Source organism: Acidiphilium sp. PA (genome assembly GCF_026191915.1).
Taxonomy (GTDB): domain Bacteria; phylum Pseudomonadota; class Alphaproteobacteria; order Acetobacterales; family Acetobacteraceae; genus Acidiphilium.
On record NZ_JAIMBY010000017.1, the window covers coordinates 29,268 to 81,603 of the forward strand.

The following is a 52,336-nucleotide window of genomic DNA, read 5'->3' on the forward strand; positions in this document are numbered from 1 at the left end:
GGGTATAGGCGGACGAGTGTGCCTTTTAGTGTGCGTTGGCTATCGGCGTGACGGTAAGTCTAAGCCCGAGAGTCCAAGTAGGCTTGGTCTAAATACGAACCTTCTTCGTCGACGTCCTCGTCCGTCGCGCCCGCAAACTAGGCTTCTAGCCCGTCCTACGCCTCCGGCGGCCCGTCGCCCTCTAGCTCTTCGACGTACGCTTTTAGCCGGTTGACTGCTAGCTCTTGCTAAAAAATCGTTTCTCCAGGCCTTCTACTCGCACGGCCTGGCTGCTCGCTTCGAGCTAGCACTAGTACGACGCGACAGCTAGGCGGCCGTCACGCACGACGACCCCGACCGCGCTAGGCCCCACATGGCTGCCGCAGCACGCCGCTTGCTGTTACTAGACCTGCACTACGCCGCCTAGCTGCTCGACCGATTTTCGCATGCAGCTTCTCGATCTCCCGCTGCCCGGCGGCCTCCGCATCCTGCCCGATCTTCGGATCAAACGCCCGCGCTGCCTGCTCCTGCAGCTGCTTCTTCCAAGCATAAATCTGGTTCGGATGAACCTGAGAGCCCGAATCTGAATGGCAGTGCGGCTATCGGTTGCGTGTGATTTTCCGTGTGAGCAGGCGGATATGGGCGAGGAAGAGCCATGCGGTGGCGCTGGTAACGGTGGCCTCGAAATCCTTTGCAAGACGTCGGCATCTGCCGAACCAGGCGAAGGTTCTCTCCACGACCCAGCGTCGCGGCAGGAGTTCGAACCCGCTGGCGGTGTCGGAGCGCTTGACGATCTGTATGGTCCATTTGCCGATTTTGGCGAGGCGTCCATTGAGTTTGGGACCGGCATAGCCGCCGTCGGCGAACACGTGCCGCAACCAGGGATACAGGGATTTGACCGATTTGAGCACGTCGGGCGCCCCATCCCGATCCTGAATGCCGGCATGATGAACGATCGCACCGACGAGGTGGCCGATTGTATCGGTGATGATGTGGCGCTTGCGTCCCTTGATCTTCTTTCCGGCATCGAACCCGCACGGCCCGCCGGCTTCGGTGGTCTTGACCGACTGGCTGTCGATCACGCCGGCTGTGGGCGACGCCTCTCGTCCAGCTATCTCCCGCGCCTGCATGACCAGGACGTGATTGATACGATCAAATGTGCCGTCGCGACAGAAGCGGTAAAAATACCCCTGCACAGTGGTGAACGGCGCGAATTCCTTCGGGATCTGCCGCCACTGGCAACCGGTCGACAGCATGTAGAAGATGGCCTCCACAATCCTTCGCAGCACCACCGTCCGGGGCCGGCCTCGATGCGGCGGCAAGGGCATGAATGGTTCGATCAAGGCCCATTCGGCGTCGGTGAGGTCGCTTGCGTAGCGCAATCCGGCCCGGCAATATCGTTGCCGGGCGATTTCAGTCCAGGCCATTGCGAATCCGTCTGTTGTTGCAAACCGACAGAATCACAACCTACTGAAATCGCTCAACTATCTTTTGCGGTCAGGCTCTGAGATCGGGCCAAATCGAACTCGCCCGCCTGGTCGTTGAAACGCTGAACCTGGAGGCTGTAGGCGTGATACCAAAACCGCATGATGGACGCGCGTCAGGGGGAATACGGCGACCGTTCGGCGGAGTTGATCGGGTTAATGATAGCGAGAGGAGGAGGGTGCTGGGCCAAATTTGTTCGCACCGGCATCGCCTGCCATCAAATCGAATACCACCATGATGAACCAAGCGATTGTCGCGCCGATCAGCAATAACAAGCCAAGAAGTTTATTGCTATGACTGGTATCATGCACAATGGCGGGTAGGAGCCCGATTCCAAAACCGGCATACGTGCCGATCGCCCAAAACGCTGAGCGCCCACTATCATGCAGGCGGCGAATTTGGACCGCGATATACGGGAGGAACGACACGATAAAAAGGAGTTGGAATACCCAATAAAAAGCCAATAAGCCGGACGACAGCCATCCCGGTGTCCATCCAGCTGCAGCCCAGAATAGTCTGTAGGTCAGATAGAGAGACAGCCAAAAAAGGATGAAAAGCCAAAACTCCGATCGGTTACTTCGTTCAGTGAAATTAAATGCGCTTTTGTAGCTCGACAAAATGATTTGATCGAATTTCATTTATCATTTCCTGAAGCGAAAGGGAGACTTCGAGCAATCAAACCGTAACGATATCTATTGGAGTTTGCAAGCTGTAGGATAGGCAGAGCCCTTGCGAAGCCCATCAATCATAACAACACGGCAAGCCGTAGAATTTGTCTCCCGCGATCCTCATCAATCCACCCTCGCCAAAACCCAAACCAAAAAATTCTAACAATCCCCCTAACAAACCCCTTTCTCACCCCCCACCGATCATGGTTTACACATAGTCATGATCGCAAACGCGCCGTTCATGCCTGCCGACCCGACCGAGCGCTTCACGGTGATCTTCCGTGCCCTGCAGCGCTCGGTCGCCGACAACGGCTACCGCCTCAAAATCCACGGCCCGCTCATCGTCCTGATCTGGAACTACCTCGCCCGCCAGATCGCCCGCTTCGCCCGCATCGCCTCCCGCCCACCCCAATCTCCCCGCACCCGCACCCGCGCCTCGGGACCGGTCGAGCGCGAACCCGCCGCCCCCAACCCCAAACCCAAACCACCCCTCACCCTGCCCCGCGGCTTCGCCTGGCTGATCCGCCTGCTCCCCAACGGCCCCGCCACCGTCGTCGCCGGTGCCGCCGCCCGCGCCGATCTCCAGCTTTTCATGGAAGACCCCATCGTGCTGGACCTGCTGGCCACCCACCCCAGCCTCGGCCGCATCCTCCGCCCCCTCCACACCATGCTCGGCCTGCGTCCCCCCCAAATCATCAAACGCCCCAGAAAACCCCGGAGCGAACCCACAGGCGAACCAAAACCCCGCCCCAAACGCCCCCGCCCCAAGCGCCAGCCCGACTTCATGGCCCAATACAAAGTCAACCCCGACGGCAGCATCGACTTCACGCCCGAACAACTCCGCGACATCCTCGGCCCACCCCCACCACCCGTGCCCCCCTGGCACCACCCCTTCGTGCCCTCGTTCGATGCGAAAAAAATGTGGCGCAAAGGCCCGCGGGGCTGATGCACGCCTAAATCGTTACGATATCGTAACAACACAGGCAAAGAAGCAAGGGAAGTTCTTCTTTTTTGTGAACAAAAAAGAAGCAAAAAAAACTTTGTTAATTTGGGTCCGTGCCGGTGAAAACGCCCGTGCCCGATGCACGCTAGCCGAAGGTCACTAACAGCGCCGAGAAATCATCGTCCAACGGGCCCGGGCGGGCGGCGGCGCGGACTGCCGCGTAGATCGCGCTGGTGAGAGGGACGCCTGGTACCGCGCATTGACCCGTCAAGTGCCGAAGGTCTTCGAGCTGCCACTGGCGGCCGTCCGGCGTCAGGATTTCAAACGCACCGTCGGACACAATAAAGAGCTCCGCGCCCGGCGGCAGGACCGCAGTGCCGGCCTGCCATCTGCCGGCGGGCAGCATGCCGATGGCGGGGCTGCGGCACCAAAGCGGCACCGGCTCGGGCTGCCCGGGCGTCGTCAGAAACGCCGGGTGATGGCCGGCGGCGCAATAGCGCAGCGTGCGGCTGGGCAAATGATACGTGAAATACCACAGCGTCAGCATCAGGCCGTTATGTTCCTCCATCGGGAACACCTGGTTCAACCCGGCGGCGACCGCCGCCGGATCGCTGAAATCGACGCCGGGCAGAGCGCGGCGGCGGAGCGTGTTCGCAACATTGGCGGCGTGCATCGCCGAGCCGATACCGTGGCCCGAGACATCGAGCAGAAACCCGGCAAAGACCGTCTCGGTGAGAAACTGATAGCCGAACGCATCGCCGCCGAGCGTGGCGGAGGGTACGAAGCACCATTCGGTACGGATCGGGCCGTCGGAAATCGGCCGCGGCAGGATCGCGCGGACGTAGTCCTCCGCGCGTTTCAAATCCGCGCTATGCTCCTCCTCACGGGCGATCTCGGCGCGGTCGCGCCGTTCATAGCGGATCGGGAACGCACCGAGGCTGAACGTGGCGCCGCTTCGCAGCCGGGTTGGCCGCTCGAGCCTCTGACCATCGAGATAGGTGCCGTTGGTGCTGCCGAGATCGGTAAGAACGGCATCGATGCCGAAGAGCTCGATCCGGCAGTGACGGCGGGAGATCTCCGGGCTCGTAATGACCAGCTCGGCCGGTCGGGCACGGCCGATCGTCATGCCCGCGGGCGCGATAGCGGCGCGGATCGGCGCGCCGTCGATCGAAAAATTCAGGAAATGGCCGAGCTGCATCGGCGGCGCCTCGATGACCGGGAAACGACGCACGATCGTCTGCTCGCCATTGTCGTCATCGAGCGAAGCCGCCATCGAAACTCCTGTCCAATCCGCCGGTACGATTGTCATCGAAGTTTCACTTCAAATACAAAACAATCCAAAACGCAACGTTTTTCGCGGCTTGAAATATACCGGCACCTCTGGCATTGCCGAATGGCACGCGGTCGAATCCGGCCCGGACAAAGGAGTTCGCCAAGCCGATTGCCTTTGAGGAGCTTGCGGGGAACATCACCAAGGTCGTGCTGTCCGGGCGGATCGACATCGCCGGCGCATCGGCCATCGACATGCCGATGAGCCTGGTGGGCGGGTCGAAAAAGGCGGTGATCGTGGATCTCGCCGGTGTCGAGTTCATGGCCTCGCTGGGGCTGCGCAGCGTGGTGCTGAGCGGCAAGACGGTGCTGGGCAAGGGCGGCAAATACGTCCTGCTGGCACCGCGCCCGGCGGTGGAAGAGGTGATCACCACCAGCGGCGTGGATGAGCTGTTCCCGATTTTCCACGACGAGGCATCGGCGATCGCCGCGGTGTCCTGATCGTCGTGGACCAGCGTCTGGCAATCACGACCGCGCCGTCAGACCTCGCGCGGCTCTACCCATGGTTGGATGAGGCGGCGGCTCAAGCCGGCGTGCCGGATCTGCTGTTGGCCCGGCTGCATGTGGCGGCCGAAGAAGCGGTGATGAACGTAGCGATGCACGGCATCGGCCTCGATCGGGGCGGGGTTATTACCGTGAGTTTACGCCAGGAGGATGCCGTGGTCGCGCTGGTGGTCGAGGATTCCGGTCCGGCATTCGACCCCGTGGCGGCACCGGCGGTGGCCAAAGACGTCAGCCTGCGAGGGGCCGGCGCAGGCGGGTTGGGGCTGCGTCTGCTGCGGCATTATTGCAAGGATATGGCATATCATCGCGAGGCCGGGGTGAACCGGCTGATCCTGCGGTTCGCGCTCTAGACGGAATTCGCCGGTTTTGCGATCGGCATGCGCGCCATGCGGCAGGGCGAGCACCTGACCAAAGGCGCGGAAACCGACGTTGCGGCGCGCCGCGTCGCGCAGACCATACCACACCGTCCTCGAAGGCCCTGCGTGGTGCATAAGCCCATTCAACGCGCTGCGCAGCACCAACCGCCACGCCACCAGCCCAGGCGCACGCCGCCCGACGAAGCCGTCATGGTCGCTGCGATCGACCGCAAATGCCGCGGCATCGATCCGCGTCCCGGTTCAAATGCCACGCGCGTCAATCACTGGCCCGAAACCCGCCAATCGGTGCGCCATGTGCGGCCGCGTAGCGGGCCAGATACGCCATCACCCGCCGATAGCTCGCCGCACCCTTCGAGGCGATCCACTCCTGTTTCATCTGCGCCGCTCCGTTCACTTTCAGCAACGACGTCGTCGTATACCGATCAGCGGATGCGCCCTTGCCATGAGCAGCGACATCGCCAGGCGTCAGCAGCCGGCCGTTCTGCCCCGCCATCCGCCGCAGCGCCGTGTCGGCGGCGCACAGGCCGGGATTGACACCCGCCGCAACGCGGATCGGTTGCGCCACGAACGCCGCATCGTCCGGGTGCCTCGCCCAGATCCCGCCGATCACCGCGGCGTTCTGGTCCCATTGCGACAGCGGCGGCACGCCGAGCACCGCCTCGATCGTGCGAATCACGTTCACCTGCGAATACCGCTCCGTCTGCACCATCCCCGGTTTCACCCAAGGCCCGTAAGCGACCAGAAAACTCCGGTGCGCATCGATATGATCGGCACCGGACTGAGCATCGTCCTCGGTCACGAAGACCGCCATGTGGCGCCACGCCTGCGTGTGCGACAGCGCGGCCACGATCGCGCCGGTCGCCCGATCGTTATTCGCAACATAATAATCCGGCGTGTAGTAACACGGATTGCTGCCGGCGGTGTGGTCATCCGGCAGCCAGACATAAATGAACCGCGGCAGATCATCGCGATGCGCCGCAATCCAGCGCGTCACCACTTTGGCCCGCGTGGTATCGAGCAACATACGGTCCCAGCCCGGATACCCCGCATCGGTATCCCCGATCAGATCAGGCCGCACTGTCCCTGCGCGGTCACGCGCGACGAATTCGCCGAAATTCTCGAACCGGACATGGTGGCGCGCCAGGTCATCGAACAGGAAGCGCCCGTTCGGATAGGAAATCCACGGGTTGGTCGCGGGCCGCTTCAACTTCGCCAGATCGATCGCATCGGCAAAGGGATCATCCGGATCATTGTTCCGCGGTGCCGCCGCGAGCGGCTGGGTCCAGCCCGGATTGCCCTGCAAGCCGCGGTTGGAATAATACGCCGCCCAACTCCGCTGCACGAAATCGGAATCACTCGCCGCCGTCGTCCATTGATGGCCCTGCGCCGTCACCTCACCATCGGCATCGAAATCGACAAACAGGGCTCCATGCCCCGCCATCCGATATAAATTCGGCAACTCCCGGCCGTCGTATAGATCGAGCCGCGGATCGGCCCAGTGACCAATCCCTGGGTAACGGCCGAATTCCTCATCAAACGTCTTGTTCTCGCGCAGGATGAACACCACGGTTTTGACATGGCGGCGCAGCTTCGCGGCGAGCCGCGCGTTGCGGCGCGCCAGCGCCATGCGCTGCGCGGGCAGGAACCCGTCATCGCCCAGCGCGGCGATGCTGGCCGATGCAAGCGCCGCCCCATCGTCATGGCGCGGAATTTTCTGCAACAGCCCGTGCATCATCGTGCCGACCCATTGATGCGCCAGATTCGGCCCCGACCCGAGTCCCTTGCCTGCCACCACATACAGCGCACCCTGATCGGCGGCGAGCGCGGTCGGATACCAGCCGGTCGGCGTCAACCCGCGCATCACACCGGTCGCGGTATCGATCGTCATCACATCGTCGTTGCCGGCATTGGTCACGAACAACCGCCGCCCCCGCAGCGCCAGCCCATCCGGATACGAACCCGATGCCGCCCCCGGGTACGGCAGCGTCGAGATCACCCGCATCACCCGCCGCGTCGCGGTGTCGACCTCGACCACCCGATCCCCATTGGCCAGCGCGACATACACATGCGGCCGGTCTCGCCGCGCCGCCAGCGCGATCGGATGCAACCCCGCCACGACCGATGCCCCGGTCAGACGCGGTCCGACCGCAACTGTCGCAAGCCGCGTCATCCGTGCAGGATCGACCAGCGCAACCGCATTATCCCCCCACAACGACACCACCAGCACCTTGCCATGATCTGTGAGGGCGAGCGCGTTCGGATAGGCGCCGACATTCAGATACACCGTCTTGCCCGTCGCCAGATCGATCCGCGCGAGGCTGTTGGCCAGCAGACCGGTGACATAGGCATACCCCCCCGCCACTGCGACCGCCGAAGGATAGAAATACCGCGGATGCCCCGTCCGATCCGCGCTCAACCCCGCCGGCTTGTGCACATCACGATGATGCATCCCCTGATACACATACGGGTATTGCGTGCGCGGAAACGCCTGAAACGCCAGATCATACCGCCGCACCAGGCGGGGCGTGCCCCCGGCCAGCGAAATCGCCAGCACGTCGTCCGCCGCACCGCCGGCGGCGTACACCATGTCATGCGGTCCGGTCGCCAGGCCCTGAAAGAAATCCTGATGATCGACCAGCAGCGTACCCGCTCCGCCAGTCTTGGCCGTGGGGATGGCCTTGGGAAACGCCAGCACGCCCCGCTCGGGTGTCAGTGTCGCCGCGTCATACACGCTGAGCGACTGCGTCCGCGTCGCGCCATCTGCCAACACGACGATCCGCTGCCCCGCGATCACCACACCGGTCGGGAAGTTCGGCGTCGCGACGATCGTGCCAACCGGTGCCACCACCCGCCCCGTCGGCAGCCGATGGGTATAGCCTGCCACATTCGCCCGGGTGACCACCACCGGCGTCCCCGCCGGCGATGCGGCCCGCGCACCGCTCCAGCCACCCACCAACAATGCCACGACCGCGACGGTAAGGCGAAATCGACCAGCCATGAGACGCTCCTTAACCTCGTTCGGAACACGGCGGGCCGGCATATTCGATCGGCCAGCCGCGATCACCCGTTGCCCGAAACCGTGATCGGGATCTGAAAAACCGTATTCCGCTGTGGCATTTTCGCCAGAAACGCCGGGAAATGCGAATCCTGCACGGCTTGCAGCGCCGCCTTGGTCGCCGCCTGATAATCGCTCGCTTTCAGCACGCGCGCCCATAAAATCCGCCCGCCCGGCGTGACGTCGAATTCGATCATCGCGGCCCCGCGCACCCCCAAGGCGCGCAGGCTGTTTGGGACCACGATGCGTGAAATAATCTCATCGCGCAGCATCCCGGTATATTTCGACAGCGCGGTGGCAACCTGCGCCGGGCTCGGCGGCGGCGCGGTCACGCGCGGCGCGGGCGGTGCCGGCGGCGTCGGTGCCACCGGCGGCGGCGCCACCTGGCGCACCGGCACGTGGCGCAGCACATGATGCACCGGCCGCGGCGGCGGTTTGCGCGGCACCGCAATCTGCGGGTGGTGCGGCACCGGCGGTGGCGGTTTCGGCAGCACCGGGGTAGGTTTCGGCGGCACCGGCGGCGGCTGCACCAGCTTGGGCGGCAACGGAATCGCTTTGGGCGGGCCGACCGGCTTGAGCATGTGAATGGCGATCGTCGTTGGCCGCACCCGGTCTGCTGTCTTGCCGTGGGGCGAGAACATCAGCGCCGCCAACGCCAGCGCCTCGATCAGCAATGCCGCCAGCAACCACCAGCCGAACCGTGGGACGTCCGGTTCGATGCTGGCGGCGCGATCGGTCTCGGTCAGGCGGGCCAAGGCGATTCAGAACTTCGCTGTAATACTACCAAAAAACGCTCGCGGTTGACCCAGCAGGACCGAGTTGTAATTTGCCCCCGCGTAAGTCTGATAGATCTTGTCACGGGTAAAATAGCCCCGGTTCAACAGATTATCGATATTCAGCGCGATCTCGAGCGATTTCACCTTGCCCAGATGCACCGGGATCGATTTGCCGATGCTGGCATTCAACAGAAAATACGGCGATTGCGTATAAGCGGTCGGTGTCCCGGCGTTCGCCTGCTGGAGATACTGCCGCCCGACATATTGCGCATCGCCGGTCGCGTGCCAGCCCTGCCACTGCCAGGTCAGCCCGGCGCTGACCAGATTGGCCGGCACATTGGCCAGCGGCGTGCCCGCGGTCACCGGACCGGCCGCGTTGGAATTGAACGTCGAGGTAAACACCGCATTATTGTGCGAATAATTGAAATACCCGGTGAATGTGCCTGGCACCACACCGCCGATCGCGCCAAAATTGCCGACCAGTTGCAACTCCACACCGGAATACCGCGAACCGCCGCCGTTGGTCTGGGTCGAGACCTGGGTGGACGGATTGGTCACGGTGATGAAGGTGTTTTCGAAATTCTCCCGATAATACCCAACAGTGATGCCATAGCCGGCTCGTTCGTAGCGCACCCCGGCCTCGTAATCCTTGACATATTCGGGCTTTATCGCCAGCGGCGCCGTGACGTAGGCACCGGCGGCGTTCTGCAGCCCGATATCGCCGTAATAGGCGCTGATATTCGGCAGCTTGATGTTCTCGCCGAACGCGGCGTAGACCGTTGCACCTTTGAACAGGGTCAAATTCGCACCGACCGTCGGCGAGGTATAGTGCTCATGATCCGACACGCTGCCCGGCTGGTCATAAAACCCGGTCGCGTTGAAATTCTTGGTATTGGCGTAGATGTATTTCACACCTGGCGTGATCTTGAGCCGATTGCCGAACAGGCTGATCTCGTCCTGCGCATAGATCGAGCCGAGTGTGCGCCGGTCATGCTCGTCCCACGCATCGTTATAGCCGTTGATCTGCGGCACCGGCTGGCTGCCGTACCAGAATTCGCGCGAATTCAGATAGCCATAAGTGAGATTGCCGCCGAGCTGGATCAGATTATGCGATAGCGCGATCTTGACGTTCGGCTGCAACCCAAGCTCGGAAGCGCCCTGGCCGTACAGATGATAATCGGTGCCATATATTGTCGAGCCGAACAGGGCGTTCGGGTTATAGCTGGGATAGAACGGGTTCGATAACCAGAACTCCGAGCCGGTCCCCGAATTCGGCTGGTTGTAGGGCTGGCTTGGGCTCTGGCCGAACAGCGGATTGGCGTAGGAGGTCCGCTGATAGGTATCATGGCCGAAAAACGTCTTCAGATCGACCGTGACGATCGAATTGACGCTGTATTTTTCGCCGACCACCAGCAGGTTAGTCGAATCGATATTGTTGGAATAACCCTGGCTTGGCGGTAATTGATAGGTCGGGCCAAATTGCGTCACCAGCGCCAGCGGTACGGTGTGCGGCGTCTGGCCGCTGTTGTGGTTGAAAATGAAATTCAGATAGAACTGACCACGCCCGCCGAAATTGGCTGCCCGCAGTGCATAATACAGGTTCGAATTATGATCCTTGCTGTTGGCCAGCCAGCCGCCGCTGTAATCCTGCCGGTATGACAGGATCTGGCTGATGCCGTGATGATCCCCGGTGTTCAGTGTGAAGTGATAGCTGTAGGTATCATAGCTGCCATAGCCGCCACCCACCTCGCCGCCCGCCTTCATGCCGGGCGCGATCGGCCGGTAATTGATCGTGCCACCCAACGAATTATACGAATTGACCGCCGGATTATTGATGCCGCGATAAATCTGGATGCCATCGAAATCATTCAGCGTTACCAGCACGTTGTTCCGGATCGACGCCTGATTGTTCACGCCGCCGTTGAATACGTCGTTGAGCGAGACGCCATCATAGGTTTCGGAAAACTGTCCCGAATTGAACGCACGGAACGTGATGTTCGTGCGCACGCCGCCTGGACCGGCGGTGGTCGCCAGCACCGAGGGGGCCTGGTTCAGAATGGTCTGGGCGGTGGTGGTCGGCGAGGCATATTTGATTTGCTTTTTGCTGATCGTGCTGACCGCATAGGGTGATTTCAACGGGAGCCGCCGCGCCACGATATGGCGCGCTGCGGCCGACTTCGAAACACCCTCGATCCGCACCGGCGTCGCGGCGGTGCCATCAACAACCACCTGCGCCGCCACCGGCTGCACCAAACCAACGACACCGCACAACGCCGTCGTGCACATCCAACTGATTCGTCTTGCCATCTCGCCCTCCTTGTCGGGCGGGCTTTTAGGGACAAACCATGACAAGGCGATTTCACTTTTGTGGCGGAACGATGAAGTAAGGCAGGTTCCGCCTGATGGGTCGGTAAGCGATGCTCGAGAGCAACACACACTGAATCGTGATACCGCACACCCCTGGACGGATCGCAGGATCTCGCCCCCTGACATTCTGGCCTTGGCAGTTGGTCCTTGTGGCCGGAGCGGCGACAGCGGCAAACCGCATGCGAAATGGTGTTGCGACGGCGATCCAACCATTCTGGAACTGAAAGGGTTGCCCGCTGATCATCGCTGATTGGGAACGCGAGGCCCTGAACGGCAAATACCGGCGTGACGTACTCGAGATCGTCAGTGACCGCGACTGCAAGGGGGCTTTGCTCATCGCCGGCCAGGTTACGATGTGCGGGTTTTCCTTATGGATCGGAAAGCTGAGGCGGTGATTCCCTATGTCGTCTGCCGTCATTTTCCCTGAATGACTCTGCCTCGATTCCTGTGATCGTGATGCTGCTTGATGGCTGGAACGGAGATTGAGCCGATGTGGCATGATGAAAAATGCAGAATGGGCGGCTCGATCTGCCCTGGAGCCCTCAGGGTCGGAGAGGCGCGACGGGCGCAGGACGGTCCGGGCCGTGGGACGGAGGCGCTTGTTATCCCGGATGCGCTCTGCAATCCGGCCGGCGTCACGGTTGGCAGGTTCGCCGTCTGCAGGATCTGTCGGGTGGCGGATTTGCCCAGGCTTTTCGGTCCCGCCGCCCGCGGTCGTCCGGCGCAGCGCCTGCGCGGCATCCCGGTGTGAGATCGTGAGCGGAGATCGCGCCGGTCTCTACGCGGAGAACGCTCGTCAGGGCGCGCCCGTGATCTTCGCTGGATGGATGGCTCACGGCCGGCGACAAGCGTCGCTGGAACATGAACAACTGGACTCAACAGGCCGCAGGGCCGTCAAGACGGACTAGGTCAACCAGGTTAAACCTTTGCAACTTTCCGGCCACTGCATCACCGCAATTGTCCGTCAGACGAAATTCAGTCGGAGCACCGTTACGAAATGGGTGCAGCTTGATGCGCTGGCAGAGTGCAACGTGATGGCGCAAAAACCAAACGCACCAAGCGGCTTTCACGACGATCTCACTCGACCCTGCGCCGAGGACGGCCCTTGCTGCTGGCGATCAGAGACCTTGGCGGCATCGGCAGCCTGTCCCATCTGCGCCGGCTGCTGACAGGTTGGCACCGTGCCGGATGCCCCGTCACTGTCGATGCCGCCGCGACCGCTGCGCTTCATTTGATCGATCCATCGACCGGACCTCCAGTCTCACCGATCGTGGCCGCTGCATTGTGTGTCAAGCCGCGCGGCCTACCGACGGGAGACCAGGCGGCAAACGTGGATGCTTTCAGCAGAATATCTCCTGCATTCGCCACCATGCGAGCATTGGCACTGCGTTTTTGGGGAATTCTGCGCGGCGGCGATGTCGAAAACTTCACCGTCTGGCTGAATGAGCGCCAACCGATCAATAGTTTATGGTATTCGTCGCTTCGTCCATACGCTGGGCAAGACTTTGGCGGCGGTTGGCAATGTAGAAACTGTAACCCCGAGCAACGGTCAGACCGAATGTCAGATCAACCAACTGACGACATTGAAATGGCCGATCGACGGCCGTGCGGGCGTCGATTTGCTCCGTTCGCGAGCGATACGCCTCCGGGTCATCCCCAGTCACACGAATTGAGGCAGAGCCTTTTGCCGCCGACGATCCGCAGTATCATCGCCGCCGGCAGCTATGCTTCTCGCATCCCCGTCGCCGTAGCATTGACGGCACAACACCGCCGCCCCATACGCCGTCCGCCCCCATCCCTGGAGCCGCCATGAGTGCCGAACTTCGCCACTGGCGCGCCTTTGCCGCCGCAGCCCAAGCCTGCGATTTCACCCAGGCTGCCCACCAACTCGGCCTGTCCCAACCCGCACTGAGCCAATTGATCCAGTCGCTTGAAGCCACCCTGCGCACCTCCTTGTTCGACCGTACCAGTCGCCGCGCCCGCCTGACCGAGGCCGGCGCCAAACTCCTCATTGAAGCGCGCGTGCTGATTGACCAAGCGGATCGCCTGACTGGGCTGGCGGATGCCACCACCCGCAGCACCGCGCAGCGCCTCGCCGCCGGCTATGTTGGCTCCGCCGCGTTTCACCCTGCCTTCACCACGCTGATCGCCGCAATCAGTGCCGATCAACCTGCGATTACGCTCCATCTTGATCAATTCTCCGCGACCAGCCAGATCGAACAACTCACGCAGTGCCGCCTCGATCTCGGCATCGCCCGCTCGCCCTTGCCCGATCTCGGCGCGAGGCTCGCCAGCCTGACCTTGGCGCGCGAACGCATGATCATCGCCCTCGCCGAAACCCACCCGCTCGCGCAGGCGCCGCGCTGCAGCCTCGCTAAACTGCGAGACGCGCCGTTCATCCAATATTTGCAACAACCCACCGGTGGGCTGCGCGAATGGGTCAATACGGCCTGCGCCAAGGCCGGGTTTGAACCGAAAATCATTCACACTGTGCCGCAAATCGCCACCATGCTCTGTCTGGTCGGTGCTGGCATCGGCGTCGCCTTGGTGCCGGAAACCATGGCCCGCTTCGGCGTTCCCGGTGTCACCTATCGGCCGATGGCCCAGGCCCTCACGACTGAATTAACCTTGCTGTATCGCCGGAGCGATACAGCGCCCGCATTGCGCCAAACCCTGCGTCTGGCGCGGCGACTGATTCATAAGCCTCACTTATGAATAATGCGTAGAGAAACGCTTGGCCTCACGCACCGACACGCTATGCTTGCGTTATGGCCGAAACCAAACTCGCCACCGCCAATACTGCCGAAATCGGCGAGAGCCGGCTGACGCCGGGTATCAATGCGGCCGATGCGGCGGCCGGCGAGATGCCGCTGGCCCTGCGCGGTGCCACCCCCGGCGCCGCACGCCGCGCCATTATCATCATCCATGGCCGCCGCCGCGATGCCCCGTTTTACGCGGACCTTGCCGCCAATGCCTTTTGCAATGGCTCGGCCGATGTGTTGGTCATTGCCCCGCAATTTCTGACCGCGGCGGACATCGTGCACCACCAACTCCCGGCCACCAGCCTCCATTGGCATGAAACCGGCTGGATGCAGGGAGAGGAAGCTCTGGGCGCGGAGCCGATCAGCGCCTTCGCCGTCCTCGATTACCTGATCGATACTCTTGCCGATCCCAGCGGCTACCCCGTCCTTGAGCAGATCATCATTGCTGGCCATTCAGGCGGCGGCCAAATGGTGCAGCGCTTCGCCATTCTCACTCACACACCGCACCCGGTTCGCTTTGTCGTGGCCAACCCCTCCTCATACGCCTGGTTCGGCCAGGCTCGCCCGCACGCGCCCCCCGCCGACACGCTGGCCACACGCTGGAAATACGGTCTTGATGCTCGCCCCGCCTATGGCGCTCCGCTTGATGATGACGCTCTCGAACAGCGTTATATCAACCGGGATGTGCGTTATCTGCTCGGCATGCTCGATTGCGATCCCCAGCACGCAATGTTAGATCGTTCACCCGCCGCAATGAGCCAGGGCGCCAACAGGCTGGAGCGCGGTCGGAATTTCTGGGCCAGCCTGCGTCAACGCCATGGCGCCGCGCTACGTCATCACTATGCCGAAATTCCCGACGTTGGCCACGAACCCGCCATACTATTCGCCAGCCCGGAAGCCAGGTCAGCTTTCTGGTCCAGCTCCTGATCCGCATCAAGGCCAAAATCCTGAGGAAACTGAAATGAATATAAAATCGGTCACTCTACCAATCACCACGTTCACGGCCCTGCTCGCGAGCACTCCGCTCTTCGCACAGGCCCGTCCTGCGATCCCAACGGTGCATCCCAACCGGCTCACCGTCGCCTACCGCACCGATGACAAACCGATCTCCTTCATAGCCGACGGCAAGCCCAATGGTTTCCTGGTCGCGTTCGAACAAGCCATCGGCAAGCAAATCGGCCTGAAAGTTGAATTCGTCTCCACCGATTTCGCCAGCATGCTCCCCTCAGTGAAAAACCATGTTTATGACAGCGCCGCCTTCCCGGTTCTGGTTACGCCGGCGCGGCGCAAAATCGTCGATTTCACGACCCCAATCGCCTATGCCGAGGCGCGCCTGGTCAGCCGCACCGATGCGCCGATCTCCAGAATCGATGGGGCAGCGAAAAAAACGATCGCCATCACCCAAGGCAGCGCCCTGATCCCGCTGCTCCGACGCATCGCGCCCGGCGTCAAAGTCAAGCAATTCCCCAACATCGCCGCGAGCACCAATGCGCTCCTTGCCGATCAGGTGGATGGGCTGTTCACCGGACTTGCCACTGCCGACCATTTGGTCGCCCAACACAACGGGCTTAGCGAATCGCAAATCGTCAATAGCGGCGAAGCCGCGTTCCCGGTCGCCAAATCCAACCCGAAATTGCGCGCCGCCCTGAATACCGCCATTGCCCACTTGATGAAAAATGGAACGTATACGAGGCTGTTTCAGAGATGGAACCCGAGCAATGTCGCCATCCCCGACGCGCTCTACGCGCGCTATCCCGGTATGCCGCATGAACAACCTGCCAAACAATAGCCGCATCTGACCCACGCTGACCCATGCTTAAAGGTCTCCACGGCATCCAGCAGACTTTTTTCGATCTGCACCTGATATTAGGGGTCATGCCCAGCCTGCTGCGCGTGGGTCTGCCCAACACCATCATCCTCGCGCTATCAGCAACCCTCATCGGCATCGTGATTGGCCTGATCATCGCCATCGGGCTGATCTCAAGCCGCCGTCCGGTCGGCCTGCTTTGCCGAGTCTACGTCGATATTCTGCGCGGCCTGCCGCATATTCTCACCATCTATCTCATCGGCCAGGGTCTACCGCTGGCTGGCCTCAGCCTTTTCGGCCATGATACCTACGCCTATGCTGCCCTCGCAATCGGGCTGATCGAGGGCGCTTACATGGCCGAAATTTTCCGCGCTGGTCTGCAATCGGTCGACCGCGGCCAAATCGAGGCCGCCCGCACCCTGGGTATGACCCGCGCCCAGACCATGCTGCTAATCATCATCCCGCAAGGCATCCGCCGCGTCCTGCCGCCACTCACCGGACAATTCATCCTGGTCATTAAAGGCACGGCCTTGGTATTCTTGTTGGGCCTCACCGCATCCCAGCGCGATCTGTTCTCGATTGCCCAGGATTCTGCAATCAATAATGCCAATCTCTCGCCGCTCACCGCTGCAGGGCTGATCTATCTCGCCCTCACCGTGCCCATGACCTACGCGGTGAATGCATGGGAACGTCGCCTGCGCCTCGGCACAAATCCGCGCGCGCGCACGGCGTTATAGAAATGCAACCGATGGCCCCTTCGACCGGCGGCGTGCGCTTTGAGCATATCACCAAATCGTTCGGTTCCGTGAAAGTTCTCGACGATATCACGCTCGATGTTCCGCGCGCCATGACCACCTGCATCATCGGCCCGTCCGGCTCTGGCAAATCCACACTGCTGCGCTGCGCCAATCTGCTCGAGCGACCCGAAGCGGGCCGCATCATGGTCGATGGTACAACCATCACCGATCCCGGCGTCGATATCGATGCCATTCGCAGCCGCGTCGGCATGGTATTCCAGCATTTTCACCTGTTTAGCCATCTCAGCGTGCTCGATAATGTCGCTTTGGCACTCCGCAAAGTCCGCCGCCTGCCGCGTGCCGAAGCCGAGGAGCGCGCCATTGCCAAGCTGAACGATGTTGGGTTGCGCGGCCTTGAGCGCCGCCGCCCCACTGATCTCTCTGGCGGCCAGCAACAGCGTGTCGCCATCGCCCGTGCGTTAGCGGTGGAACCCGCGATCATGCTGTTCGATGAAGCAACATCCGCCCTTGATCCCGAGTTGGTCAAGGGTGTGCTCGCCATCATGCGCGAACTCGCGGCCTCCGGCATGACCATGCTTGTCGTTACACACGAAATGCGATTCGCCCGCGAAGCCGCCAGCCAAGTGATCTTCATGGACCACGGAAAAATCATCGAAGCGGCATCACCGGCGGTATTGTTCGATCATCCGCAAAGCCCGCGCCTGCGACAATTTCTCAATCAGGTTCTCTAACATTGTCTGGACCCGCCATGACCCGACCCACACGTCCATCCCGCCCCAGTGTCGCGCAAATTCGTGATCTGTTTGCCCGCCGCTCATTGTGGCAATCCTGGTTGGATGTCGAAGCTGCTCTGGCGGAAAGCCAGGCGGAGCTCGGTATCATTCCTGCCGAGGCCGCTTACGAAATTCGCACTAAAGCCCGCGTCGAATGCCTGGATGAAGCCGCACTGACCGCTGACATCGCCCGTACTCGCGCCCCCATCGTCGCCCTCGCCCGTAGCCTCGCCGCAGCCTGCGCGGCCGAGGCGGGCGGCTATGTGCATTGGGGAGCCACCACGCAAAATGTGGTGCAAACTGGCCGAACCCTGTTGATGCAGCGGGCCCACCACGCCCTCATGCAGTGTTTTGACGATATTTTGGCAAAGCTGGCCGATCTTGCCGAGCACGAAGCCAAAACCGTCATCGTCGCGCGCACCAATCTGCGCCACGCATTGCCGATTACCTTCGGCTTTAAAGTCGCCGGCTGGATTGAAGAGTGGCTGCGTCACCGTGAGCGATTCGCACAGGCCGCACGTCGGGTTTTTTGTGCGCAGTGGGGCGGTGCGGTCGGCGCCATGCACGCCATCGGGCCGCTCGGCCCTGAACTGAACCGCAACCTCGCCGCACGCCTCGGCCTTGGGCATTTCACCGTTCCCTCGCGTGCCGGGCTTGATTATTTTGCCGAATACATCCTGCTGCTGGGTCTGTTCGGCACAACCTGCTCAAAAATCGCCCGCGATCTCTATAGCATGATGGCGGATGAAATCGATGAAGTGACCGAGACCCTCGGCGATGACGTGGTTGGCTCCAGCACTATGCCCCATAAGGTCAATTCCAAAGTTGCCGTGCATGTCATTTCGTTAGCGGCCCGCCTGCGCACGCAAATCCCGCTCGCGTTGGAAGCGATGCAGCCCAGCTTCGAAGGTGATGGCGCGCATAATCAAATGATCTCCGCCATGGTCGATCAAGCCTGTCCCCTCGCCTATGAGCTTATCACCATGATGGATGAACTGATCGGCGGTATAGGTTTGCATCCCGTGCAAATGCGCGAAAATCTCGCCCGCTCCGGCGAATTTTTGGCCTCGGAAAACGCCATGATGGCATTAGCGCCCTTGCTTGGGCGCAGCCGCGCGCATGATGTGGTGCATCACGCGGTGCACGAAGCCGCGCACAAGCATATATCGCTCACCGACGCCGTAATGGCCGACCGATCACTCCCGCCCAGCGTCACGGCCGATCTGGTGCGCAACGCACTCGATGCCACGCAATATACCGGCCTCAGCGAAACCCTTGCGCTCGACATGGCCCGCATCGCCCGCGCCGCTCTGGCTCAGCCAGCCGGATAAAACAGCCGCAACAGCTTTGCCGTATGGGGTCGGCTTCCTTTAATTCGGTCCTGTCTGAATTTATGAGAAAACCGGAATCGCGCGGTGAAGGGGTTACCGACAGCGTCGGGTCTCCCTGTGGCCTGCCCACGAGGCGCCGGAGCGCGCAGCCAGGCCAGGGATCCCGCGTGCCAGGCACAGCGGCAATAAGCATAGGGTGGATGTTCGCGACGTGCGGAGCGGGCCGATGCATATGCTGAGCGCTGGCTGCGATTGGCGCTCGATGCCAAAAGACCTCCACCACGCAGCACGGTCAGTCGCTATTCCTGCCGCTGGTTAGGAGATGGCACACTCAATCGGCTGCCCTATACGCTTTGCGTGCGGTACCGGGAGCGGGCGGGCCGTGAAGCCAGTCCGACAGCGGTGATCATCGACAGGCGGAGCGTGAAAAGTGCCGAAAAAGGCGGTGCCGGATTGATCAACCGGACTTTGGTGGCGGCGGGAAAGTCAAGAGCAAAAAGCGGCATGTCGTCCTCGATATGCACGGTTGCTGGCGGATGCCGTCGTGCGTGCAGCCGGCACCCAGGAGCGTGACGACGTGCTGCTGATGGCAAGGTTGTTCGGACTGACCCGTTCTTGCTGAAACTTTACGCCGATGCAGACCGACCCATAAAGATTTCGGACCGACTCTGAGAGCTTTGACCGCTACTTCACTCCATCAAAGAGGCGGCCGGCTGCTGATGTCGCGGCTGCCGTGCTATTTGATTAACCAGCGGCGTCCCTACGCCGGAAATGGCTTGCACTTATCATGGGCCAGATCATCAATGTTACTTGGGCCTACATGCGTGTCCGTCCTGTCCGTCTAACACCCGAGTGATTGGACCTGTGCATTTCATGAATAGTTTGCCACGCTGGGTCGATTGGCGGGCTGCACGCCATATAGCATCGGGCTGCGGATCAGCTGACTTATTCATGGGGGATGCGATGCATTTGGCGAAAGCAATGGCGACAAGCGGGCTCGGTGTAATCGCCGCATTGGCGGTTGGCGGACGGTTTGGGCCGGGACCGAAGCACAAACGGACAACGGCCTGGTATGCAAGCTTGCGCAAACCCGGATTCACGCCGCCTGGCCCCGCCTATGGCCTGGCGTGGACCGTGCTCGGGGGGTTGTTGATTTATTCTGGCACGCGGTTGCTGAGCGCTCCAGCGCAACCCGGGAAACGGGAGGCGATCGCGTTGTGGGCCGCCAATGTCGTCGGCATTGCTGTGTGGCCGGCGGTGTTTTTCGGGCGCAAGAACCTTCCCGCGAGCGTTGTGACGGCGGGTGGCATGACGGGCATTGCCGCAGTTGCAGCCGCAGCGGCCGCACGGATCGATCGCAACGCCGGGGTGGCGAGCCTGCCGCTGATTGGATGGCTGGCGTTCGCCAGCGTGTTGGATGGTGAGATCTGGCGCGAGAATCGGCGACGTCGCTGATCACCTTCGTTTTCGCGGAACGATGGGGATGCGCGTCGAGACGGTGCACAGAGGCGAGCCGCACGAATGACAAAGTTACCGGTGGGTCTTTATATTTCATGGTGATCTCCGCTCTGGAGGAAGATGTCACTCATTACGGGTCCAACGATTTTTTTATTGTCTTACTGGGAATATGGCAGAAAATCACTGCATCTTCATTGACGAATAAAAGACGCATACCGCGGCCCACTTCGCCGGCTCGTAAACCCCATGAACGCCGACAATAGAATACGGCGAATGGGACACATTTAGCACGGATTAAGGGCACACTCACACGCGATTCGCGCGAAAATCCCTCGCATCGGTGGACCAGCAATATTTTTTGAAAGTATGCACTTTTGCTGGTTGTCCGTACGGCGTGGACGGAGGCCAGTTCCGATGTGCGAGCAACCGCCTCGCCCGCGAGCAGCCTGTCAGCAGCGGAACAAATGGCCGTATCATTTGATGCGATGGGCTTGTAACTCCAGTTTTATCGGCGGCGATATATTAGACCGGCTGCTTTGATCTCGCGGCTTCCGCACGGCCGCTCATGTGCAGCATTTTGTCAGCCGGTCTGGATTTCATCAGCGACACGCGGTTATTCAATGGGTAATTATAATTATCACGAACTGAATTAAATTAGGTTTAACGACTTGGATAAATCGTGATGTATTCACATTTATGTTATGCCGTTATAGTCAAAAAGGGCTCGCCGCTGCGATGAAGATTGCGATGATCAGCCATTTGAAATACTCAATTGGCGAGCCTTTCGCGGGTGGTCTCGAGATGCACACGCATCTTTTGACAATGGCACTACGGGCAAAGGGGCATGAAGTGACTCTTTTCGCGGCGACGGGGTCCGATCCAGCCACGGGGGCTATCGAATTGTGTCCGCCGACCGGGGAAAATTCGGCAGCGAGCGCGCGGGCTGAGCATCGTGTCTATGCGCGCTTGATGGATCGGCTGGCTGCGAGCGATGTTGATGTTGTCCACAACAACAGTCTGCATCAGGGTCCGCTCGAGCGGTGCGGAAATCTTAAAATACCGATGGTCACGACGCTGCATACCCCGCCTTTCGAGTCACTGGCACGCGCGGCGGTGCAGGTCACCGCGCCTTTTCATCGTTTTGTTTCCGTATCGAAAACTTTGGCTGGATTCTGGGCCCATCTGGTTATAGTTGATGATTTGATAACCAACGGCGTCGATCTTTCAGATTTTCAGTTCATGGCGGCGCCGGCGCAGGTCCGTTATTGGGTCTGGTACGGGCGGATCGTGCCGGAAAAAGGCTTGCATCTCGCAATCGATGCGGCGGTGGCTGCTGGGGTTGAGTTCCGTTTCGCCGGGCCCATTGCGGATGAGGCGTATTTTGCGGGCGCTATCGTTCCACGTCTGGCCCACGGTGTGACATATGCCGGTCATCTCACGCATCAGGCGCTGGCAGTGCTGGTTGGTGGCGCACGCGTGTGCCTGTGTACGCCGCGCTGGGACGAGCCGTTCGGTCTGGTGATCGCCGAGGCGCTGGCCTGCGGCACGCCGGTGGCGGGATTCCGTCGTGGCGCTCTGCCGGAGTTGCTCGATTCTGCGAGCGGCGTTCTGATCGAGGGGGAAGACCCGGTGCGGTTGGCGGTCGCCGCTCTGGCGGCGGAGGGCCTGGCGCGCACCGCCTGCCACGCCCGTGCGGTACGGCATTGGGATGCCGGGCGCATGGTAGGCCAATATGAAGATTTATACGCCGCGCTGATCGATCGGCAGGCAGTACGGCGCGCGGCATGACGGGGGGATATACGGGGCGGGATTTGCCGTTTCAAATCGCGCTGCCAGCCCGCGATGAGGCGGCACAGTTCGGGGCGTTGCTCGATGCGCTGGCGGCGCAGGATGTCACGGGACCGATCGGGGTTTCCGTGTGTCTGAACAACACGACGGACGGATCCGCCATGATCATTGCCGAGCACGGTGCGCGCGCGTCCGGGCGGTTGGTGATCGACGTGATCGAACAGTGGTTTCCGCCTGAGACGGCCCATGCAGGTAGCGCGCGACGTTGTGCGATGGATGCCGCAGCGGATCGCCTCGCGGGGCGGCCGGATGCGCTCATCATCACCACCGATGCCGATACCAGGCCCCCGCCCACGTGGATCGGGGCGATGCTGGCGGCGGCGCAGGCTGGGGCGGATATCATTGGTGGGAGGCTCGATCTCGATGGCGAGAGCGATCTGCCGCCAGCGGTGATGCGACTGCATCTGTTATGGGCGAGATACTGGTCTGCCGTCCGTGACATCGAAGATACGATCGATCCGCGGGAATGGGATCCGCCGCCGAGACATGGCGATCACACCGGGGCCAGTCTTGCGGTTCGGCTGGGCTTGTACCGGGCCGTTGGGGGCGTCCCGCCGATCGCGCTGGGTGAGGATCGGGCGTTGGTGGACGCCTGCTGCGCGGCGGGCGGTCGTCTGATCCACCCGCAATCGGTGTGGACGCGGGTCTCACCGCGCCGGATCGGTCGCGCATCGGGCGGTATGGCGGCATCGATGGCGGTCTTGTTCGACAATGCCGCGGCCGGAGTAGACCCGATGGTGCCTGGGCTCAATCATTGGCGTGCGCGGGCCGCGTGGCGGCGGGCGCTGCGACAAGCGGGGCGTGACGCGACGATACCCGACGCGGAGCGGCGGTTGCCGCCAATGCCGGACGATACGCCCCTCAGCCTTGCCGCACCTGCGTCATGAGCCGGTCGATCCTGTATTACGTGCATCATCATGGGCAGGGACATCTCGACCGGGCAAAGGCGATCGCCCTCCAGGCGCCCGAACGGTTCGTGTTGCTCGGAACCCGCATCGCAGGGCGCACCGGTGCAGTATGCAGCATGGATCTCGACGATGATCGGCCGAATGAGGATGGCGGGACGCGTTGCGCTGTGACGCCGGCGTTGCATTACGCCCCGCAGGATCATCCTGGCATTCGCAACAGGGTCGCAACGATCGCGGAAACGATCGCGCGTCGGGCACCTGCGCTGTTCGTGGTCGATGTGTCGGTCGAGGTCGGATGGCTTGCTGTCCTGGCATCGGTGCCGATGGTTTATGTGCGATTGTCAGGTGATCGCAGCGATGTCGCGCACGAAATGGTGTTCCGGGCCGCGCATCGCCTGATCGCGCCCTTCCACCAGGATTTGGATGATCCGGCGACACCCGCTTGGGTGGTGGATAAAACCATCTACCTGCCTGGTCTGACCGCGGCAGCGCCAGTTGCGCGCGCGAATGGGCCAAGGGTGCTCGTGGTCGCCGGGGCGGGTGGAACGGGCTACGATGGCGAGCGGATCGCCGCGGCATGCCGGGCGACGCCGGGGTTTCAGTGGCGGTGCATCGGGCCGGTTTCGCAGCCCGCCGTCTGTCCCGATAATCTGGTAATCGTCGGCTGGTCGCCGACACCGGAGCGGGAGATCGCAGCGGCGAGCGTGGTCGTAGGCGCCGCGGGCGATGGATTGGTCAGCGCGGTGTTGGCGGTCAATCGGCCGTTCATCTGCCTGCCGGAGGTGCGACCTTATCAGGAACAGCTGCGCAAGGCTGAGGCGCTCACGCGGATGAAGGCTGCGGTCGTCGAGGCGCAATGGCCCGAACCCGCCGCGTGGCCCGCGTTGCTTGAACGCGCATTGTGCCTGGATCCCCGGGCCACCGCGCATCTGCATGATGGCGCGGGTGTTGCGCACGCGGCGGAACAACTCATCGCGATGGCGCAAATGGTATGAACGGCCGAGACGTCAGTGTGCTAACACTGGTCAAGCAGCGGCGGGAACACCTGCGCGCCCTGATCGAAGGGTTGGCGCGCTGCCATCCCTTGCCGGGCGAACTCATTGTCGTGGTCATGGATGAGGAAGCATTTGATCCGCCCGCCGCGCCGTTTCCGATCCGAGTGGTCCATCAGCCTGCGCACGGGCTGCCTTTGGCCGCGGCGCGTAATGCCGCCGCGACCGCCGCAAAATGCCCCTTGCTGCTGTTTCTCGATGTCGATTGCATTCCGATGCGGGGATTGGTGGGGGCCATGGCGTGCCGTACCACGCGATATGACGCGTTAATCTGCGCGGAAGTGCATTATTTGCCGGCAGGCGTGATAACGACGCCGTGGAGTGAGGAGCGTATGCTAGCTTGCGCTGCCACCCATCCGGTACGATCGTTTCCGCACCGGGGCGTCATCGAGGCACCAACGGCTGGTTTGTTCTGGTCCCTGGCGTTTGGTGTTCGCCACGCGCGCTTTGAGGCCCTCGGTGGATTCGATGAGCGGTTCAGCGGGTACGGCGCGGAGGATACCGATCTCGCCTTTCGCGCCGCGCGTTCCGGTGTGGCAATTCTATTCGCCGGTGGACCCGGCGCCCTTCATCAGCACCACACAAGCTTCAATCCACCCCTGCAACATTTCGATGAAATCATCAGCAATGCCTGCGTGTTTTACGATATTTGGTCCGTCTGGCCGATGACAGGATGGCTGGATCAATTTGCCGCACTCGGCCTGATCGAATGGACCCCGAGCCGTTTGATACGCCGCCGCAATCCAACCGCTGCCGAAATCTATCAGGCCCGGCAACCGGACACCGTGATGTTTGGATAACCGGGGCGGAGCGGTCGGCTTCGAGATGATCGTAAGTCCAACAGGCTTCCGGCACGACTTTGGCATATTTCAGTAATTCTGGTTATTTTTAGGAATCCCAACTTGCCTTTGACTGATTGATGGTGTGGTCGGCATTGCTCAGGCTGACCATGGCAACCGCCAGATTAAACTGGACCGGGGAACTTGAGCACTGGCTCGATCCGTTCATCGATGCGCCTGGCCGTAGCACACGCCGGTGGATATGCCCTCTTTGTATGGCTGGTCCATCGGGCCCGGCGATCGCGAGAACGTTCAATCGATGGCGGCCCGTGATAGTGGCATGAATTGTGATAAGCTTCGCCATTCCACCGCCAGCGGCGTCCGTGATGCAGCCCCCTGGGAGCAGTTTCGCTCGTGGCAGCCGACCAATCGGTTGGCGGCGAGACTGCGTGGTTGATCATCGACGACACTGCTTTGCCAAAGAAGCGCCGCCGCCTGATTGGCGTCGCAACCCGATATGCCTGAGCATTTGGCAAGAACACCAACTGTCATACCAACCGGCCAAACCGCAGACTGGCAGGAGGATTCTCCAATTTCTGTGCATGGCTTTGGATATTTTCCATCAATGGCGAAAACAGGGGGTCGTGCGTCTGGGTTTTGTGCATTGAGCGCTACTTGAACGAGCAGCTGTCAACGCCCGTCTCCGGGATTTGGCAATGATGAGGCACACGGCCGAGTGGCACGGTGGTCATTCTCCCGTGGTCAAAGATGGTTTCTCCTGCGCTGAAGCTCAGATTGGTCGGGATCGTGACGCTGGTGCGCTCGTAGCGCATGATGAGCAGGAGGAACGCCAAAGCACCGCCTGAATCTGCTGAAGGCAGATGGCCGAGCTCATTAAAGATGACAAGATCAGCGCGGACCAGACGACCTGCGCCATCCTGTGCATTTTGAGACTATGCAGCATGATGACCAAAGCGTCGGTGGCAGGGACCCGCTCACGACCAGGATCGCGAGCGGCGCCCCGGCGTTTCATCGCGCTATCGTCCTGCAATATTGCATGTTCGCATCCCATCGCAACGGCATGAAAGCTGAGTCATGGCCTTGATGACCCGTTGCATCTCGGTGCTTCGAGAAGCACTTCCTGACTCGACGTTAAACCAGCATTCGAGGAGCGCAACAATGTTTTTACATCGTAAGGAACTCATTCGTCCCGTGAGCGTGGGCAAACCGAATCCGGTATTTGGCCAGTATCTATTGGAGCAGTTCGGGGGTGCGACCGGCGAACTCACTGCCGCGCTTCAATATTGGGTGCAATCATTCCACGTCGAAGACACCGGGATCAGAGATATGCTGCAGGATATTGCAATCGAGGAGTTCAGCCATCTGGAAATGGTCGGTAAGCTGATCGTCCAACACACCTCGCAAAAGGAGCATCACAAGCTTCACGATGTCCCTTTGTTCGCGATGAAGGGAATCGGGCCGCATTTCGTCGATAGCCAAGGTTCAGCCTGGACCGCATCCTATTTGAACGAGGGCGGGAATGTAGTGCGCGACCTGCGCGCCAACATCGCCGCGGAAGCGGGGGCAAGGCAGACGTATGAAGCGTTGATCCATCAATGCGACGATGATGGAACGCGCGAGGCATTGGTCCATTTGCTGACCAGGGAAATCACGCATGCGCAGATGTTCATGAAAGCGTTGGACTCGCTTGGCAAATTAACCGACCCAATGTTTGGCACCATCGCACCCGATGACACCGTGAACGTCGTCTACAATATGTCTCGGGGCGACGACATGCGCGGCCCGTGGAATACAACGCCGTTTGAATACGTTGCCGAGCCGCAGCCCGCGGGAACAATAGATACCAGGATCGGCAATCCCGACGATGAGAAAACACCGTCGACTGCAGTAAAAGCCTGAAGCGATTGGGGGAGGGTCATTAGCGCTGCGTCGTACCCTATACCGTAGCGCGCCCTGTCGGGCGCCCTCTCATCATCGGACGCTGCTTGATTCAGAGGTAGAACTGGTTTCAATGGAAGGACTTAGCAACTCGTCGATCCGGGTCAGCAACTCCCCGAACGAGAACGGCTTGACCAGGTAGTCATCGCCGCCAGCCTGCAGGCCCTGCACCCAATCGGAAAGCTCTCCCCTGCCAGAGAGGAACAGGGCTGGGACGGTGCGGCCAGTTTGGCGCACGGCTTTCAGGATATCCACGCCATCGATGTCATCGCCGAGTTGTCGGTCCAATATGATGAGTCCGTGGGTGCCACCGAGGGCGGTGACCATTCCCTCCCTGCCATTCGAGGCCCAGTTGACTTCGTGGCCGGCCTCGGACAGCGCAGACACCAGGAAACGACCGACATCGGGATCATCCTCGACGATGAGTATCTGCGTTTTGGTCGCTGAAGGCATAGCGCTGCTCCTTGTTTATGTAAGAGTGTCTGTGTCGCTGACAGCCGGTTGCGTGACCCCTGCGGTTCGTTAGGGACCAATTAGTCTTTAATGGGCGGACATGGTCCTTGATAATATTTACCGCATTTCTCCAACACCGTCATTGCGCGGCCCATGGAACCATCGCTTCGCACTATGCATCTCGCCATTCGATCCGTCCTCCGGTCCTCATTCAAGTGTCCAGAGATGACAAGGAGATCGATGGACGTTCTTTTGTGTCAATTTCCAGCGAAATTATGCAACCCGCCTCGGTGATTCAATAGGACAATCTCACTGCCAAGCTTGGTCGTCTGCTTTGCCTCGACCACGATCGTGAGGGGAATTTTTCATGGTATATGTGAAAAATTGCCAACCACGTCTGATCTACATCGGTTGTCTCAAAAACGTCCATAGAATCGAGCTTGATGCAATTATCGGCGACGCATACACGATATTGCGGAGCAGTTTTTGTGGCCCTATCGCATGATGTACATTGGGGAATCCGTCAACGTATTATCTTGTTCGTACGGCCTCTGGTAAGCTGTTGTCCCCGGTCACGCAAAACCAACTTGTCATCTGCCGATCATGCGCGTGAACGGCGGGGCCCGCTATGAGCAGGCTGGATATGTCCGCACCCGTGGATAACGATAAGGTGATAAATGGCAAACAATGTAAGACGGACGGTCAGGATCGCTCCCTACGACGCACCGGCGGGCGGTTGGGGATCGGTACGATCGCTTGCCAACATCGTTGTGCGCGAGCACGTGCCGCTGGTGGCCGCCAAAACTCTGATGGCACAGAACAAGCCAGACGGATTTGCTTGCGTCAGTTGCGCCTGGCCGAAGCCCGCACACCCCAAACCATTCGAATATTGCGAGAACGGTGCGAAAGCGACGGCCTGGGAAATTACCTCACGGCGTGCCCGGTCGAAGTTCTTTGCAGCCCATACCGTGGCGGAACTGCGAAGCTGGACCGATTATGACCTTGAGCAACAAGGGCGTCTGACCGTGCCCCTGCGATGGGATGCCGCGACCGATCGGTACCTGCCGGTTTCGTGGTCGAATGCGTTTGCCGAAATCGGTGCGGAACTCCAAGCGATGCAGCCGAATGAGACAGTGTGGTACGCCTCGGGGCGGGCTTCACTTGAAACATCATATATGTTCGCGCTGACCGCCCGTCTGTTCGGTACTAATAATCTCCCCGACAGCTCAAACATGTGCCACGAGAGTACCTCGGTCGGGTTGATGGCATCACTCGGTGTCCCCGTCGGAACCACAATTCTCGAAGACATGGAACAGACCGATTGTTTGATCTTTTTCGGCCAGAATCCGGGTTCCAATTCACCTCGCGCGCTTCACCCGTTGCAGGACGCGCATCGGCGTGGCGTGCCGATCATCACCTTCAATCCGTTGCGCGAGCCTGGGTTGGTAAAGTTCAGCAGCCCGCAGTCACCGGCGGAAATGCTGGTGCTGCCGCCGACGCCGATCAGCACCTCTTATCATCAGGTCAAACTGGGCGGTGATATCGCGGCTGTGCTCGGCATCGCGAAGGCGTTGATCGAGGCCGATGACGCAGCGGCCGCCGCCGGATCAGCGCCGGTGCTCGATCACGGGTTCATCGCTGAACACACCGATGGGTATGATGCGTTCGCACACAGGGCACGCACTGCATCCTGGCGCGAAATCGAGGCGCGTAGCGGCCTTTCGAAGCATGCGCTGGAAGCTACGGCGGTGACTTACGCGAAATCGCAGCGCGTGATGATCGTGTACGGCATGGGCATTACCCAACATCGTGAGGGTGTCGAGGCGGTGCGGATGCTGGTCAATTTGCTTCTGCTGCGCGGTAATATCGGCAAGCCCGGCGCCGGCATCTGCCCTGTGCGCGGTCATTCCAACGTGCAGGGGCAGCGTACGGTGGGGATCAGCGAGAAGCCCGGACTTGTGCCGCTCGACAAGATCGCGGAACGATACGCATTTGAGCCCCCGCGGAATACCGGGTTGAATACGGTCGAGGCGTGCGAAGCCATCATTGCTGGAAAGATCAAAGCGTTCTTGATGCTGGGGGGCAATTTTATCCGTGCGGTCCCGGAACGTGCGGCGATGGAGGCGGCCTGGAGCAAGATGCGGCTGACCGTCAATATCGCAACGAAGCTCAACCGCAGCCACCTGGTGCATGGCGCGATATCCTACATCCTGCCATGCCTCGGCCGCTCGGAAATCGACTTGCAGGCCAGTGGGCCGCAATCGGTTTCGATCGAGGATAGCACCGCCTGTGTGCACGGCTCGCGCGGCGTGCGCCCGGCCGCCAGTCCTTATCTACTCTCGGAACCTGCGATCGTTGCGGGAATTGCCAAAGCGACACTCAAGCGCAATCCGCTGATCGATTGGGACGCCTGGGTTGGCGACTACGCACTGGTCCGCCGGGAGATCGGCGCGGTCCTGCCTGATTTCGCGGATATGGAAACGAGAATGTGGCAGCCCGGCGGATTTCATCGTCATATCGCGGCACGCCAGCGTGTGTGGAACACCGCAACCGGGCGGGCCAGGTTCGTCGACCCGACCAGCATCGAGGAAGATGCGGATATGGCGGGGTCAGATCGTGACGTCCTGACGATGATGACTATGCGTAGCAATGATCAGTTCAACACCACGGTATACGGCTACAACGACCGGTTCCGCGGCATCAAAGGTACCCGCATGGTGGTGCTGATGCACCAGGACGACATCATCCGGCTGGGTTTCGCGGATGGCGATAAAGTGAGCCTGACGACAGTGGCGCATGATGGAATTCCAAGGATGATGAGCGGGTTTCGGGTGACCCGCTATGATATCCCGCCCGGGTGCATCGGCACGTACTACCCTGAAACAAACGCGCTGATCCCCCTATGGCACCACGCCAAGGGCAGCAAGGTACCGGCGGCGAAAGCAATCCCGGTCCGGATCGCTCGATCGACTCACGTCGAGACCGGTGGGCAGAATTTCGTCTGATGTCAGGCTCGGGTCATTCTCGCCTGTCCGAACGCTCAGACAATTTGATTGGCCGATAAGACACTGGCGAATTATGGTTCGATTTTGGAGCGGAGTTGGGGAAGGGAAGGCTTCTTTTTTGTAAAAAAGAAGCAAAAAACTTTCTGACCCTGGGGCACGGGCGTTTTCACCGGCACGGGCCCAAATTAACAAAGTTTTTTTTGCTTCTTTTTTGTTCACAAAAAAGAAGGACTTCCCTTGCTTTTTTGCCTATATCATTGCGTTATCGTAACGAAATAGGCGTGCATCAGCCCCGTGGGCCTTTGCGCCACATTTTTTTGGCATCGAAGGAGGGCACGAAAGGGTGGTGCCAGGGCGGGACGGGTGGTGGGGGTGGGCCGAGGATGTCGCGGAGTTGTTCGGGCGTGAAGTCGATGCTGCCGTCGGGGTTGACTTTGTATTGGGCCATGAAGTCGGGCTGGCGCTTGGGGCGGGGGCGTTTGGGGCGGGGGTTGGCGGGGTTTGTGGGTTCGCCTGTGGGTTCGCTCCGGGGTTTTCTGGGGCGTTTGATGATTTGGGGGGGACGCAGGCCGAGCATGGTGTGGAGGGGGCGGAGGATGCGGCCGAGGCTGGGGTGGGTGGCCAGCAGGTCCAGCACGATGGGGTCTTCCATGAAAAGCTGGAGATCGGCGCGGGCGGCGGCACCGGCGACGACGGTGGCGGGGCCGTTGGGCAGCAGGCGGATCAGCCAGGCGAAGCCGCGGGGGAGTGTGAGGGGTGGTTTGGGGTTGGGGATGGCGGTGGCGGGTTCGCGCTCGACCGGTCCCGAGGCGCGGGTGCGGGTGCGGGGAGATTGGGGTGGGCGGGAGGCGATGCGGGCGAAGCGGGCGATCTGACGGGCGAGGTAGTTCCAGATCAGGACGATGAGCGGGCCGTGGATTTTGAGGCGGTAGCCGTTGTCGGCGACCGAGCGTTGCAGGGCACGGAAGATCACCGTGAAGCGCTCGGTCGGATCGGCAGGCATGAACGGCGCGTTTGCGATCATGACCGTACGTAAACCATGGTCGGTGGGGGGTGCGAAAGGAAAAAGTTAGTTTTTGTGTTAGAATTTGAGGTTGTTGGGTGTGGCGGGGCTGGATTGCCGCGCTGCGCTCGCAATGACGGTGTGGAGTTGGGGGCTTGGGTGATGGGGATTCTATGTTCCGTTTCGATGATTTTGGCGCCTCGGGTTGAATCGGGGATTTCGGCGGGAGGGCATGGTCCTGGCGGCGGTCGATTTGGGGATAAGACCCCCTTATTACAGGGGTTAACCTGGTGCGAGGATTAGGGCGCGTGAGTTACGATCAGGTTGATACCGCGATTGCCGAATGGACGACGCGCCATGGGCTTGTTCTAACCAAGAGTTTCGGTGGCCGCGCGGTTCGCAACGTTTATATTTCGAGCGTGGCGGCCGACGTTTTTCAAATCTGGATCGATGAACCAGAAAACGGATATGTCGCGATCCACGCAGCGGGCGTGGAGGGTGTTCGGGAGGACGATCCGCAGCGGGATTGGCTTGTGAGGGTCGAAAATCCAGCTTCGGCGCTGGATGAGGTGTTGCGCGTCGTGGAGCAATGGATGCATCCGTCACAGCGGCATGGTCCGGCCGGCGCGGGAGTTTAGCGCGGCAAATTACAAAACATGTGGCGATTCGGCTTTCGGGGATCGGCGAGGTCGGCTAACATTCGAAGATGGCTGGCGAAAAACCTGCGGCGCGGATGACCGATATGCATACCTGCCCGGAGAGCACCGGGCCGGTGCCGCATGTCGGCGGGCCAATTCTGCTTGGCTCGCCGAATGTGCTGATCGGCGGGCTGCCGGCGGCGCGGGTGACCGACATGGTGACGTGCGTCGGCCCGCCCGATACGATCGTGATGGGGTCGCCGACCGTGTTGATCAATGGGTTGATGGCCGCGCGGATGGGTGACCAGACGGCGCATGGCGGGGTGATTGTGGGCGGGTTGCCGAGCGTGTTGATCGGGACGGCGGGTGCTGCGCCAGCGGCGGGGGATGCGGGCGGTTTCGGGATCACGCCACCGGTCGGGCCGATGTGCATGCTGAATGCCGCGAAAACCGGCGCGCCGTTCGTGCGCCAGAGTTGATGAACGAGGCGGCGCAACTGGGTTTGGCGATGCAGGGCTGGCCGCGCCCGGTGTTCATGACGGTCGATGGCTCGCTGCTGCGCGACGCGCCGGATGTGCTGCGGCGGGCGGATGTGGTGGTACGGTCGTTGTATATGGAGCATCCGAATCCGGCGGCGGTGCGGGCGGGGCCCTGGTTCGCTGCGCTTGATCAGAGGCACCTCGACAACGTTCTGCGGATCGAGGGGATTGGAGGCTGGGCGGTATTCTGGGGTGGGGCGGTCGATGAGGCGGTGGTGTACCGGCATTTGCGGAGCATCAACCTGGCCGACCTGCCGCGACCGCGCGATGCGCCGTTCGAGCGTTTTGCCGCCGATCCTGAGACGGTGATGTTTCGGCATGCCGATCCTTCGGTGCTGGCGTTGGTGCTACCGGTGCTGGAGGCGGGGCAGCGAGCGCGGCTGTTCGGGCCGATGAGCGGCGTTGTGCTGGCGGCCTCGACGATGGGTGGGGTTCGTGAGGCGAGGCGGCGGCGTGACTGGCCGGAGGCACCGCGCGGGCGGTTGCTTCTGTCGCAAACGCAGCTCGATCGGATTGCCGAGGCGATGGCAGAGCGGTCGCGCCGCAAGGTTGCCGGTTTTCTGCGTGACGCCGCACCTGCTCATGCTGCGCGGATGGATGAGCCGGGCCTGATGGCATTTGTTGCGGAGACCGAAACCAGCGGCCGGGCGCTGGGGTTGACGACGGAGCGGGGACTTGGGCGCTGGGCGTATCTGATGCTGGTCAGCCAGGGGGGCATTGCAGGTAGCGCGCCGGCGCGGCGATGGATTGCCAATGGTGTGGGGACGCCGGACGAGCGGATCGGGCAGTTGCTGCTGGGGATTGCCGGTGCGCTGCACCGCGCTGAGGTGGGGGCATGAGCGGCGCGGCGCTGGGGGCGCTGGGGGCGGCCGATGCGATCCCCGGGATTGACGCGATCGCGATTCCATTGACGGTCGGGCTGTTGGCGGTGACGGCGGTTGCGGCGTTGCACGCGCATCAAACATCGCAGAGCGGGTTATCCGACCAGGCGCCGGCGGTGCCGTGCCCGAGTTGTGCGGATGAGTTGCCCTGTTTCAATACGCCGGATGGTGCTGATCCGGCGGAGATGAAGCGACAGCTGAAGGAGCAGCAGGATAAGATCAATGAGCAGTCGCCGGAGGAGATGCAGAAGCGGTTGGATGAGGCGGATGGGCGGAAGGCGGAGACGGGGAGTTATCGGCCGGAGGGGGATGCGAAGGCTCGGGACGGTGCACGAACCGATTTCCAAGACGAACGGCAATCGGAGTTGCAAAGGGCATTTCGCGCTCAGGGTTACAGCGGAGCTGAGGCGGCGCGAATGGCAGCGGATCAGACAACTCAGGAGATGTCGACCCAAGACGCGACCCATGAGCTTGACTCGATCGTCGGCGGCAACGAGTACGACAAACTCTCACTTGGCGGCAGGACGGTCAACCGCTCGATCGGATCACAATGGAAATCGCGAGTTAAGGCGCTGAAACAAGCCGTTAAACGCGCGAAGGAGCGGGGTCAAAAGAAAATGAACGTAAAATTGGAACCTTGTGAGCCAACATCATGACTGAATTAAATGAAGATTTTGCGTATTGCCTCGAAAAATTCGGACTTCCGGTGGGGGGAGAGCGGATCGATCCGCGTGTTCTCGAAGCATATCGATCAATAGTCCCTGATTCGATGATTGCGTTCTGGAAGGAGTGCGGCGTCGGGTTGTGGCTGGACGGGAGGTTTCAGCTTGTTTCTCCGGATCGGTATCGAGGCTTGCTTGATTTGATATTGCAGGGTGATCCCGATTATCCGCCTGATCAGTCGGTCCTGATCGGATATGGCGCATTCGGTAAGTTGTTGATCTGGAACAATCAAAAATATGCTTTGAAAGTCGATCTGGTTGAGGGGATAGCCTATACGACGTTCCCGAAGCCCCGGTTTAATATTTTGCCGCCTGACGTGGGTCTACCCGGTGAAATAAGTCGTGCTGATAGCCCGATTTATGATTGTCTTGAGCGAACCGATGCGCCCAAGCCGCTTTTTATCCGGGCGGTGAAGACGTACGGGAAGCTTGCTCATGGCGAGTGTTACGGGTTCGTGCCGGCGGTGGGGCTTGGGGGGCGGGGGGTGCTGGAGGATGTTCAGCGGGTGCGGGCGCTGGAGCATTTTTCCATTCTGGCGCAGCTGGGGCCGATCGAGCTGCGGTATATGGATACTGAGACGCGGAAGATTGTGGTGTTGCGGGCGCTTGGGGGGTGAGTTGGCAAGAGTTCTGCGTTGGTTGTTGACGTGCGCAGGGGGTGACTGGGCACGTGGGGCCGATCGATTGGTGGGGTGCGGAAGAGCACCGCACTCTACGGCTTGCTGAAAGAGCAATATCTCGCACAAGGCGTCTGCGACAAGGAGGCGGCCGACGCCGCCGCCAAACAAACTGCTCAAGAAATGGAAACCCAGGACGCCACTCATATCCTGGATTCTATTGCCGGTGGTACGAAGGGAGACACACTCTCCCTCGCGGATCGGTCGGTTAATCGATCGATTGGGTCGCAATGGAAGTCTCGCATACAGGCGCTGAAAGATGCCGTGAAGAAAGCCGCAGCACGGGGCGACAAGAAGATGAATGTCAAATTAGAGCCTTGTAACGGGGAGCCCACCTCATGACGATGTTAAACTCCGGATTTGCGTATTGCATTGAGAAATTTGGTTCCCCGCTGGATGGGGAGACGTTTCCACATGACGTTGTTGAGCGCTATCGAGGCAAGGTGCCAGACGCCATGTTGGATTTCTGGTCTCAGTACGGATCGGGATTATGGTTGGATGGGTACTTCCAGCTTGTTCGGCCAGATCGTTATGATGGACTGATCAATGTGATCCTTGGGGATGATCCTGATTTTCCTTCACAGAAATCGGTGTTGATTGGCTATAGTGCGTTTGGTACTTTACTCGTTTGGAACAATAAGAATTATTTTCTGCGTGTCGATTTGGTAAATAGATATGCTTACACTCGGCATGTTAATTCAAAACATCCGGTTCTTGACCCCGATCGATCACTGCCATCAACGCTGAATGCTGTCGATGGCGGTGTCTACGATTTTATAGAGAACACCGATGCTGCTAAGCCGCTGTTTGCGCGCGCAATCAAACAATCTGGCAAGCTTGGGTATGGCGAGTGTTATGGGTTTGTGCCTGCGGTGGGGCTCGGGGGGCGGGGGGTACTGGAGGAGGTTCAGCGGGTGCGGGCTTTGGAGCATTTTTCCATTCTGGCGCAGCTGGGGCCGATCGAGCTGCGGTATATGGATACTGAGAGGCGGAAGATTGTGGTGTTGCGGGCGCTTGGGGGGTGAGGGGGATTGGGGTGTTTGTCGTTTTTTGATGGGTGTGGAAACGCGATCGATCTGCCTGCCGCCGATTGTTGCTGGGGCGTGTGAGCCGAGGTTATGACGACGATTAACGCCGGATTTGCGTATTGTATCAAGAAATTTGGGCCACCGGCTGGCGGTGAGCCCGTCTCGACCGATATCTGCAAGACGTTCAGAAATCGTGTGCCTGCGTCTTTGTTGGATTTCTGGACCGAGTATGGATCAGGTCTATGGCTGGACGGGAAGTTTCAACTCGTACGCCCCGATCGTTATCAGGGACTTGTCAATTTGATATTGCAAGGCGATTCGGATTTTCCGTCGAATGAATCTGTATTGATCGGGTATACTGCTTTTGGGCAATTATTGGTATGGAATAATAAAAATTACTTTCTTCAGTTGGACCTCGTTAGAAAATACGCGTATACTGATCACACCGATACTACCCATCCTTTTCTCGATGCCGACCGCGCACTGCCCAGTTTTTTAAACAAAGTAGATTCGAACGCTTACGATTTTTTTGAAGCGACGAACGCTGCGAAACCGTTATTCACCCGTGCTGTGAAAAAGTGCGGCAAGTTGGGGTACGGGGAATGCTATGGGTTTGTGCCTGCGGTGGGGCTCGGGGGGCGTGGCGTGTTGGAGGCGGTGCAGCGGGTGCGGGCTTTGGAGCATTTTTCCATTCTGGCGCAGTTGGGGCCGATCGAGCTGCGGTATATGGATACTGAGAGGCGGAAGATTGTGGTGTTGCGGGAACTCGGGGGTTAGGCGGATTTGGTGCAGCGGTGGGCGACACTTTGCGTGCCCATCCTGCGCTTGCCTGGTGAAAGGACTATCAACCGATCGATCGGATTCGAGTGGTAATCGTGGGTTAAGGCGCTCAAACAAGCCGTTAAACGCAACGGCGCTGGGTCAGAAAAAGAACGAAGAATTGAAACCCTGCGAGTTTAAATTATGACGGAATTAAATGAAGATTTTGCGTATTGCCTCGAAAAATTCGGACTTCCGGTGGGGGGAGAGCGGATCGATCCGCGTGTCATCGAAGCATATCGATCAATAGTCCCTGATTCGATGATTGCGTTCTGGAAGGAGTGCGGCGTCGGGTTGTGGCTGGACGGGAGGTTTCAGCTTGTTTCTCCGGATCGGTATCGAGGCTTGCTTGATTTGATATTGCAGGGTGATCCTGATTATCCGCCGGATCAGTCGGTTCTGGTCGGATTTGGCGCTTTTGGTAAGTTGTTGATCTGGAACAATGAAAAATATACTTTGGAAGTCGATCTGGTTGAGGGGATAGCTTATACGAATTTTCCGAATCCTCGGTTTAATCTCTTAGCGCCAGATCGGAAGTTGCCCGGCGAATTACGCCATGTCGATGATCCGATTTATGATTGCCGCGAGCGGACCGATGCTGCCAAGCCGCTTTTTACCCGGGCGGTGAAGACGTACGGGAAGCTTGCTTATGGCGAGTGTTACGGGTTCGTGCCGGCTGTGAGGCTTGGTGGGCGGGGGTTGCTGGAGGATGTCCAGCGAGTGCGGGCTTTGGAGCATTTTTCCATTCTGGCGCAGCTGGGGCCGATCGAGCTGCGGTATATGGATACTGAGAGGCGGAAAATTGTGGTGTTGCGGGCGCTTGGGGGGTGAGGGGGAAAGAGTTCTGCGTTGGTTGTTGACGTGCGCCGGGGGTGACTGGGCACGTGGGGCCGAACGATTGGTGGGGTGCGGAAGAGCACCCCACCCTACGGCTTGCTGTTCCGGCTTTTCTGCCTCAGCCTCGATCAGGTACGGGCACGATTAGGCTTGGATATGGCCGATTATATCGATCGGATGCCGCGTTGAAAGCGCCCGATTGCGATCTGGCGGTGCGGCAGTTACCGGTTAACGTGAGCACGTTTGGGCGAGGCCGGTTGTTGGGCGGTTTGGGATGGATGCGAGGAGTTCGGTGAAGGAAGAGCTTCTTTTTTGTAAAAAAGAAGCAAAAAACTTTTGGTTATCAAGGGTTGTCCATCGTAGTTTCGTTCATCGGTGGGGCGGATAGACTGGTGTGGTGCGGAAGGGTGCCCTACCCTACAGCTTGCTGGTGGAGTACGGAAGAACAACTCACCGTAAAGCTTGTTATTGCTGACCTAATCATTTGGAGCGTCTGATGTATTCTTTTCTAGTTCTGTAAATATCGAGACGATTAGTGAGTGACAGCAGAAATTTCCTGATTCTATCAAGTTCAACAATCAATTTACTGATATCTACAGACATGCCAACATCTTTGAAAGTCTCAACGCCATGCGATAGGTCGTTACGATTTTTTTTAACGATGTCAAGATACTGGCCGCCCAATGTTTCACGCGGCGGTGTCCAATTGCACTTGATTTCATTTGATAGTCTCATGATGGCTTTCTGATCCAAATTTCCCGAAAAGGGTAATTTAATACTAGGGTTCGACCAGTCTACTTGATCTTTAGTCGCTTTTAAAAAATCGACAATAAACTCGGCATGATTTGTTCCGTTTGAAAGTTTTTCGTTAAAGTTCGCTCTCATAAAGTCACGCTGCCAGAAATCAGTAATCTCATCGAATTTGTAGTTTCCGGCGTGTATGTCCTGCCGGATTGCTACAATCGAACTACGCAGACAATTCTCAACAAAATTATATATCATTATGAACACAGCGCCTTTCGATGCCGCAATAGTCTCGTTAGCCCTGTAAAATTTTCTTCCTGGCGTACTAAATTTTTTTTCAATATCCTCAAGAGATTTCAAATAAGACCGGACCTCTTTAGCTCGCTTTCGAAGTTCATTTTGCATTGAGAAGATTATCCCGCACATACTCAATCCGAGACCTCAATTTCGGACCGCTGTTAGTCCCTTCAGCCTTAACGAGGTCTTCAAATTTCTTTGACAACAACCATTTCGAGTTAGTAAATTTCAACGCCGGCCTTGTTTTTAGGGCGAGCGCTGTCCCAACCGCTACAGCTTCAAATCGCACGCGAGGCAGTCGCCCTGGACTACCCGGTCTATAAAATGCAGTTTCATAGTTTTCGCTGATGAAACTCATAGTTTTATTAAACAGATTTCGCATTTCCCGAATATCGGAATGTTTCTTTGTCTTATTGTATTTGACAACCTCATCATCAAGAAATCGTTGAACGTCATGCGTGAAGTTTTCGTACTCTTCTACATATATAAAAAACCTTGTTACGAGTTCTTGCCTTTCCGCTACCGGGTCTCTTTTTCCGGCTATGACCGGTGAAAGTTTTATGAACGATTCATCGTTCGCACAAGCAATAACAAGATCAAGAAATTTACCTTGATAGGCTCCCTTTCTTATCTCGGCATCGGTAAGTTTTTTTCCTGAAGTATTAAGGCGCCTAAATAGCTCGATTCGAGTCTGCTCTGAAGTTCCTTGCCCGAGTACAAAAGATCGAATAGGAGTATTGTTGAATCGCCTCTGAAATACAATAGGAAATTCCGAAAATTTGAGGCCATTAAGAATAGTAACTTTTTTTAGTCCAGTCAGGCGAAATTTGTTACTTGCGAAAGCTACTAGGCATCTTATTCTCTGGGACCCATCAACAATTTCGAGTTTGCCGCGAACGTCATAGAAAAAAATTGGAGGAACTGGTACGCGCATCAGTAAGCTCTCAATGAAATAAGACTGCTGTTCGTCGGACCAAACTAATATTCTTTGATATGCGGGAATGTATATATCGCCTTCAGTTGGATCGTCGTCCTTGTATTTTTGGACTATTAGCTCCACTGAAAAATCAGTCACGACATAATTTACTTCGCTGCGAGCCGACTCCAGCGCTTTAGAAATTTCTTCTTCATTTTGAACGGTTTTTTCTTGTGACATAAGCCCGCCTCCAATCTACAATCCCAAAGTTTAGACTTCTATTATAAAAAAATCAAAATCAATGACATATCTTGCCTCCGCGCGTTCGAACTATGTTCGAATTTCTAAACAACCGTAGCTTTACAAATTACGATACAATAAGGACTGCTACACGCAAGGGGTACTCATCGAATTTAGGGTACAACATGTTATTTTTTATCTATGTTGGCCTCAATTATTTGGTGTGTTTTTAAATTGACATCACAGAAAATCGCCCGTGCGCGGTATGGTTAAGAAGTTTTTTGGTTCTTTTTTGCAAAAAAGAACTGCTTTCTTCCTTACTCCAAAGGCACCAGCACGCACACGGCGGCCTGGGCGGCGATGCCTTCGTTTCGGCCGGGGAAGCCTAATTTTTCGGTGGTGGTGGCTTTGACGGAGATGCGGGTGATGGGGATTTCGAGGAGTTCTGCGAGGCGGGTGCGCATGGCCTGCGCGTGGGGGGTGATTTTGGGGTGTTCGCAGATGATGGTGATGTCGGCGTTGGTGATGGCCGCACCTTTGGATGCCGCAAGTTGGGCGGCGTGGCGGAGGAAGTGGGCGCTGTCGGCGTTTTTCCAGGTGGCCTCGGAGGGGGGGAAGTGGCGGCCGATGTCGCCTTCGGCGAGGGCGCCGTAGATGGCGTCGCAGAGGGCGTGGATGGCGACGTCGGCGTCCGAGTGGCCGGAGAGGCCATGGGTGTGGGGGATTTCGATGTTGCAGAGGATGAGTTTGCGGCCTTCGGTGAGGGCGTGAACGTCGAAGCCGGTACCGATGCGGGGGATGGCGCCGGCGGCGATGAGGGTTTTCAGGTCCATGCGGTTGGGTCTCCGGTGAGGCGGGTTTGGGCGGGGTTTGGCGATTGGGGGGGTGCGCGTCAAGGATGGGGGCGGTCGTGGCCTGGGGACATTGCGCGTCAAGGATTGGGCTAGTAGTGATTAAATCATGAGCAACGATGTGGGCATGACGCCGAAACTCAAGCCGATTACGCTGCGGGCGGGCCATGGGCGGCCTGAGCGGGATGTGGTGATCGATGTGCCGGTTATTTTGGCACCGATGTCTGGCGTGAGCGATCTGCCGTTCCGGCGCCTGGTGAAGTCGATGGGTGCGGGGCTGGTGGTTTCGGAGATGATCGCGTCGTGGGCGATGATCCATGAAAATGCCGCGACGTTGCGGATGGCGTCGGTCGATGGCGGGACGGGGCCGAATTCGGTGCAGCTGGCCGGGTGTGATCCGGCGGCGATGGCGGAGGCGGCGCGGATTGCGGTGGCGGGTGGCGCGGACATCGTTGACATCAATTTCGGCTGTCCGGTGAAAAAAGTGGCGGTCGGGCAGATGGCCGGGTCGGCGCTGATGCGTGATGAGGCGCGGGCGGCGCGGATTTTGGAGGCGACGGCGCGGGCGGTGGATGTGCCGGTGACGTTGAAGATGCGGATGGGGTGGGACCGGGCGAGTTTGAACGCCCCTGCCCTCGCCCGGATTGCACAGGATGTGGGGATTGCGCTGGTGAGTGTGCATGGGCGGACGCGCCAGCAGTTTTATGAAGGTGTGGCGGATTGGGATTTCATTGCATCGGTGAAGGATGCGGTGTCGATTCCGGTGGTTGCCAATGGCGATATCACGAGTGTGGCGGCGGCGGATGAGGCGTTGGCGCGGTCGGGTGCGGATGGGGTGATGATCGGGCGCGGGGCGTATGGGCGGCCGTGGTTTCTGGCCCAGGTTTCGGCTTATCTGATGAGCGGGCGGGTGGTGGCTGATCCGGCGTTGGAGGCGCAGCGGGATGTGTTGCTGGCGCATTATCGGGCGATGCGGGCGCATTATGGCGAGTTGGCGGGGTTGCGGGCGGCGCGCAAGCATATCGGGTGGTATTCGCGGGGGCTGTATGGCGCGGCGGAGTTTCGCGCGACGGTGATGCGGCTGGATGAGGCGGCGGCGGTGGAGGATCTGGTGGCGCGGTTTTATGAGCGGGCGGTGCGGGGCGAGGCCGCTGGAGATGACTCGTTGCAGGACGCCGCATGAGCGGACTGCGCGGCGCGTTTCGGCGGCGGGCGACGGCGCTGAAGCGGGCCGAGGCGCCGGCGGAGACGGCGCGGTTGCTGGCGGCGTTGCCGCTGGCGGTGTGCGAGCTCGATGCGGATGATCGGTTTCTGTTCGTCAATTACGCGGCGGAGGAGTTGTTCGGCTCATCCACGGCGTTTTTATATGGCAAGCCGCTGCATGATATTCTGCCGGCGGATCATCCGATTTTCATGTTGCTGGACCGGGCGCGGCGGGATGGGGCGCCGATTGCCGAGCATGATCTGGTGATCGAGGGGCCGCGGTTCGCGCGGCGGGGGATTTCGTTGCAGGCGGCGCCGATTGCCGATGCGCCGGGGCATCTGGTGGTGACGTTGCAGGACAGTTCGGCGGCGCGGGCGCTGGATCAGCAATTGTCGGCGCGGAATGCGGCGCGGAGCATCACCGGGATGGCGGCGGTGCTGGCGCATGAGGTGAAGAATCCGCTGTCGGGGATTCGGGGCGCGGCGCAGTTGCTGGAGGCGAACGCAGCGGCGGATGACCGGGAGCTGGCGGTGCTGATCCGCGACGAGGTGGACCGGATCAAGGATCTGGTCGAGCGGATCGAGGTGTTCGGCGACAAGAAGCTCGATCTGCAGGCGGTGAATGTGCACCGGGTGCTCGAACATGTGCGGCGGTTGGCGCAGAGCGGGTTCGCGGCGCGGATCCGGTTTGTCGAGGCGTATGATCCGTCGTTGCCGTCGGTGCTGGGGAACCGGGACCAATTGGTGCAGGTGTTGCTCAATCTGATCAAGAACGCGGCGGAGGCGGTGGCGGAGACCGAGCGGGCGGATGGCGAGATCTATCTGGCGACCGGGTTTCAGCATGGGGTGCGTCTGGCCGCATCGAGCGGGCGGGGGCAGCCGAATCTGCCGATTTTCATTGCGGTGCGCGATAATGGCGCAGGGATTCCCGAGGATATCAGGCGGCATCTGTTCGAGCCGTTCGTGAGCACCAAGGCGGCGGGGTCCGGGTTGGGGCTGGCGCTGGTTGCGAAAATTGTGGCGGACCATGGGGGGTTGATCAACGTGGATAGCAGGCCGGGACGCACGGAATTTCGGATTCATCTACCGCAGTTCGAGGATCGCGGCGAGGGTGAGCATCGATGACGACCTTGCCTACGATTCTGATCGCCGATGATGATCGTTCGATCCGCACGGTGTTGACCCAGGCGCTGGGGCGGTCGGGGTATCAGGTGCGCACGACATCGTCGGCGGCGACGCTGTGGCGGTGGGTGGAGGATGGCGAGGGTGATCTGGTGATCACCGATGTGCTGATGCCCGATGAGAACGGGCTGGATCTGGTGCCGCGGATCAAGCGCATCCGGCCGGAATTGCCGGTGCTGGTGATGTCGGCGCAGTCGACCATTCTGACGGCGGTGCAGTCGACCCAGCGGGGGGCGTTCGAGTATCTGCCGAAGCCGTTCGATCTTGGTGAGTTGCTCAATATCGTCGATCGGGCGCTCAAGCAGCCGACGCTGGCCGCACCGGTCGAGGCTTCGAAGGCGGCGGAGGATAATCTGCCGCTGATCGGGCGATCGGGCTCGATGCAGGAGATCTACCGGGTGATCGCGCGGCTGACGACGACGGATCTGACGGTGATGATCACCGGGGAATCCGGTTCGGGCAAGGAATTGGTGGCGCGCGCGCTGCATGATTACGGGCGCCGGCGGCAGGGGCCGTTCGTTGCGATCAACATGGCGGCGATTCCGCGCGAGTTGATCGAGAGCGAGTTGTTCGGCCATGAGCGCGGCGCGTTTACCGGGGCGACCAACCGGCATATCGGGCGGTTCGAGCAGGCGGCGGGCGGGACGCTGTTTCTCGATGAGATCGGCGATATGCCGCCCGAGGCGCAGACGCGGCTGCTGCGGGTGTTGCAGGAAGGCGAGTTCACCACGGTGGGCGGGCGGCAGCCGATCCGGGCGAATGCGCGGATCGTTGCCGCGACGCACCGGGATTTGCGGGTGCTGATCCGCTCGGGGCAGTTTCGCGAGGATTTGTTCTATCGGTTGAACGTGGTGCCGATCCGCCTGCCGCCGTTGCGCGAGCGGGCGGGCGATATCGCTTTGCTGGCGCAGCATTTTCTGAGCCGTGCGCAGGCCGAGGGGTTGCCGGCCAAGACGCTGGCGCCAGAGGCGATGCTGCGGCTCGCCGCCTACCGCTGGCCGGGCAATGTGCGCGAGCTGGAAAATCTGATGCGGCGGTTTTCCGCTTTGGTGCCGCAAGCGGTGATCACGGAAGAGATCGTCGAGGCGGAGCTGGCCGAGCGCGTCGGGCATGATCAGGCCGTACCGCACGCCGGCGATGCCGCACCGGATACGCCGCAGGCGGTGGAGCGCGCGATCGAGCGGCATGTGGCGCGGCTGATGGGCGAGGCGCGTGACAAGGGCGAGGACGGGGTGCTCTATGACCGGGTGCTGGCCGCGTTCGAGGAGCCGTTGATCCGCCTGGTGCTGGGTGAGACGCGGGGCAATCAGATCCGGGCCGCGGCGATGCTGGGGCTCAACCGGAACACGCTGCGCAAGAAGATCCGCGAGCACGAGATCGGGGTGACGCGGCGGGTCGGCTGAAAGGGTTTTTGGTTTGGACCAGATGACCAACCGGGCGGAGCCGGCCGATGCGCCGGTGCGGGCGCGGCTGCTGAATGTGCTGCTGGGGCGGGTCTCGACGCTGGTGCTGGCCACGCTGGCGCTGGCGCTGGGCATCGGCAGTTTTGCCTATCTGGCGGGCGGCATCAAACTGGAGCTGCATTCCGGCGCGGCGTTCGGCCTCGCGATCGGTGATATTTCGATCCTGCTGCTGCTGATCACCGTGCTGGTGGCGCGGGTGACGCGGGTGGTGATGGAGAGCCGGCGGGGTGCGGCGGGGGCGCGGCTGCATGTGCGGCTGGTGCTGCTGTTCGGCGGCGTGGCGGCGGTGCCGGCGATCCTGGTTGCGATCTTTGCGGCCGTGTTCTTCAATCTTGGCATCCAGGCCTGGTTCAATCAGCGGGTGCGCACCGCTCTGGCGGAGAGCCAGCAGGTGGCCGTCGGGTATCTGGATGCGAAGAAGAACAGCATCCGGCTCGATGCGCTGGCGATCGCCAACGATCTCAACCAGAACGGGCCGATTTTCTACGGTGATCCCCAGAACTTCTTCAATCAGGGGTTTCTGAGCGTGCTGGTGGCGCAGACCGAGTTGCACGGCCTGACCCAATCGGCGATTTTCGAGCCCTTGACGGACAAGGTGGTCGCATCCGCCGGGCTGTTCGCCGGCGCGGGGGTGACCTTGCCGCCGGCCGAGGTGGTGGCGGAGGCGGAGAAGCATCAGATCGCGGTGTGGAGCACGCCGGGTTCGACGCTGGAAAGTGCGGTGGTCCAGCTCGAGGCGACGCCGACGCTGATGCTGATGGTCGAGCGGCCGCTCGATCCGAGTATTCTCGCGCATGTCGATCGGACGCGCCAGGCGCTGGCGGAATACAACCGGCTGGAGCATCACCGGGCGCAGTTCGAGTTGTTTTTCGCGCTGATTTTCGCGACCGTGGCCTTGCTGGTGCTGTCCGGCGCATCGTTGATCGGGCTGGTGTTCGCCAATCAGATCGCGCGGCCGATTTCGTATCTGATCGAGGCGGCGGAGCGGGTGCGGGCGGGTGATTATCTGGTGCGGGTGCCCGAAGGCGATTCGGGCGATGATGTCGCCGGGTTGTCGCGCGCGTTCAACCGGATGACCGGACAGATTGCCGAGCAGCGCGCCGAGCTGATGAGCGCCTATGGCCAGATCGATGAGCGGCGGCGCTTTACCGAGACGGTGCTGGCGGGGGTTTCCGCCGGGGTGATCGGGCTTGATCCGCGCGGGCGGATCGAACTGCCGAACCGGGCGGCTTCGGTGTTGCTCGGCATCGATCTGCTGGCGCATCTGGGTACGCCGCTGGTGGATTTGCTGCCGGATTTCGCGCCATTGCTCGAACAGGCGCGCGCGACGCCGGAAAAGCCCGCGACCGGCGAGATCGACTACGGTGCCGCCAATGCCAAGCAGATGTTTCTGGTGCGGATCGGGGCGGATCTGAAGGGTGAGCGGGCGACCGGCTTTGTTGTCACGTTCGATGACATCACCGAACTGCAGGCGGCCCAGCGCAAGGCGGCCTGGGCGGATGTGGCGCGGCGGATCGCGCATGAAATCAAGAACCCCCTCACCCCGATCCAGCTTTCGGCCGAGCGGCTGAAGCGGCGGTTTACCCGCGAGATCACCTCCGACCCCGAGAGTTTCGCGCAATGCGCGGATACCATCGTGCGGCATGTCGGTGACATCGGGCGGATGGTCGATGAGTTTTCGGCGTTCGCGCGGATGCCGCAGCCGATCATCAAATCCGAGGATCTGGGGCGGATTGGGCGCGAGGCGGTGATTTTGCAGCGCAGCGCACATCCCGGCATCGAATGGGTGGTGGAATGCCCCGAGCCGGCGCCACGGGCGCGCTGCGATGCGCGGCTGATCGGCCAGGCGCTGACCAATCTGCTGCAGAACGCCGCCGATGCGATTGCGATGCGCGCCGATAACGTCGAGCGGGGCACCGTACACGGTCATGTGACCTTGCGGATTACGCCCGGTGAAGACGCGCACCAGATCGCCGTGATCGATGATGGCGTAGGCCTGCCCACGCAGGATCGTGCGCGGCTGGTCGAGCCCTATATTACCCACAAGCCGAAGGGCACCGGCCTGGGTCTCGCCATTGTGCGCAAGATCATGGAAGATCACCAGGGTGGTCTGGAACTGTCGGACCGGGACGGATTGCCCGGTTCGGTCGTAACGCTGAGTTTGAAAGCCGATTAGGGGGACAATGTCCGAAATACTCATCATCGACGACGAGCCGGATATCAGGTTGCTGATCGACGCGATTCTGCGCGACGAGGGCTACACCACGCGCAACGCGGGAACGTCGGACGATGCGGTGGCCGCGTTCCGCGACCGGAAACCGTCGATGGTGGTGCTCGATGTCTGGCTGCAGAACTCGCCGCTCGATGGGATCGGGATTCTGCAGATCATGAAGGCCGAGGCGCCCGAAGTGCCGGTGGTGATGATTTCGGGCCATGGCACGATCGAAATGGCGGTGAACGCGATTCAGTTCGGCGCGTATGATTTCATCGAAAAACCGTTCAAATCGGACCGGCTGCTGCTGATCATCCAGCGCGCGCTGGAGGCGGCGAAACTCGCGTCGGAAAATGCCGAGTTGCGGCTGCGGGTGGGGGCGAATTCCGAGCTGACCGGCTCCAGCGCCGCGATTACCGGGCTGCGCCACGCGATCGAGAAAGTGGCACCGACCGGTTCGCGGGTGCTGCTGTCGGGTGCGGCTGGCGCGGGCAAGGAGGTGGTGGCGCGGATGATCCACGCCCAGTCCAAGCGCGCGGATGGGCCGTTCGTGGTGCTGAATTGCGCGATCCTTGCCCCTGAACGCGTCGAGGTGGAATTGTTCGGCACCGAGGCCGGCGCCGATCCGAACGCGCAGCCGCGCCGGGCGGGCGTGCTGGAGCGCGCGCATGGCGGGACGCTGCTGCTCGATGAGATTGCCGATATGCCGCTGGAAACCCAGGGCAAGATCGTGCGGGTGTTGCAGGACCAGAGTTTCGAGCGGATCGGCGGCAGCACGCGGGTGAAGGTGGATTTGCGGATCATTGCGAGTTCGGCGCGGGATTTGCAGGCGGCGATCGCGGCCGGGCGGTTCCGCCAGGATTTGTATTACCGGCTTGCGGTGGTGCCGCTGCGGGTGCCGAGCCTGCGCGAGCGGCGCGAGGATATTCCCGAACTCGCCGCACTGTTTCTCAAACGGGCGGCCGAGACATCCGGCCTGCCGCCGCGCGTGCTGTCATCCGAGGCGCTGGCGGCGTTGCAGGTGCATGACTGGCCAGGCAATGTGCGCCAGCTGCGAAACGTGATGGACTGGCTGATGATCATGCACCCCGGCGAGGCCGGCGAGGCATTCCGGGCGGACCATCTGCCGGTGGAGATCGGCGCGCATGCGCCGCGGGCGCTGGCGATCGATCCGCTGGCGGATATCATGGCCCTGCCGCTGCGCGAGGCGCGGGACGTGTTCGAGACGCAGTATCTGCAGGCACAGTTGCTGCGGTTTGGCGGGAATATCAGCCGGACGGCGAATTTCGTGGGGATGGAACGAAGCGCGCTGCATCGGAAATTGAAGCAATTGGGGATCGGGGCAGAGGATCGGGCCGGGACTGGATGATGTGAAGGGAAAGACGACTTCTTTTTTGAAAAAAAGAAGCAAAAAACTTTTTGACTTGGGGACACGGGTTGTTGAAGCGGCACAGGCTTAGTTAATAAAGTTTTTTTTTGCATTTTTTTTACAAAAAGATGACTCGTACCAAACAATATATTGATCGCATCTGGAGGGAAAGAAGGCTTCTTTTTTGAAAAAAAGAAGCAAAAAACTTTTTGACTCGGGGGCACGGGTTGTTGAAGCGGCACAAGCCTAATTTAATAAAGTTTTTTTTGCTTCTTTTTTGTTCACAAAAAAGAAGACTTCCCTTGAACAAGGTGTCGGCTCCATAGCCCTTCATCGCGCGTCACTAACAAACGCAACCGTGCGACTCCGCGCGGGATTGTCGCGCTGTGAGCGTGGCACCACCGATGTGCTGGACCAGACGGGTTTTGCCGATCTGATCCGTTCGGGCGGCGCGGCGCGGTTGATACGGGCGCCTGACATCAGCTTGGTTATGGGGCGCCTGACATCAGCTTTGTTACGGGGCGCCTGACATCAGGCGACGCATGACCTTTTCCTGCCGGGTGCGGGCGATCGCGTCCTGCTCGCGGCGCTGGACGCAGGCCGCGTATGAGGGTGTGCCCGCCGTGTAGCCGAAGGCGGCGCAGAGCGCGGTGGGGGTTGGCGGCGGATCGGCCGGGGCGCAGCCGGCCAAGGCGAGCATCGATACGATGGCCAGCAAGGGCGGTGCGGGTGGCAGCTTGGGCACGGCTTGTCTCCCTCGGTTGCCGCAGATGTGGCGTGGCGTCGGCGTGAATTCAAACCCCGATGATCGGGCACCCGCCGATCGTGCCGGGTGCACAGGAGGGCGCACGGCCTTGCGCCGGGTGGGGGGCGATCCACTTCATGAGGCGGAGCGTGGAGTGAGTGATGTCATGAGCATCCTGCGATCGTCGGGCCGTTGCGTGGCCCTGGCCGGGTTTCTGGCGCTGGCGGGCTGCGCCTATACGCCGCCCGGTGGGTATTGTCCGCCTGGCCCGCCGCCGCCCGACCCGGCCGCGCCGGGCCATGGGATGCAGGCCGCACCGGCAAATGGGCAATCGGGCGCTACCCTGCCCTGCACGCCGGCGCCGGTGGCTGCATTCGGCGGGACGTATCCGGCGTATCCGTATGGCGGCGGGTTCGGGGATTCGGGGTTTGGGTATCCCGTCTATGGCGACCCGGGTTACGGCGCGCCCTATGGCTATGGGTATGGGTATGGGTATGGCGATGATTATCCCTATGGATGGGGCGGGATTGGCGTGGTGATTGGCGGCGGCGGCTGGCGCGGCGGGTGGGATCATGACCGCGATCGTGGGGATTTCGACCGGGCGGATGGGGATTTTCATGGCCCGCCGGATGACCATGACGGCAGGCCGGGCGGGTTTCACGGTGGGCCCCCGGGTCCACCGCCGGGTGGACAACCGGGTGGACCGCCAGGCCCGCCGCCGGGTGGGCCGGCTGGTGGTGCCGTTCATGGCGGCGGACACCCGGCCGGGCACGGCGGATTTCACTGAGGCGGGGCTGTGATGCTGCCTGCAGGCACCATCACAGCCGCGATCTCAGATGAGGTTCATCGTGATTTTGGTGCCGTCGGTCAGGGTCAGGTGATCGACGGTTTTGCTGAATGTTGAGGACTGGATGCTGACGCCGGCGTATTTGAAATTGTCCTTCGCCGCGTCGAAATGATTGATCACCACGCTCCCTCCCCCCGACACGCTGGAGAAGTTGAAGTAGTCAAAGCCCGATCCGGCATTGACCGTCATGTTCCCCGAGCCTGCCACGATCTGGGCGGAGCCTGAGACCTGATCGATCAGCGCGTTGCCCGAACCGGCGTGGAACGCAAGCGTGCCGGTGCTGCCGGTCAGGGTGATGTTGCCCGAACCCGCCGTGACGAAATCGGGGCCGCTGCCGTCGGTGAGGTGTGTGGCACCCGAACCGGCGATCAGCATGACGCCGCCGCTGCCGCTGGTGCCGCTGACGGACCCGGCGCCGCCCAAAACGGTGGTGGCCTGGTTGCCACCGATGAAACTCAACGCGTTCGTGCTGCCGGTTGCGCTGACCACGCCGCCACCGGCCAGCGTGATCATGTCGGTACCGGTGCTGATGACGGTATCGTTCGCGGCGAGGCTCAGTCGATCGGTTGCAGTGGCCGCGGTGGTGATATGATCGTGCCCGGCGGAATCCGTGAGCGAGAGGCCGCCGCTGCCGCCGGTGATGGTGCTGTGGCCGCCCCGGTCCGACAGGATGACGGATGTGGCACCGCCGGTGAAGGTCTGGTCGGCCTGGTTCAGGGTGACGATCTGCGGCTGGGTGCTGTTGGGCGATTGCGGGACCATGGCGGCGCTGGCCACCGTATCGGCGTAGTTCAGCTGGATGGTCTGGCCATCGACCAGGGTGAGCACGCCGCCGGATGCGTTGAACGAGGCCGAGCGGAGGTACTCGTTGTTCGCGAACCCTGTGTAATTGATCGGGTTGTGGGCGAAGGAGTAACCGTTGATGACGAGGGTGGTGGCACTGTTGGTGTTCGTGACATCGATGAAATTGTAGCCGGTGCCCGTATTGATCGTGGCGTTGCCGGTGCCGGTGATGATTTCGGCGCCACCGCTGGTGTTGCGCTGATCGATCACGGCGGCGCCGCTGCCGGCCTGGAAGAAGGTTGTGGCGCTGCCGCCGGTGATCGAGATGGACCCGGCGCCGCCCATGATGGAGTCGGTCCCGACACTGCCGACCTGGATGGTCGAGGCGCCGGCGCCGGCGACGATGGTGGTTTGCTGGCTGGCGGCGCTGATCGAGGCATCGCCGGTCACCGAGGCGCCGCCGACGACGCTGGTGACGACCGGCGCGGGCGGGGGCGGTGCGGGCGGGGGTGAGGTGGGTGGTGGCGCGGTGCCGCCGCTACCACTGGTTGAGCCATTGCCGGTGGGTGAGCCCGAGCCGGTGGGTGAGCCTGCGACGGTGGCGATGGCCTGCTCGTTGAACCACGCGCTGCTGATGCTGGGGGCGCCGACTGTTTCGATGGTGAGGGTTTCGGTGGACGATACGTGCAGGACGACACCGCCGCTGATGGTTGTGGCGCTGGTTATGATGTTGGCGATGCTGACGGGGGCGCCGGCGGCATCGACCAGGTCGAGATGGTCATACTGGGGGTTGAAGCCGGAGATGGTGACGTCGCCGGTGGCCTGCTGGTTGATGACGAACAGATCCTGGCCGGTGCCGGGGGCGAGCAAGGCGGTGGTGCTGGCCTGGATGAAGGTGGCACCGCCGCCGGCCTCGATGGTTTCGTTGCCGGAGCCTGCGAAAATATCGTTGCCGTTGGGGCCGCCGATGATGGTGTCGGCGCCCGATCCGCCGAACAGGAGGTTGATGCCGGTGCCGCCGACCAGCGTATCCGCACCGGAACCGGCGTAGAGCAGGGCGTTTTTGGTGGGGTCGACCGGGGTGAGCAGGGTGGGTGTGGTGTCGGTGGAGATGGTGACGTTGCCGAAGGAGAGGAGCTGGCCGTTGGCGAGGCGGGGGTCGATGGAGAATTGAGGGGTCGATCCGGCGGTTGAGTTCGGGCTGATGTAGGGGGCGCCGCTGGCGAGCAGCCAGCCGAAGGCTTGCATGGCCTGGTACTGGTATGCGCCCATAGTGGCGGCGTTGGCGGCGGAACTGGTGCTGACGGTGATGATGCCGGCGAGGGTTTGGAGGGCGAGGGCACCGTAGTCGCCTTGGGCATGGGCCCAGATCGTTGGTCCATTGGCGACGACGTTGGATTGACCTGCCGCTCCGGTCGCCTGTTCGATTCCCGCCCACGTCTTGATGAAGGCAGCGGAATTTGCAGGTCCCTGACCGGAAGCATCGTTAGGATTGAAGTAGTTCAAATTGTAGGTGATACCGTCGACTGGACTGAAGCCTTGAGTATCCGCGAAGAACCTTCCGACTAAAAAATTTGACTCCCATTTCAAGAATGTGACGGCGTTTTGATTGCCAAGTTCGGCTCCTTGAACAATTGTGCTCGCCAAATAATCTTGTTGCCATGGGGCCATTTGCCCAATATTGCCATACGATCCAATAAGGTAGCCATATGCCTGTCCCTCGTCCTGAGTCCAAGTCGGAATCATGGAAACGAGGTAGGCATAGTTATCGTTCACAACTTGAGTAAAATATGTTTTTGCCTGCGAACCGGCTGGGTTTGCTGCCGCAGCCTCCTGTATTGAGCGTAAACTCCACGCCGAACCGCGGACCTGTTCGCCGCCATTCACGATAATATCGGTATAGGAAATCCCGTTTGCGCCGGTGACTTGGCGTGTGGGATTCCATTGGTTATCGAGCGAAAACG

46 protein-coding genes are annotated in these 52,336 nt (G+C 60.6%); 32 read left to right on the forward strand and 14 right to left on the reverse strand.

Annotated elements, in window-relative coordinates:
- Positions 1-578 precede the first annotated feature (578 nt).
- Both AruPA_RS16480 and AruPA_RS16485 read right to left on the reverse strand, forming a co-directional pair.
- Positions 579-1,406 (reverse strand): IS5 family transposase, encoded by an 828-nt coding sequence (locus AruPA_RS16480; RefSeq protein ID WP_265637873.1) that lies wholly within the window; start codon positions 1,404-1,406, stop codon positions 579-581.
- A 213-nt stretch (positions 1,407-1,619) separates the two neighbouring features.
- Positions 1,620-2,102, reverse strand: a complete 483-nt coding sequence (locus AruPA_RS16485; protein ID WP_265637874.1) for a DUF805 domain-containing protein — start codon at positions 2,100-2,102, stop codon at positions 1,620-1,622.
- Positions 2,103-2,352: 250 nt separating this feature from the next.
- Here AruPA_RS16485 and AruPA_RS16490 point away from each other — a divergent pair, with 250 nt between their 5' ends.
- Positions 2,353-3,078, forward strand: a complete 726-nt coding sequence (locus tag AruPA_RS16490; RefSeq protein ID WP_265637875.1) for a hypothetical protein — start codon at positions 2,353-2,355, stop codon at positions 3,076-3,078.
- A 142-nt stretch (positions 3,079-3,220) separates the two neighbouring features.
- On the opposite strand, the gene AruPA_RS16495 is transcribed toward AruPA_RS16490, so the two are convergent.
- Positions 3,221-4,384 (reverse strand): PP2C family protein-serine/threonine phosphatase, encoded by a 1,164-nt coding sequence (locus tag AruPA_RS16495; protein ID WP_265637876.1) that lies wholly within the window; start codon positions 4,382-4,384, stop codon positions 3,221-3,223.
- Between the two features lie 77 nt (positions 4,385-4,461).
- Between AruPA_RS16495 and AruPA_RS16500 the strand changes: the two genes are divergently transcribed.
- Positions 4,462-4,845 (forward strand): STAS domain-containing protein, encoded by a 384-nt coding sequence (locus AruPA_RS16500; RefSeq protein WP_265637877.1) that lies wholly within the window; start codon positions 4,462-4,464, stop codon positions 4,843-4,845.
- Between the two features lie 5 nt (positions 4,846-4,850).
- Positions 4,851-5,258, forward strand: a complete 408-nt coding sequence (locus AruPA_RS16505) for an ATP-binding protein (protein WP_265637878.1) — start codon at positions 4,851-4,853, stop codon at positions 5,256-5,258.
- Positions 5,259-5,541: 283 nt separating this feature from the next.
- Here AruPA_RS16505 and AruPA_RS16510 read toward each other — a convergent pair whose 3' ends face one another.
- The 3 genes from AruPA_RS16510 to AruPA_RS16520 form a co-directional block, all read right to left on the reverse strand.
- On the reverse strand, positions 5,542-8,283 hold the full coding sequence (locus tag AruPA_RS16510; RefSeq protein WP_265637879.1) for an alkaline phosphatase family protein: 2,742 nt from the start codon (positions 8,281-8,283) through the stop codon (positions 5,542-5,544).
- Between the two features lie 62 nt (positions 8,284-8,345).
- The gene (locus AruPA_RS16515) at positions 8,346-9,095 is read right to left on the reverse strand and encodes an energy transducer TonB (protein ID WP_265637880.1); all 750 of its coding nucleotides are present in this window, start codon (positions 9,093-9,095) and stop codon (positions 8,346-8,348) included.
- A gap of 6 nt (positions 9,096-9,101) precedes the next feature.
- Positions 9,102-11,423 (reverse strand): TonB-dependent receptor, encoded by a 2,322-nt coding sequence (locus AruPA_RS16520; RefSeq protein ID WP_265637881.1) that lies wholly within the window; start codon positions 11,421-11,423, stop codon positions 9,102-9,104.
- 1,165 nt (positions 11,424-12,588) lie between these two features.
- Between AruPA_RS16520 and AruPA_RS16525 the strand changes: the two genes are divergently transcribed.
- The 12 genes from AruPA_RS16525 to AruPA_RS16580 all read left to right on the forward strand — a co-directional run bounded on the left by AruPA_RS16525 (position 12,589) and on the right by AruPA_RS16580 (position 24,980).
- Entirely contained in the window at positions 12,589-13,296 is a 708-nt protein-coding gene (locus AruPA_RS16525; RefSeq protein ID WP_265637882.1) for a hypothetical protein, read from the forward strand.
- Complete coding sequence (locus AruPA_RS16530; protein WP_265637883.1) at positions 13,293-14,198, forward strand: LysR family transcriptional regulator; 906 nt, start codon at positions 13,293-13,295, stop codon at positions 14,196-14,198. The genes AruPA_RS16525 and AruPA_RS16530 overlap by 4 nt, the downstream gene beginning before the upstream one ends.
- 53 nt (positions 14,199-14,251) lie before the next feature.
- A complete protein-coding gene (locus tag AruPA_RS16535) occupies positions 14,252-15,172 on the forward strand; it encodes a hypothetical protein (protein WP_265637884.1) in 921 nt (306 codons plus the stop codon).
- The gene (locus AruPA_RS16540; protein WP_265637885.1) at positions 15,063-16,034 is read left to right on the forward strand and encodes an ABC transporter substrate-binding protein; all 972 of its coding nucleotides are present in this window, start codon (positions 15,063-15,065) and stop codon (positions 16,032-16,034) included. Before AruPA_RS16535 ends, AruPA_RS16540 begins: the two co-directional genes overlap by 110 nt.
- A 23-nt stretch (positions 16,035-16,057) precedes the next feature.
- A complete protein-coding gene (locus AruPA_RS16545; RefSeq protein ID WP_265637886.1) occupies positions 16,058-16,789 on the forward strand; it encodes an amino acid ABC transporter permease in 732 nt (243 codons plus the stop codon).
- 2 nt (positions 16,790-16,791) lie between these two features.
- Positions 16,792-17,541, forward strand: a complete 750-nt coding sequence (locus tag AruPA_RS16550; protein WP_408858852.1) for an amino acid ABC transporter ATP-binding protein — start codon at positions 16,792-16,794, stop codon at positions 17,539-17,541.
- A gap of 17 nt (positions 17,542-17,558) precedes the next feature.
- Positions 17,559-18,914: a lyase family protein gene (locus AruPA_RS16555; protein ID WP_265637887.1), complete on the forward strand. Its 1,356-nt coding sequence runs from the start codon at positions 17,559-17,561 to the stop codon at positions 18,912-18,914.
- 981 nt (positions 18,915-19,895) lie between these two features.
- Entirely contained in the window at positions 19,896-20,369 is a 474-nt protein-coding gene (locus tag AruPA_RS16560) for a TspO/MBR family protein (protein ID WP_265637888.1), read from the forward strand.
- A gap of 738 nt (positions 20,370-21,107) precedes the next feature.
- Positions 21,108-22,160: a glycosyltransferase gene (locus AruPA_RS16565; protein WP_265637889.1), complete on the forward strand. Its 1,053-nt coding sequence runs from the start codon at positions 21,108-21,110 to the stop codon at positions 22,158-22,160.
- Positions 22,157-23,107 carry a glycosyltransferase family 2 protein gene (locus tag AruPA_RS16570; protein ID WP_265637890.1) on the forward strand — a complete coding sequence of 317 codons (951 nt, stop codon included), beginning with the start codon at positions 22,157-22,159 and terminating at the stop codon, positions 23,105-23,107. The genes AruPA_RS16565 and AruPA_RS16570 overlap by 4 nt, the downstream gene beginning before the upstream one ends.
- Positions 23,104-24,123, forward strand: a complete 1,020-nt coding sequence (locus AruPA_RS16575) for a hypothetical protein (protein WP_265637891.1) — start codon at positions 23,104-23,106, stop codon at positions 24,121-24,123. Before AruPA_RS16570 ends, AruPA_RS16575 begins: the two co-directional genes overlap by 4 nt.
- Positions 24,120-24,980 (forward strand): glycosyltransferase family 2 protein, encoded by an 861-nt coding sequence (locus AruPA_RS16580; RefSeq protein ID WP_265637892.1) that lies wholly within the window; start codon positions 24,120-24,122, stop codon positions 24,978-24,980. The genes AruPA_RS16575 and AruPA_RS16580 overlap by 4 nt, the downstream gene beginning before the upstream one ends.
- A 650-nt stretch (positions 24,981-25,630) precedes the next feature.
- Here the strand turns inward: AruPA_RS16580 and AruPA_RS21830 are convergent.
- Positions 25,631-25,882: an ATP-binding protein gene (locus tag AruPA_RS21830; protein WP_408858864.1), complete on the reverse strand. Its 252-nt coding sequence runs from the start codon at positions 25,880-25,882 to the stop codon at positions 25,631-25,633.
- Between the two features lie 172 nt (positions 25,883-26,054).
- On the opposite strand from AruPA_RS21830, the gene AruPA_RS16590 reads away from it, so the two are divergent.
- Positions 26,055-26,879, forward strand: a complete 825-nt coding sequence (locus tag AruPA_RS16590) for a manganese catalase family protein (protein ID WP_265637893.1) — start codon at positions 26,055-26,057, stop codon at positions 26,877-26,879.
- 72 nt (positions 26,880-26,951) lie between these two features.
- Here the strand turns inward: AruPA_RS16590 and AruPA_RS16595 are convergent, their stop codons facing one another.
- Complete coding sequence (locus AruPA_RS16595; RefSeq protein WP_265637894.1) at positions 26,952-27,371, reverse strand: response regulator transcription factor; 420 nt, start codon at positions 27,369-27,371, stop codon at positions 26,952-26,954.
- Positions 27,372-28,048: 677 nt separating this feature from the next.
- On the opposite strand from AruPA_RS16595, the gene AruPA_RS16600 reads away from it, so the two are divergent.
- Positions 28,049-30,376, forward strand: a complete 2,328-nt coding sequence (locus tag AruPA_RS16600; protein ID WP_265637895.1) for an FdhF/YdeP family oxidoreductase — start codon at positions 28,049-28,051, stop codon at positions 30,374-30,376.
- A gap of 286 nt (positions 30,377-30,662) precedes the next feature.
- Here the strand turns inward: AruPA_RS16600 and AruPA_RS16605 are convergent, their stop codons facing one another.
- Positions 30,663-31,400 (reverse strand): hypothetical protein, encoded by a 738-nt coding sequence (locus tag AruPA_RS16605; RefSeq protein ID WP_265637896.1) that lies wholly within the window; start codon positions 31,398-31,400, stop codon positions 30,663-30,665.
- Positions 31,401-31,687: 287 nt separating this feature from the next.
- On the opposite strand from AruPA_RS16605, the gene AruPA_RS16610 reads away from it, so the two are divergent.
- From AruPA_RS16610 to AruPA_RS16650, 9 genes are all read left to right on the forward strand, one after another.
- Positions 31,688-32,017 carry a hypothetical protein gene (locus tag AruPA_RS16610; RefSeq protein WP_265637897.1) on the forward strand — a complete coding sequence of 110 codons (330 nt, stop codon included), beginning with the start codon at positions 31,688-31,690 and terminating at the stop codon, positions 32,015-32,017.
- A gap of 95 nt (positions 32,018-32,112) precedes the next feature.
- A complete protein-coding gene (locus tag AruPA_RS16615; protein ID WP_265637898.1) occupies positions 32,113-32,496 on the forward strand; it encodes a PAAR domain-containing protein in 384 nt (127 codons plus the stop codon).
- Positions 32,496-33,395, forward strand: a complete 900-nt coding sequence (locus tag AruPA_RS16620) for a DUF4123 domain-containing protein (protein WP_265637899.1) — start codon at positions 32,496-32,498, stop codon at positions 33,393-33,395. Before AruPA_RS16615 ends, AruPA_RS16620 begins: the two co-directional genes overlap by 1 nt.
- Positions 33,392-34,093, forward strand: a complete 702-nt coding sequence (locus AruPA_RS16625; RefSeq protein WP_265637900.1) for a polymorphic toxin type 15 domain-containing protein — start codon at positions 33,392-33,394, stop codon at positions 34,091-34,093. The genes AruPA_RS16620 and AruPA_RS16625 overlap by 4 nt, the downstream gene beginning before the upstream one ends.
- Positions 34,090-34,776, forward strand: a complete 687-nt coding sequence (locus AruPA_RS16630; protein WP_265637901.1) for a GAD-like domain-containing protein — start codon at positions 34,090-34,092, stop codon at positions 34,774-34,776. Before AruPA_RS16625 ends, AruPA_RS16630 begins: the two co-directional genes overlap by 4 nt.
- Before the next feature lie 102 nt (positions 34,777-34,878).
- Entirely contained in the window at positions 34,879-35,178 is a 300-nt protein-coding gene (locus AruPA_RS16635; protein WP_265637902.1) for a polymorphic toxin type 15 domain-containing protein, read from the forward strand.
- A complete protein-coding gene (locus AruPA_RS16640; protein WP_265637903.1) occupies positions 35,175-35,861 on the forward strand; it encodes a GAD-like domain-containing protein in 687 nt (228 codons plus the stop codon). The genes AruPA_RS16635 and AruPA_RS16640 overlap by 4 nt, the downstream gene beginning before the upstream one ends.
- A 93-nt stretch (positions 35,862-35,954) precedes the next feature.
- Complete coding sequence (locus tag AruPA_RS16645) at positions 35,955-36,641, forward strand: GAD-like domain-containing protein (protein ID WP_265637904.1); 687 nt, start codon at positions 35,955-35,957, stop codon at positions 36,639-36,641.
- 186 nt (positions 36,642-36,827) lie between these two features.
- Entirely contained in the window at positions 36,828-37,514 is a 687-nt protein-coding gene (locus tag AruPA_RS16650; protein ID WP_265637905.1) for a GAD-like domain-containing protein, read from the forward strand.
- A 486-nt stretch (positions 37,515-38,000) separates the two neighbouring features.
- Here AruPA_RS16650 and AruPA_RS16655 read toward each other — a convergent pair whose 3' ends face one another.
- The 3 genes from AruPA_RS16655 to ispF all read right to left on the reverse strand — a co-directional run bounded on the left by AruPA_RS16655 (position 38,001) and on the right by ispF (position 40,550).
- Entirely contained in the window at positions 38,001-38,690 is a 690-nt protein-coding gene (locus tag AruPA_RS16655; protein ID WP_408858860.1) for an MAE_28990/MAE_18760 family HEPN-like nuclease, read from the reverse strand.
- Complete coding sequence (locus AruPA_RS16660; protein ID WP_265637908.1) at positions 38,659-39,717, reverse strand: DUF262 domain-containing protein; 1,059 nt, start codon at positions 39,715-39,717, stop codon at positions 38,659-38,661. The genes AruPA_RS16655 and AruPA_RS16660 overlap by 32 nt, the downstream gene beginning before the upstream one ends.
- Before the next feature lie 317 nt (positions 39,718-40,034).
- Entirely contained in the window at positions 40,035-40,550 is a 516-nt protein-coding gene (gene ispF, locus AruPA_RS16665; RefSeq protein ID WP_265637909.1) for a 2-C-methyl-D-erythritol 2,4-cyclodiphosphate synthase, read from the reverse strand.
- Between the two features lie 127 nt (positions 40,551-40,677).
- On the opposite strand from ispF, the gene dusB reads away from it, so the two are divergent.
- From dusB to AruPA_RS16690, 5 genes are read left to right on the forward strand one after another with little or no spacing between them, the layout of a single operon-like run.
- Positions 40,678-41,751: a tRNA dihydrouridine synthase DusB gene (gene dusB, locus AruPA_RS16670; protein ID WP_408858862.1), complete on the forward strand. Its 1,074-nt coding sequence runs from the start codon at positions 40,678-40,680 to the stop codon at positions 41,749-41,751.
- The gene (locus AruPA_RS16675) at positions 41,748-42,896 is read left to right on the forward strand and encodes a nitrogen regulation protein NR(II) (protein WP_265637910.1); all 1,149 of its coding nucleotides are present in this window, start codon (positions 41,748-41,750) and stop codon (positions 42,894-42,896) included. Before dusB ends, AruPA_RS16675 begins: the two co-directional genes overlap by 4 nt.
- Positions 42,893-44,356, forward strand: a complete 1,464-nt coding sequence (ntrC, locus tag AruPA_RS16680; protein WP_265637911.1) for a nitrogen regulation protein NR(I) — start codon at positions 42,893-42,895, stop codon at positions 44,354-44,356. The genes AruPA_RS16675 and ntrC overlap by 4 nt, the downstream gene beginning before the upstream one ends.
- 22 nt (positions 44,357-44,378) lie before the next feature.
- A complete protein-coding gene (locus AruPA_RS16685) occupies positions 44,379-46,592 on the forward strand; it encodes a PAS domain-containing sensor histidine kinase (protein WP_265637912.1) in 2,214 nt (737 codons plus the stop codon).
- A 7-nt stretch (positions 46,593-46,599) separates the two neighbouring features.
- Positions 46,600-47,997 (forward strand): sigma-54 dependent transcriptional regulator, encoded by a 1,398-nt coding sequence (locus AruPA_RS16690; RefSeq protein ID WP_265637913.1) that lies wholly within the window; start codon positions 46,600-46,602, stop codon positions 47,995-47,997.
- A 514-nt stretch (positions 47,998-48,511) separates the two neighbouring features.
- Here the strand turns inward: AruPA_RS16690 and AruPA_RS16695 are convergent.
- Positions 48,512-48,742: a hypothetical protein gene (locus tag AruPA_RS16695; RefSeq protein WP_265637914.1), complete on the reverse strand. Its 231-nt coding sequence runs from the start codon at positions 48,740-48,742 to the stop codon at positions 48,512-48,514.
- A gap of 166 nt (positions 48,743-48,908) precedes the next feature.
- On the opposite strand from AruPA_RS16695, the gene AruPA_RS16700 reads away from it, so the two are divergent.
- On the forward strand, positions 48,909-49,529 hold the full coding sequence (locus AruPA_RS16700; RefSeq protein ID WP_265637915.1) for a hypothetical protein: 621 nt from the start codon (positions 48,909-48,911) through the stop codon (positions 49,527-49,529).
- Positions 49,530-49,574: 45 nt separating this feature from the next.
- Here the strand turns inward: AruPA_RS16700 and AruPA_RS16705 are convergent, their stop codons facing one another.
- Complete coding sequence (locus AruPA_RS16705) at positions 49,575-51,878, reverse strand: S-layer family protein (RefSeq protein WP_265637916.1); 2,304 nt, start codon at positions 51,876-51,878, stop codon at positions 49,575-49,577.
- Positions 51,879-52,336 lie beyond the last annotated feature (458 nt).

What these genes read in the sequence shown, in the direction of transcription:
- AruPA_RS16480 (WP_265637873.1), bottom strand. Translation starts at nt 1,406, where the DNA reads ATGGCCTGGACTGAAATCGCCCGGCAACGATATTGCCGGGCCGGATTG.
- AruPA_RS16485 (WP_265637874.1), bottom strand. Translation starts at nt 2,102, where the DNA reads ATGAAATTCGATCAAATCATTTTGTCGAGCTACAAAAGCGCATTTAAT.
- AruPA_RS16490 (WP_265637875.1), top strand. Translation starts at nt 2,353, where the DNA reads ATGATCGCAAACGCGCCGTTCATGCCTGCCGACCCGACCGAGCGCTTC.
- AruPA_RS16495 (WP_265637876.1), bottom strand. Translation starts at nt 4,384, where the DNA reads ATGACAATCGTACCGGCGGATTGGACAGGAGTTTCGATGGCGGCTTCG.
- AruPA_RS16510 (WP_265637879.1), bottom strand. Translation starts at nt 8,283, where the DNA reads ATGGCTGGTCGATTTCGCCTTACCGTCGCGGTCGTGGCATTGTTGGTG.
- AruPA_RS16520 (WP_265637881.1), bottom strand. Translation starts at nt 11,423, where the DNA reads ATGGCAAGACGAATCAGTTGGATGTGCACGACGGCGTTGTGCGGTGTC.
- AruPA_RS16530 (WP_265637883.1), top strand. Translation starts at nt 13,293, where the DNA reads ATGAGTGCCGAACTTCGCCACTGGCGCGCCTTTGCCGCCGCAGCCCAA.
- AruPA_RS16535 (WP_265637884.1), top strand. Translation starts at nt 14,252, where the DNA reads ATGGCCGAAACCAAACTCGCCACCGCCAATACTGCCGAAATCGGCGAG.
- AruPA_RS16540 (WP_265637885.1), top strand. Translation starts at nt 15,063, where the DNA reads ATGGCGCCGCGCTACGTCATCACTATGCCGAAATTCCCGACGTTGGCC.
- AruPA_RS16545 (WP_265637886.1), top strand. Translation starts at nt 16,058, where the DNA reads ATGCTTAAAGGTCTCCACGGCATCCAGCAGACTTTTTTCGATCTGCAC.
- AruPA_RS16550 (WP_408858852.1), top strand. Translation starts at nt 16,792, where the DNA reads ATGCAACCGATGGCCCCTTCGACCGGCGGCGTGCGCTTTGAGCATATC.
- AruPA_RS16555 (WP_265637887.1), top strand. Translation starts at nt 17,559, where the DNA reads ATGACCCGACCCACACGTCCATCCCGCCCCAGTGTCGCGCAAATTCGT.
- AruPA_RS16560 (WP_265637888.1), top strand. Translation starts at nt 19,896, where the DNA reads ATGGCGACAAGCGGGCTCGGTGTAATCGCCGCATTGGCGGTTGGCGGA.
- AruPA_RS16565 (WP_265637889.1), top strand. Translation starts at nt 21,108, where the DNA reads ATGAAGATTGCGATGATCAGCCATTTGAAATACTCAATTGGCGAGCCT.
- AruPA_RS16570 (WP_265637890.1), top strand. Translation starts at nt 22,157, where the DNA reads ATGACGGGGGGATATACGGGGCGGGATTTGCCGTTTCAAATCGCGCTG.
- AruPA_RS16575 (WP_265637891.1), top strand. Translation starts at nt 23,104, where the DNA reads ATGAGCCGGTCGATCCTGTATTACGTGCATCATCATGGGCAGGGACAT.
- AruPA_RS16580 (WP_265637892.1), top strand. Translation starts at nt 24,120, where the DNA reads ATGAACGGCCGAGACGTCAGTGTGCTAACACTGGTCAAGCAGCGGCGG.
- AruPA_RS16590 (WP_265637893.1), top strand. Translation starts at nt 26,055, where the DNA reads ATGGCCTTGATGACCCGTTGCATCTCGGTGCTTCGAGAAGCACTTCCT.
- AruPA_RS16595 (WP_265637894.1), bottom strand. Translation starts at nt 27,371, where the DNA reads ATGCCTTCAGCGACCAAAACGCAGATACTCATCGTCGAGGATGATCCC.
- AruPA_RS16600 (WP_265637895.1), top strand. Translation starts at nt 28,049, where the DNA reads ATGGCAAACAATGTAAGACGGACGGTCAGGATCGCTCCCTACGACGCA.
- AruPA_RS16605 (WP_265637896.1), bottom strand. Translation starts at nt 31,400, where the DNA reads ATGATCGCAAACGCGCCGTTCATGCCTGCCGATCCGACCGAGCGCTTC.
- AruPA_RS16615 (WP_265637898.1), top strand. Translation starts at nt 32,113, where the DNA reads ATGACCGATATGCATACCTGCCCGGAGAGCACCGGGCCGGTGCCGCAT.
- AruPA_RS16620 (WP_265637899.1), top strand. Translation starts at nt 32,496, where the DNA reads ATGAACGAGGCGGCGCAACTGGGTTTGGCGATGCAGGGCTGGCCGCGC.
- AruPA_RS16625 (WP_265637900.1), top strand. Translation starts at nt 33,392, where the DNA reads ATGAGCGGCGCGGCGCTGGGGGCGCTGGGGGCGGCCGATGCGATCCCC.
- AruPA_RS16630 (WP_265637901.1), top strand. Translation starts at nt 34,090, where the DNA reads ATGACTGAATTAAATGAAGATTTTGCGTATTGCCTCGAAAAATTCGGA.
- AruPA_RS16640 (WP_265637903.1), top strand. Translation starts at nt 35,175, where the DNA reads ATGACGATGTTAAACTCCGGATTTGCGTATTGCATTGAGAAATTTGGT.
- AruPA_RS16645 (WP_265637904.1), top strand. Translation starts at nt 35,955, where the DNA reads ATGACGACGATTAACGCCGGATTTGCGTATTGTATCAAGAAATTTGGG.
- AruPA_RS16650 (WP_265637905.1), top strand. Translation starts at nt 36,828, where the DNA reads ATGACGGAATTAAATGAAGATTTTGCGTATTGCCTCGAAAAATTCGGA.
- AruPA_RS16655 (WP_408858860.1), bottom strand. Translation starts at nt 38,690, where the DNA reads ATGTGCGGGATAATCTTCTCAATGCAAAATGAACTTCGAAAGCGAGCT.
- AruPA_RS16660 (WP_265637908.1), bottom strand. Translation starts at nt 39,717, where the DNA reads ATGTCACAAGAAAAAACCGTTCAAAATGAAGAAGAAATTTCTAAAGCG.
- ispF (WP_265637909.1), bottom strand. Translation starts at nt 40,550, where the DNA reads ATGGACCTGAAAACCCTCATCGCCGCCGGCGCCATCCCCCGCATCGGT.
- dusB (WP_408858862.1), top strand. Translation starts at nt 40,678, where the DNA reads ATGAGCAACGATGTGGGCATGACGCCGAAACTCAAGCCGATTACGCTG.
- AruPA_RS16675 (WP_265637910.1), top strand. Translation starts at nt 41,748, where the DNA reads ATGAGCGGACTGCGCGGCGCGTTTCGGCGGCGGGCGACGGCGCTGAAG.
- ntrC (WP_265637911.1), top strand. Translation starts at nt 42,893, where the DNA reads ATGACGACCTTGCCTACGATTCTGATCGCCGATGATGATCGTTCGATC.
- AruPA_RS16685 (WP_265637912.1), top strand. Translation starts at nt 44,379, where the DNA reads ATGACCAACCGGGCGGAGCCGGCCGATGCGCCGGTGCGGGCGCGGCTG.
- AruPA_RS16690 (WP_265637913.1), top strand. Translation starts at nt 46,600, where the DNA reads ATGTCCGAAATACTCATCATCGACGACGAGCCGGATATCAGGTTGCTG.
- AruPA_RS16700 (WP_265637915.1), top strand. Translation starts at nt 48,909, where the DNA reads ATGAGCATCCTGCGATCGTCGGGCCGTTGCGTGGCCCTGGCCGGGTTT.